Genomic DNA, 57,671 nt, shown 5'->3' on the forward strand with positions numbered 1-57,671 from the left:
GTGAACACGATTTAGCATTAGGTAATGTTATTGGCTCTAACATGTTTAACACATTAGCCGTGGTGGGTATTGCAGGTACTATTCAGCCTATGACCGTAAGTGCTGACTTCTTATATCGCGATGTGGTCGTGATGTTGGCAGCAACCGTAGCACTGTTTATATTTTGCATAGGCTACAAACGCCAAGGGCGCTTAAACCGAGTAGAAGGCGGAGCATTTGTGGCAGCTTATGCCATTTACACCTATTGGCTCATTAGCATCGCCTTTATGTAGCGACTCCCATGGTAGTGGCCAGCGTAATAAGGCTAATAACAGCTATGCTGGCCAATACGAATAAATTAAAACCAAACTGATCACCCTGCCGCCTGCTGCGGCGGGCGCGCATTACAATACTTACCAAACTTACCAACAAACATACTTGCAGCATGATTTGCATGGCTTTTACATATTCAGCCGACCATCCTGTGTCGCCTTCAATGCCCCAATATTCTTGAACACCGCTGATAAAATCGGGGCGAGCAAAGTGAAATAGAACCAAGGTGACTACTAGTGCTAACCACCCTATTACATTGAGGGCCAGCATCACGCGAAAGAAATTCGTTTCGGTTCTAGGTCTTGAACGTCGCTCTTCAACACCGTACGGATTATATTTATTTCCCATTTGTCACTCTGTTCTCTGGCATCCCGCTTTAGGTTGAGTATACTAGCGTGCTATTGGATTATGCGTTATTAGCGGTATTTATTTTTAGTCTTCTCGTAAACGCCATTCTCGCGTTTTTGAAATGACTAAGTGCTATCTCGCTTTTTCAGGATGAAAATTCTAAAACATGCTGAATTATCGGCAGAAAATCCAAAAGATTGACGTAAAAACCATTATTAGTGCAAATGCACATTGTTGTTGCTTGTGGACAATGACACAAAACAGCATAAATCAGTGAGACGGAGAAATTAACATGACGCATGCGCCCGTTGTCGACGTACTTAAAGGTAAGTACGCAGTTGGCGAATCGGTAACCGTTAAAGGTTGGGTAAGAACACGCCGCGACTCTAAGGCTGGGTTATCTTTTATAGCACTACACGATGGTAGTTGCTTTGACCCTATTCAAGTGGTGGCACTGAGTTCTCTGTCAAATTACGCTGACGTACAGCGTTTAACAGCAAGTTGCTCACTATCAGTGACTGGTGTGGTAAAAGCCTCTCAGGGCCAAGGCCAATCAGTAGAAATTGAAGCCACTGAGGTTGAGGTATTAGGTTGGGTAGAAAACCCAGATACTTACCCAATGTCAGCGAAGCGTCACAGTATCGAGTACTTAAGAGAATACGCTCACCTGCGCCCTCGCACTAATGTAATTGGTGCGGTAACGCGTGTGCGTAACTGCTTATCACAAGCTATACATCGCTTCTTCCATGAGCGCGGCCATTTTTGGGTATCTACTCCAATTTTAACGGCAAGTGACACAGAAGGCGCTGGTGAAATGTTCCGCGTATCTACATTAGATATGATGAACCTGCCATTAGACGACAAAGGTAACGTTGATTACTCAGAAGATTTCTTCGGTAAAGAAACCTACCTTACTGTATCAGGTCAGTTGAACGTTGAAACCTATTGCACAGCCATGTCTAAGGTTTATACCTTTGGACCTACTTTCCGCGCTGAAAACTCAAACACCTCTCGCCATTTGGCTGAGTTCTGGATGATTGAGCCGGAAGTTGCCTTTGCTGATTTGAGTGATATAGCTCAGTTAGCGGAAGACATGTTGAAATATGTGTGTAAAGCCGTGCTTGAAGAACTGCCAGATGACATGAACTTCTTTGCTCAACGCATCAAGAAAGATGCCGTTGAACGCTTAGAAAAGTTAGTGAGTTCTGATTTTGTTCGCATGGATTACACAGACGCTATCGATATTCTACAGAACTGCGGCAAAACATTTGAATTCCCTGTTGAATGGGGAATTGATTTATCTTCAGAGCACGAGCGCTATTTAGCCGAAGAACACGTTGGCGCGCCTATTATTATGCAAAACTATCCTAAGGATATTAAAGCATTCTATATGCGTATTAACGACGATGGCAAAACCGTTGCCGCTATGGACGTACTTGCACCAGGTATTGGTGAGATTATTGGTGGTTCACAGCGTGAAGAACGCCTTGATGTTTTCGACGCCCGTTTGGAAGAAATGGAATTGTCGAAAGAAGACTACGCTTGGTATCGCGACCTTCGCCGTTATGGCACCGTGCCACACTCTGGTTTCGGACTCGGTTTCGAGCGCCTAGTCGCTTATGTTACTGGTATGCAAAACGTGCGTGATGTTATTCCATTCCCACGTACACCAGGTAACGCTAGCTTCTAAATTGCGGTTAATTTTGTGTATATAAAGCCAGCACCTTGTGCTGGCTTTTTTATTATTTGTATTCAACGTGACTTGCTTTTAATCGTTCCATGCTTGCCTATTAAAGCCTATCTAATAAGATATAGCTAAGGACTGTCTAAGGCGTAACGCTATTACCAATGGCCGCTGAACGACACGGTATTACCGTATAGGTATAGCCAACCTCATCATTTTCCAAAGGCCTGATAGTTAAAATTTCATAGTCGTTTAATTCCACAATCCGTGTACCTTCTGGAATAGCGCAACGAGAAAACTCATCACTTTCATATTTAAAGATAAACTCAGCCAGCAATTGCTTTTGCATAAGTTTAAACTTCGCACCTTGGGCAGCAAGGTCAAAGCTAGTCTCTTTTTCTTCTTCCGTTGTAGCTGGCGAGGCAGTTTCTGGTAATGCTGTTGCGTTATCGAGTTGGGCAACATTTACACCTCTATCTCCTACTTCTAAGTTTGTTGACACGACCTCAGAGGGCGTGTCTGAGAAAAGGCTTATCGGCCCAGACACCATCGACATCTCATCTATTATTATCAACACCACTATCATCCATACATAGCGAACTAAAGCAGTGGTGAACACAAACCGGTAGTCTGGCGCATGCCATAAGCCATGAACACCAAAAGGCTTCAGCAAAAGTAATACGAGTAAATACAGCGGCATAAGCAATTGAGCAAACACTAGCGCTAATAGCGTGGTAAAGAAAAACCAACTAGGAAACATGAGGATAATGGCAAAATTATGACTGTACGGTAGTGATGCGGCGCTTACCCCCGAAACACTATTAACTAATCCACTTGCCGAGGCCAACGCAAAATTAGCAATTATGGCGTAAATGAAAAGAATTAAGGCTTTGCCCGGCAAGCTATTCCATACCAACATGAACCTTGGCCAGAATTCATAAAGAATGGCGATCGACACCAATACACCGATTACGACATTAAAGAAGACACCCTGAACATCAAAGAACAGTGCACTAAAAAATACCAAGGTTGCAGCAGTATAACAACGCTGCGCCAAATTCAGGCTTTTCCAAAACGTCGCTACCCTTGGAACTCGTGCTAACAAGCCTCGCCTCATTATGCGCTTGAACACCCCTAGGCGGCGCTGGATTTGAATTATTATGCTCATGTAATGTCTTATATTGTGATTATTTTTAGTTGTAATTATCAGCGAAGCTTCCCGCTAACCGTGGAATACGCTATTCTGTTAACAATTACATTTCAACGGTTTAACCGTCGTTTTTATAGTTTGGGTTTACAATCCGGCGCTAAAGCTCGGTTCTACAGTTCAATGTTTCCATTTAGAATAAGGCGTTTGTTTTTTTACCCCTATGACTGAAGGTACTAGGTTAACCCTCGTTTGCGAACAATGCCATCATCGCGTTGTTTTGCCAGAGTTAAATCATCGGGAACGAGCAATATGTCCTCGATGCCATCATACCTTGCTCACATTCAAGAGAAATGCGAGCGAGCGGCTTTTGGCATTTTCAATAAGCGCGTTTGTTTTTCTAGCCCTATCCCTACCTTTTAACTTTTTGACTTTTAAATCAAGTGGTCAGAAGCATAGTATCGATCTTCCCGGTGGTCTTTCCGTGTTAATGGAAAACGACTATTTATCCTTGGCCATTATTACCGGCCTAGCGACACTAATTTTACCCGGCATGGTGCTTTTAGGTTTTATTACCCTTGGGTTAGCACATTTAAACAATGCGAGAACGCCATTTATTAAGCGGATGTTTTATTGGGTGAGAGCCCTGCTACCGTGGAGTATGGCGGAAATATTCTTAGTGGGAACATTAGTTAGCTTGATAAAAGTCACCGAACTAGCCGATGTCGCTATTGGTATGTCTTTTTATGCGTTTATTGGCTTCACCGCATTTATGGCTCTATCAATGTCTAACTTCGACAGTACAGGGTTTGCATTGTGGCTACACGAAGGCGAGTTACCACCGCCAAAACCTTTAGAAGAAAAACAAGCCAGTGGCAGTATACAACGCACTTGGGCACTGCTGCTTACGTCATCCATTTTATATATACCCGCCAATGTATTACCCATCATGCGAACAGAATTTTTCGGCCAAGAAACCCCAAATACCATTATTGGTGGCGTAATTACGCTTTGGGAGGGGGGCTCATACCCCATCGCCATTATTATTTTAGTGGCAAGCGTAGTAGTGCCAGTCGCCAAAATTATCATTCTTTGTTGGTTGAATTTAAGTGTTCAACTTGGCCGAACGGGCTCTACACAATTACGCATTCGCTATTACCGCATAACCGAAGCTATTGGCCGCTGGTCAATGATTGACGTTTTTGTGGTCGCGGTATTAGTTGCACTAATTCAGATGGGCAATACACTTTCTATTTTTCCTGGCCCCGCAGCGCTTGCGTTTTGTGCGGTGGTCTTCACTACGATGATAGCCGCTATGACATTTGATTCACGGCTTATTTGGCAGCACTGGAAACAACTACCATGACAGAAGAGGCAAAAATCACGTCTACAAAATCAATCTCTCGCATATGGATTATTCCCATATTAGTGGTAGTGGTTGGTGGCTGGATGGTTTATCAGCAATGGAAAAATCAGGGGCCTCTGATCACCATAGAGTTACAATCTGCCACTGGCATTGAAGTTAACAAAACCCCCATCAAAGTACGGGATTTAGATGTAGGGCAAGTGAAAAAAATCACGCTAAAGCCCGACTTAGATGGTGTACTAGTTACGGCTCGTATCGATGCTAATGCCTCTCACCTTCTTACTGATAAAAGTGACTTTTGGGTAGTTGCCCCGCGGATTAGTTTTTCAGAAGTATCAGGCCTAAACACCTTACTCTCTGGAAGTTATATCGCCATGGCTGCGAATGACAGCGGTAAAGAACAACTTAATTTTATCGCCCTTGAACGCCCTCCGGTAACACCAGCCGGCACCCCAGGGTTACATGTGATTTTGCAAAGCGATGATGAATTTGCTTATAAACCGGGTGATCCCATCATTTATAAAGGTTTCAAAGTGGGTGAGTTTGAAGATGCGGTGTTTAATATTGAAGAGCGTGTGGTCTACTACGATGCATTTATTGAAGCCCCTTACCATAAGCTTATTACCGAAAATACGCGTTTTTGGGATGTGAGCGGGGTAAAGCTTAAGCTTGAATCCAGCGGCGTCAAAATGGAAACAGGCAGTTTAGAAACTCTGTTAGCCAACGGTATTACCTTTGGTGTTCCTGAAGGGGTTCAAATCGGTGAACGTGTTGTTGAAAATGCCTTTTTCACAATTTACGGCGATATAGCTACTGCCTCAAATGCCCGCTACAAACTTGCCGCTGAATACGTGCTTTTGGTTGATGAAAGTGTTCGCGGGCTTACCGTCGGCGCTCCCGTCGAATACCGAGGCATTGAAATCGGTAATGTAACGGCTATTAACTCGTTTCCTGCCGTGGAAGGCAACATACTTGAACGTGATTATCCTATTCCCGTCATCATTAATATCTACCCTGGAAAGGTGAGACAACCTGACACCGAAGAAGGCCTAAATGCCATCAAGCAAACCATGCGTAATTGGCTTCGTAAAGACTTAAGGGCCACCCTTCGAATGGGTAATGTACTCACTGGCGGCCTTTTTGTAGACTTACAACATGTCTCAAAACCCGATGACAGTGACGAGATAGCGGTGCTGAATGGTTACGAAGTTATTCCAACCGTGTCTAACGAGTTTACGCAGATTACGCAAAAAGCAGATGCTATTTTAGACAAGATAAATCAATTGCCGTTGGGTGACATGGTATCGAATGTGCTATTGGCTGTAGAAGACATGAAGCTGGCTGCCCAATCTGTTGAAACAGCAAGTGATGACTTTGATTTGCTTATTGAAAATGTCGATACCGAGCTGCTCAATACTAATTTAAATCAAGTATTGGTTAGCTTGGACAGCTTGTTAAAGAATTACAGTGAAGGTGGTTTGAGCCAATCTGAAATCAAAGAAACGGTAGATACGATGCAAGATACCATGCGTAATCTTCAGCCTTTATTATTGAAGCTAAATCAGTCACCGAATAGTTTAATTTTTACTGATAGCAATAGCTCTGGTATTGAACCAAAAGCAAAAAATTAGCGAATTAGAATAGTAATAGAAACTTCGCTATCGAAGCACTAAAGCTCGATTGAGTATTGTGGATTACCTAAACAAGCAAATACTCACGTGTGAAAGCTTCTGAGAAAGTTAATGGTTAAGCTCGTAAATAGCAAAGTAGTATTTAAGTACTATAGGATAATAATGAACAATTTTATTAATGACAGGAACGCGCTCATTAGCATTGTGAATAGAACAAGGTTAATACTTGCTTTACTCGTTGGCGCTTCGCTAATAGGCTGTGCATCATCTGGCAGTGCGTTGCAATATTACTTGCTTCATTCCACTACTTCGCCCTCTGCAACCCAGCATGCTTCCAGCCCTCACCCTTTATTAATTAACAAGATTGTCTTACCCGATTATTTAAAGCAAAGAGGCCTTGTTTATCAAACCAGCTCTACCAATTTACATATCGCGACAGAGCATCTTTGGGCCGAGCCCCTCGATGAGGGTATTACCAAGTCATTAAAAGCAGCGCTACGTACCCAGGGTGTAATGTTAGTTACCCATAATGTGAATGCTAAAGATATCAATGACTATTTAACCCTTCAGATAGATGACTTTATCGCTACATGGCAAGGCGATATTATTCTGAGTGGGCAATACGTTATAAAACATATTGATGATTCGCAATCAGCAAAGGATTTTGAGTACATACTCCCGCTTGCTGTTGATGGATTTCCCGCCAGCATTGAAGTGATGCGAGAAGCCATTTATGTGTTGGCCGACGATATAGCTAACGAAGTAACTAAAAGATAAACATTTTTATTTATGCTTAATGCCCTTAAAAAGTTTGTAGAACTTGGAACCGATAGCGAGTTATCTGACGACCTAAACCGTCGAATCAGAGTCGTTAATATGTTTTCGGCTGTGGGTATGGCTGCTACCTTTATTCTTGGCTTTAGAGCGCTTTTCGCACAAGATGCTTTTTTAGCGTGTGTTTTGTTTTCAGCCTCTATCCTATTTGCAATATCTCATAAATTACAATCGACGATAGGGGCAAAGCGAGGCAGCTTTATTTCGGCGTTGGTCTTACTTGCCTGCTTAATGTCACTGATGTTAATACTGGTCGTTACTGGCGGTAATGAGAGTACAGGACCGCTTTGGATATTTACCGTTCCCTCTGTCACTATGTTTTTCGCGGGCTTTCGTCGGGGGATTGTGGCGTTAAGCGGCTTTACTACCGCAATAATTATTATTCTATTCGCTCCTGATAATGCCCTGTTAGTTTCCGAGTACTCTTACGAGTTTAAAACTCGCCTACTCTACTCTTTCATCACCGTTTCTTTCCTCTCGGCATTTTATGAATATAGCCGGCAGCGAAGTTACAATACCGCACTGTATTTAAGCGAACAGTTCGAGCGTCAAGCCAGATATGACCCCCTTACAACATTGCTAAACCGCCGAGGTGGTCAGCAGCAGCTTGAGCAAGAACTCAGCAGGTTACAGCGAAATAAAAAGCCGTTTTCTATTGCGCTCGCTGATATTGATAGATTCAAGTCTATCAATGACACCTTTGGGCATGACGCCGGTGATGAGGTATTAAAACAGGTAGCAGATGCCTTTCGCCGTCGATTACGAGTACAGGATGGACTCTCACGATGGGGCGGCGAAGAGTTTTTGTTTATTTTCCCAGAAACTGATGAGCAGGATGCTAAAACGGTTATCGAGCAAATAAGAGAAAATCTAAGTGCAAAAGCGATGCTGGTTGATGGCAAGTCTCATCGAGTCACATCAAGTTTTGGTGTATGCGAAATTACATCGTCAATGACCCTCACTACTGCGTTAAACTTAGCCGATCAGGCGTTATACCAAGCAAAAAATGACGGCAGAAATAGAGTGTGTAGCGCATCAGAGCTTAAACGCAAAACTAGCTGCTAGCGCACCATCAACTTACGTTGATCCCCTTCCAAATCCTTTTCAAGTAGAGGTATTCCTCACACTGAGTCTTTACATTTATTGACTCACGTTTCGTTACAATTGATGAATAACTCAGACACAATTTGGCGTTAAACTACACTCCGCTAATTTTTTCAAAAAAGACCCAATTATGAAATGGATGAAATTCATACTTCCCGTTGCCATCTTGGTAGTAAGTTATTTTATAATGAAAGGCATTGAAGCATCGGCTTCAGATTCAGCCATAACAGAAGCGGTAGACACTCGTCCCACCGTCACTATCGAGCAGATAGATGTCGAAAGCTCTGTTATTACATTATCTTCTTACGGCGAAGTGCAGCCGCTCGAAAGTACTAACCTAGCCGCTCAGGTTTCTGGCGAAGTGGAGTCTTGGAATCCCAACTTTGTAAGTGGCGGTTTAGTTCGTCGAGGTGAGTTATTGTTCTCGGTAGAAAAAGATGCCTACGAGGCAGCGTTATTACTTGCGCAAGCTAACCTTTCCAGTGCTCAAGCTCAATTAATACAAGAACAAGCACAAGCAGATGTAGCGGCACAAGAAGCCAAATCTATGCCTGATGCCAGAGTCACTGACTTGTATCTTAGAAAACCACAAGTCATGAGCGCTCAGGCATCCGTTAAATCTGCAGAAGCCCAACTAAAGATTGCCAAGCGTGACTTAGATAATTGCGAAGTGACAGCCCCTTATGATGCCCTAATTATTTCTAGAGATATTAGTACTGGTGATTATGTTACCCAAGGGATGACCGCAGCGGTTATCTATAATATTGAGCAGGCTGAAATCACTTTCCCTATCGCAGGCTTCGACCGTATATTCTTAGATGAAAACACCTTGGGCGCCAAAGCGATACTTACCCTAGATGATTTAAGCAAAACACAAATTACGGCCACTATCCACCGCGACACTGGTATTATCGATAGTGCCACCCGCATGACGCATTTTGTCGCCAGAATTGAAGACCCCTACGCCTTAAATCAAAACAACCCTATTGTTAAATTCGGTACATACGCCACGATTAGCTTTGAGGGTAAAAGGCTAGAGGATGTATACCGTATTCCTCAGGAATTAGTGACCAACCGTACGCTTTGGACAATTGATGACGAAAGCAAGTTGGTCTCGCAAAAAATTGAGGTTATTCGTGAAGATGGCAGCGACTTTCTTATTCAAGGTAATTTCAACCCTAACAAAGTGGTGATGTCATTACCTGAATATCCGCAAAATGGCATGGAAGTAAAAATTATCGATAATAGCGCTGATATTGTGGCAAACAGCGACACCGCTGAATAGGAGCGCCGCCAATGAATAAAACGAATTCTGAAACCGGCATTATCGCGTGGTTTGCCAATAATGCAGTCGCCGCTAACCTTTTAATGATATTTATCATTTTAATGGGGTTGGCCAGTTACTTTACCATTCAGCGCCAAATGTTCCCTAACATCGAAATTAACTACATTACGGTGTCTGCACAATATCCTGGTGCTTCTCCCCAAGAAATAGAAGAAAGTATCCTTATTAAAGTAGAAGAATCGTTAAAGGACGTAACCGAAATTAAAAAAACGGTAGCCCGTGCTTTTCGAGATTCAGGAACAGTGACATTAGAAATTGATACCGATGAAGAACTCACTGATGTTCTTGATAAAGTAAAACTAAGAGTTGACGGTATCGCCACCTTCCCTGCCGGTATGGAACCGGTAAATATCTCTCAAATTGAGTTCCAACAAGACGTTATTGAAATGCCTTTAGTGGGCGACTTGCCCCTTCCTGAACTTAAAGTTATTGCCAAAGATATTGAAGATGAGTTACTTCAACTAGGTAATGTTTCCTTGGTAGAAATATCGACACCTGACGATGAAATAGCGATAGAAATAAAGCCGGAAATGCTGCGCAAATACAGTCTTAGTATTGCCGATGTTAGCCAGGCAATAAGTAACTATTCAACGAATATATCGGCTGGGCAACTACGTACTAACGCCGGAATCATTTCTGTTCGAGTAGAAAACCAGTATTACAGCGGCACCGAATTTGCTCAAATTCCCGTGAAGATAGGCACAGCGGGTGCAAAAGTTACCTTAGGTGACATAGCGACAATTAAAGATGGCTTTACCGAAGGGGAACGCTACTTCAAATATAATGGTAAAAATGCCATTTATATGTCGGTAAGTGCAACTAAATCTCAAAATACTATTCCTGTTGCGAACACCGTAAAAGCCTATATTGAGCAACGGAATAAAACTCTCCCAGATGGGGTGAGCTTAGAAATACTGGTCGATATGACTTACTACTTAAATGCTCGCTTAGACATGATGCTAAAAAACCTGTTTCAAGGCTCAATTCTTGTCGCCTTGATGCTTACCCTCTTTCTTCGCTTTAAGCTAGCATTATGGGTAATGGTAGGCTTACCCGTGTGCTTTTTAGGCGCAGTAATGCTGATGCCTATTTTTGGTATTAGCATTAATATTCTTTCGCTATTTGCCTTCATAATGGTGCTGGGTATTGTAGTCGATGATGCCATTGTTATAGGGGAAAGTGCCTATACCGAAATAGAAAGCAAAGGTGGAGGTATCGATAACGTAGTACGTGGTGCAAAGCGTGTTGCAACGCCAGCCACATTCGGTGTTTTGACAACCATTGCGGTATTCGCCCCGTTTACGCTAAGTAGCGGCCCTGAAGGAGCCTTCTTCTACAATATCGCTATTGTGGTTATATTCTGTTTAGCCTTCAGCTTAGTTGAGTCAAAGTTGATATTGCCTGCGCATATTGCCCATACCCATTTTACACCTATCAAGAAAGGTAGCTGGCGGGATAAATTTAACACGCGATTCTACGGCTTTGTAAACGGGCCTTATAAGCGGACGGTTGAGCGTGCGCTAAAATGGCGTTGGGCGGTGTTTTTTCTCTTCTTTGGTATTTTGATGATCAGCATTGGGCTAATCAACGCGAACTACGTTCGTATGGTGCCTAACCCGAAAGTACCGCATGACTTCCCTAGCGTTCGCATCGAAATGAATGAAAACGTGTCGGATGCAACTACCATTAGCGCGTTAAAGACCATAGAAAAAACCATCTTAGATGTTGAAGCGCAGGTTATTGATGAGTTTGGCACCGGTATGATTCGAGACAGGCTTGCCTTTAACAATGAACGCACCCAAGGGCAAATTCTGACGCCTTTAGTGCACGAAGATAAGCGCCCTATTGATACTTTTGAATTAGCAAGGCGCTGGCGTGAAGCCATACCTGAAATTCCCGGCATGAAGTCATTTACTGTGATTGATGATGTTAATGGGGGTGGCGAAGATGGCGAGTTTGGCTATCTTTTATTTGGCTCAGATATCAATACATTGAACGCGGCAGGATTGAAGTTTATTGAAATGCTGCAACAGCAAGATGGCCTATTCGATGTTAGTTCAACCATAGATCCTGCCAGTAAAGAAGTGCAACTGGTTATGCTGCCCGTAGCCTATGATTTAGGTTTAACGTTATCTGACATCGCCTCTCAAGTTGGGGCTAGCTTCTATGGCGGCGAAGCCCAACGGGTTATTCGTAATGGCGAAGAAGTGAAGGTAATGGTGCGATACCCTGAACTTACCCGAGAGCGGTTTGCTGATTTAAAATATACCGTTATTAAAACACCTCAAGGACGTGATGTCTTACTTGGCGACGTAGTATTGTTGGAAGAAAAACCTGGAATTAGTTACATTCGCCGTGAAGGTGGTTATCGCAGCGTGTATGTGTGGGGAAATATTGACGAAGAAGCGGTAGAGCCGAACGAAGTAGTCGAAGAAATTCGCGAAAAACTACTTCCACAACTTCAAGAAGAGTTCCCATCGGTAATGACTGAGTTGGGCGGCGATATTGAAGAACAACAAGCGCAGCAAAGTGAGCAATTATTGTTTTTCTTAGCGGCAATGATTATGGTTTATATCCTTTTGGCTGTGCCGCTTAAAAGTTATGGGCAACCGCTTATCATCATGTCGGTTATTCCGTTTAGCTTTACTGGGGCTATATGGGGTCACTTCTGGCTCGGTTTAGATTTAAGCATGATGTCTACTTTTGGCCTGATAGCCGCCGCAGGTGTAGTAATAAATGATTCCCTCGTTATGACGGATTTTGTCAATCAACGCCGGGCACAAGGTTATAGTGTAAAAGAAGCAGTAACAGAAGCAGGAAGTGCTCGCTTTAGGGCTATCACACTGACTTCTATTACTACCTTCGCCGGTGTATTGCCTATTATGTTTGAAAGTAGCCTACAAGCTGCGTTCGTGGTGCCCATGGCGGCCGCTCTTGGTTTTGCCGTACTTTACGCTACGCTGGTAACGCTGATATTAGTGCCGTGTTTATATTTAATACTACTCGATTTAACCATTCCGTTTTCTTGGATAAAAAGTCGGATTTTCAGACAAAATCAGGTGTTAAATATGGATGTTAATACTGAGATTGGAATGGAAAATAAATAGTACCGCCGCTCATTTTGCAGTACGTGGACTGCGCGGTTGATTACTATCAACCGCGCTTTTTAAAGAGTGTTTATTCTTGCAAAAACCGTATCAGCTCACTATGCCTAGGCTCTCCCAATAGTGGCATAGGACCGCTACCATAAGGAATATAGGCCACAGGTGTTAAGCGATTCGCTGCAGGTCTAGCTTTTGCTGGAATGAGATTCGCCATTGCGAACCACAAAAATATAACTCACCAGTATCGCTAATATTAAAGCCGGTATTACATTGGCGACAGCATCATAAACAACATGAAAATAAATAGCGCCAAGCATAATAATAAACAAACCGACACACGCATAAATGCTGGTTCGGCGTAACCATATCCCCACGGCACCGGCAACTTCACATGCCCCAATAAAATAGCCGAACCACAACGGCAACCCCATTGCTGCGAACGACATGTGCATCTGTTCTACACCGGCTAATTTTGCTAAACCAGCAGACGCAAACGCCGCACTTGCTAAGCCTAAGCTCACCCACATTCCTACTTTCTTTGCTTTGCTCAAGACCTTCTCCATTAAAATTCATAGCTAATTACTATTAACTTGCATAAAGCTTAAGCAAATAAATTAATAAATAATATTGAATGTATTTTAATAACTAATAAACTTAAAGTTTATGTTTTGGACCCAGCATGAAACTTGAACAATTAACTATGTTTCAATCTGTAGCTGAACTAGGCTCGCTCAGCAAAGCCAGTGTTAGACTACATAAAACCCAACCTGCAATTAGTCAGAGTATTAAGCAATTAGAAACCACGTTGGGCATTACTTTGTTTAATCGGTCAGCCTATCGGTTAACCTTAACAGACGAAGGGAAAGTGCTATATCAACAAACTTTGCGGGTTTTAGATGAAGCCAACTCATTGCGTAATATCGCTCACAATATTGCTTCGGGTAACGAAACCAGTATAACGTTAGCAACCGAGGCAACTTACAATTTAAAAGGTATTGTTCCGATACTCGCCAATGTACAAAAGCAATTCCCTAATACACAATTGATCCTTAAACAGGAATATTTAACTGGTGCACTTGAAGCTCTACTTCAGCAAAATGCCACCTTTTGTTTATCTCCGTTAACGCCAGATCTCCAACAAAACAATCAAATAGATAGGCACATGTTAAGTTCAGGCCGACTCGTTAATGTGGCATCACCGCAACTCATTGCAAGACATCCTAGGTTGCATACAAGTACTGAGTTAATTAACGAGTATCAAATCGTGGTGCAAGATTCAGGGAAAGGTTCACTGAATAAAAGTTGGGGTGTACAAGATGGGCAACGATGTTGGTACGTTAATGACTTCGCGACAAAAAAGATGCTTATTGAAAGCGGCATGGGCTGGGGGAAATTACCCGGACACCACATTCAGAGAAGTATAGAAAATGGCAAGTTGGTACAATTACAACTAAGCGATACCGACAATTCAATAACTTTCGATTATTACATTATCAAAAATAAAAAACAGTATTTGGGCCCGGTTGCACAAACTTTATGGGAGCAATTTAAAAACTATACTATTAACACATTGGTTCAATGACACGCTATTAAAGCAACTCACGTAATTTCTAAATGATGGGAAAAGTTATGCAGGTTGTTGCGAGCTAACCTCGTACCGACACAAAATAAGTGCGGCCGTACTTTTAGCAATATCTAACTTTCGGGCATCAGTTAAAGGGTCTTCTAGCTTAAACAATTGAGGCCAAAAACATTGCCCTTTTACAAGGCTATCCAACTCTTCAACCACTTGGTCAATGTCATCAAAATCCATACGGTTATCTTTTTTAGCGGCTTTTAACCACCGATATATGGCTTTTTCTTGTGCTTGAAGTTGAGCAACTTCATCTTTTAAACGGTTGGGCTCATAAAAAAAGTGACCAATAGCAACGCGGGCCAACTCTAGGTGTTCATCATCGCTCATAAAGTTTATGTCGGCCATAATAAGGTCTGTGAGTTGGTCGGCGATTAATATTTCTGCGTTATAGGGTGCACCTATATCAACAAGGGCAGATTGCCACTGCTCTTTAATGAGATGCATCACCAACTCTTCTTTCGCTGAGAAATGGTTGTAAACTGTTCTTTTAGACACGTTCGCTAGCTCAGCCAGTTTATCCATACTGGTTCCGTTTACGCCAAACTCTTGAAATGCCTGCTTTGCCGCTTGAATAATGGCATCTCGCTTAACATCGCTTCGGGTACGTGTAGTACTAGTCATAGTTTTTGCTGTCTAAAAATATTATGCGACCATTTTACACTGCGCAGTTTACTTTTCAATGGATGATCTTTAAAATGCACCGCACAGTTTACTTTAATTATAGTGAATATAGTCGTCTATACTGTGTTCACCACAAATACGGATCGAAAAATTCTTATGCCCATTTCGCGAATTCGTCACCTTGTTGCGTTTACTGCTTTGTCTGTTCTCACCCTTGCTGGGTGTACAACAGAGAATGACACTCAAGAGAAAACCATCGCCCCCCGCTATGTGAAACTTGCCGAGGTGAGCACTGTTCCTGCCTTTGATGAATTTACCTTTCCGGCAGTGGTTTCTGCGGTGAAAACGGTAGATCTTAGTTTTGAAGTGTCAGGTCGGTTGGTACAAACCGATTTAACGACGGGTAACGATATTGAAGAAGGAAAGCTGTTAGCCACCATTGACCGACAGCCCTTTGAGCGCCGAGTTGATGAACAACGCACTCGCTTAGAACAATCTAAACGCGAATTAGATCGTATTGAAAAAATGTATGCGCAGAAACTAGTAGCGCAAAGTACTCTTGATACAGCAAAGACCACCTATGAATTAGCTGAAATAGAACTAAAAACGGCAAAGCAAGATTTAAGTTATACGCAGTTATATGCCCCTTTCGATGCCAAGGTTTCTCAGCGTCTTGTTGAAAACAATAGTTTTGTAGCTGCAGGAACTCCTATTGCTCGTCTACAAGATGTTTCTAAAATTTACTTTAATATCAATGTTCCTGAAAGACTACTCACTGCGAATCTTAACCGTGGTATCAAGCAAGCTAGTGCGTCATTAACGACTGAAGAAACACAGTGGTATCCCGTTAATTATGTAGAACATAACACTCAGCCCGACCCAGTTTCACAAACCTACGAAGTGGTTTTTGCTATGGAACCACGGGAAGATTTACCCCTCACTCCGGGTGCACGAGCCGTTGTGAAAGTAAGTTTACAAGGTTCGCCATTTCCCGATGGTGTAGTGGTTCCGGTGCAGTCATTAGTGGGTGATAAAGCCTCTGGCTTTGGCGTTTGGGTTTACAATGAAAGCAGTAAGTTAGTAAGCAAAGTCAGCGTAACCGTCGAACATATTCACGAAGATTTCGCGGTAATTAGTGGTTCATTGAAGCTGGGTGAGAAGGTGGTTGCGGCAGGTGCGACCAAAATGCGAGCCGACATGAAAGTCCTCCCTTACGAGGGAGAAAAGTAAGTTATGGATATCGCTCGTTATTCAATTGATAAACCCGTAAATGTATGGCTCATGGTGGTAATACTGCTACTGGGCGGTATTATTGCAATGACCAATATTGGTCGTTTAGAAGACCCAGAATTTACGATTAAGCAGGTGAAAGTTTACACCAGCTATTCGGGCGCGGGAGCCGAGAAAGTGGAACGGGAGGTTACTGAACCACTCGAAATTGCTATTCAGCAAATGCCACAACTCAAAGAGCTCACCTCAATATCTTCACCAGCTTTATCCGAAATTACCGTTGAAGTAAAAAGTAACTATGACAGTAATGAGTTACCTCAAATTTGGGATGAACTCAGAAAGCGTCTGCGAGACGCAGCGACATCCTTGCCAACGGGCGCACAAGACCCTGTAGTTTTCGACGATTTTGGCGATGTTTATGGGCTTTATTACGCCCTAAGTGCGCCCGACTTTACCACCAGCGAGTTACGGGAATTTGCACGATTAATTCGAAGAGATCTCCTCACTACTGAAGGGGTGGCAAAAGTCACCGTAAGTGGTGTACAGACTGAACAGATAGTGGCCTATGTGAATCCTTATCAGCTAGCTGGTTTAGGGATTTCCTTTCCTGATTTAACCTCGCTGTTTGAAGATAACTTGCGCCCTTTTAACGGCGGCAGGGTTTTGGTAGATGAAAAGAACGTACGTTTAATTGTGGAGCGGGCGCCGGATAAAATTAAAGAAATATCTAACCTTTCTTTAGTTATACCTGGTACCAATCGCTCTATTCGTGTTTCTGATGTGGCCACGCTTAAGTTAGAGCCTGCCGATATACAATCGCAGCTTATTCGTTATAACGGTAAAGAAGCGCTAACCGTTTCGATTTCAGCGTTATCTAACGTAAACATAGTAGATGTAGGCACGCGGGTAAATGCCAAAGTTGACCATTTACTTAATACCCTTCCGGTGGGTATTACCCTTACCCCTATTTACGACCAAGCCGCGGTAGTTGATGAGTCGGTAGATGGTTTTATTGCCAATCTTGTGATGTCGGTAGTTGTAGTTACCCTTACGTTATGCCTATTTATGGGTTGGCGCTCTGGTGTGGTAGTGGGCACGGTGCTGCTGGTGACAGTGCTAGGCACTATTCTCATCATGTGGCTAATGGATATTCAGCTTCAACGTATATCGCTTGGCGCTATGGTTATTGCGATGGGGATGTTAGTAGACAATGCCATTGTAGTCGCCGAGGGAATGATGCTGAGAATGGCAACAGGCGCATCGGCAAAAGATGCCGCTAGCTTTATCGTAAAACGAACTCAATGGCCTTTATTGGGGGCAACGGTAATAGGTATTGCCGCGTTCTCCGGTATTGGATTATCTGATGATGCTACGGGCGAATTCCTCTATTCCTTGTTTGCCGTAGTCTTAGTTTCATTACTGATGAGTTGGGTACTTGCTGTTACTTTGGTCCCCGTGCTCGGCGAGTTAGTGTTCCGTAAAGGTGTGAAGCAAACGGATGGTGACGAACCGACTATGATGCAGCGTTGGTTCACTAAAACGCTTACTGGGGCACTAAAACTGCGTTGGGTAACCATTGCCGTACTGTTGGTCATTACCGTGGTAGCCTATGGCAGTTTCGGTATGGTTAAGCAGGGCTTTTTCCCTCCTTCAAACGCACCGCTTTTCTTTGTGCATTATTGGGGCCCTCAAGACCGTGATATTCGTGCTACCGAAGATATTATTAAAGAAGCAGAACAACGTATTTTAGCGCAGGAAAATGTAACGGCAGTTACTACCATTATTGGCCAAGGTGCCGACCGCTTTACCCTTACTTACGCCCCTAAAAGTGCCAATGAAAACTATGGCTTTTTCATGATAAGGGTAAACGAGTTAGAAAATATTCCCGCCGTTCAAGAAAAGCTTTCCGGCTTGCTCGATAATATCGATCTTGATGCTAACTTCTACCAAGAACGTATGCAATTTGGCCCAGGCTCTGGTGCTAAAATTGAGGCTCGATTCTCAGGCCCTGATGCCGAAGTGCTCAGAACCTTAGCTGAAGAAGCAAAAGGCATGATGTTGGCTGATGGTAATATCAAAGATGTTCGACACAATTGGCGTGAAAAAGGTGTTGCTATTAATACCCAGTACGATAATTACAATGCGGGTATTGCCGGCGTGTCGCACTCAGATTTCAGTCAAACCGTACAATATGCCAGTAGCGGATTGCGGTTAGGGAGTGTGCAAGACGGAGACTATGCCTACAGTATTGTAGCGAAAATGGGACAGCCTGATGACACTGCCATTCAATCAGTTAGAGAAAGCCAAGTGTGGTCGTCTCAGCAACGTCAGTACGTGCCTTTTACCCAAGTGTCGAGCGGCTTAGATATTGTTACAGAAGAGCTTCGCATTCACCGAAAAGATAGATTACGTACTATTACGGTAGAAGCTGAGCCTGGCGACAATGAAACTGCTGCAAAAGCATTTGCCCGTATTCGCCCTCAAATTGAAGCGATGGACATCCCTGCTGGTTATGCCCTTGAATGGGGTGGTGAGTTTGAAAGCTCGAGCGAAGCGCAAGCTGCACTTGGTGCGGGTTTACCTGTGGGTTTCTTAGTCATGTTTATCATTTCAGTATTGCTATTCGGTCACGCTCGACAGCCGCTTATTATCTGGTTAGTGGTGCCTATGGCGATTGTGGGTGTCGTGACAGGACTTTTGTCGACAAACATGCCGTTTGGCTTCATGTCACTTCTTGGGTTCTTAAGTTTATTCGGCATGTTAATTAAAAATGCCATCGTGCTTATCGAAGAAATAGACTTACAGATTGAAGAAGGGCTAGAAATTAAAAAGGCTATAGTGGAAGCGACGTTAAGCCGTTTGCGTCCTGTAACGCTAGCCGCTTTAACCACTATTTTAGGTATGGCTCCACTGTTATTCGATGCGTTCTTCGCAGACATGGCGGTAACCATTATGGGTGGACTAACCTTTGCCACCATTCTCACGCTAATTGCAGTACCTGTGCTTTACAGTATTTTGTTTAAGGTGAGTTATCGAAAAGCCAGTTAGTTTATAAAGCGCAAACTAGCTAAAAATAAAAAAGGTGCGTATAGACGCACCTTTTTTATTATTGTAATCATTGAGCTCGTTGTCGTTTTAACACCTCACTCAACTAAGCTTTTAACCTTTCTTTGCATTCACCCTTGCTTCCATAAAGCGCATGACATCTCGCCAAGATACAATGCCAATAGGACATCGTTTCTCATCAATGATGGGGATACAAGAAATCTTGTTTTCATTGAACAAAGAAATTGCATTAACTATTGAATCATTTGCACGAAGGGTTAATACGCTTCGTGTCATAATCTGATGCGCCTTTTTCTCCAGTGTCGCTCTGTCACGAAAACGCTCATTAACGGTATTAGCAAAAGGGCTAGTCGCCTTTAATACGTCACGGTCTGAAATGATGCCCTGCAATTGATTTTGATGCACGACGACTAAATGATGAAACCCGGTTTCAGCAAACAAGGTTTGTATCAATTCTAGGCTATCATCCATGTGCACACTGACTACGCGTGTTGACATGATGTGCGACAAACTCATGGCATTCCTTTTTCATTGACCCAAGCAATGTCTATTTTGCTCAATAAAGGCGCAGCGCGCAACATTACTGCCTCAATGTGTCGAACTAAAGACTCACGCAAATTTTACCGAAGTGCTTACCCGATGCCTCAAAAGTAAAGGCATCTGATAGTCTTTCAAGGGCAAATGTAGTATCGATGACAGGTTTAAAGTTCATGCATTCTAAGGCACTGACAAAGTCCCACTGGTTTTTATTACTCCCCACAATGATGCCAGTTAACCTAATTTGCTTTCGCATAAGGGTAGCCGTTGGAATATCACCCTTAATACCGGTTAAAACACCAATAAGTACAATACTTCCCCCTACTCTACAGGCATGAATAGATTGGCCTAAAGTGGCTGGCCCACCAACTTCAACCACGTGGTCGACACCTTTTCCGCCAGTCCATTTGGCAACGGTTTTGCCCCACTTTTCGTCCGTTTTATAGTTAACTGTGAAATCTGCACCCAAGGCTTTTGCTTTCTCTAATTTATCATCTGAGCTTGAGGTTATTGCTACTTTCGCCCCCATTGCTTTGGCAATTTGAAGCGCATAGATAGACACACCTCCAGTGCCCAACAACAGAACCGTATCGCCTGCTTTCAAGCCACCTTCAACCACTAAAGCCCGCCACGCAGTTAGTCCTGCTGTTGTGATAGTAGCCGCTTCTTCGTGAGACCATCCTGAAGGTGCTTTAGTAAACCATTGCTGCGGCTTTACCACGACTTCCTGGGCGTAACCGTCAATACCATCTCCGGGAGTGCGACTAAAATCACCCACCGTTGGTGCGCCGCTTAACCAGTCAGGAAAGAAGGTAGAAACCACATGGTCGCCTGGAACAAACTGTGTAACGTCTTCCCCTACTTCTACAACGACGCCCGCGCCGTCAGACATAGGAATTCGGTCACCCTCTGTGGGAATAGCGCCTGTCGCGACGCTGTAATCATGATAATTTAAAGAGCTAGCATGGATCCTTACTTTAATTTCGTCATTGCCGACGACGGTTGGCTCTGTTTCGTTTGCGCAGTAGAGCGGCGCTAAGCCTTCACTGTTGTCTTTCAAACGCATTACTTTCATAAGATTTCCTTCCTGATTAGCAAGTGAAGATAGTTTAGGGGATGTTTACAGTTGCGAGTACAAAATACCAATAGCGCTAAAAAAGGCGCAACGCAACAAATGAACATAAGTAAATATGACCTCTTGATTAGTACAAACATGAGGATATTGACGATTAATTAAAGGCGAGAGGAAAAATAAAAACCCCTTGGCGAGCATAACTGCCAACGCCAAGGGTAAAAGTGCGCAAAGGGAAAGCACTTAGGAGAGCCCTTAGGGAAAGTAAAGGTACAAATTTAAAAGTTAATACAAAAACTTATATTAGAGCTGATGTAATTGCTTATACATAAACTCTTACAAGCTCTCGTAGAATAGCTAGGTCAAAGCCAGTCACAAGTGCTTAAGAGGCTACATCAATAACGATTTTGCCCATAGCCTTGCCGCTTGCTAAGCGCGCATGTGCATCACTCGCTTGCTCAAGGGTAAACGTCTCGCTATCTAATACTGGAGTTAACGCGCCTGCATCAACAATATCTGTAATAGCGCGTAATATCGCTCCGTGATTTTCACGTTTGTAGTTGTGGATCATAGGGATAAGCATGAACACAACATGTAAACTCAAGCCTTTGAAATGCACAGGGGTAAGATCTGTTTCAATAAACGACACCGTCGTCGCCACCTGGCCGCATAATTTTGCCGCTTCAAAAGAGTTGGGTAAGTTACCGCCACCCACAGAATCGTAAACCACATCGAAACCAGCACCATCGGTATGCTTAGCGACGTAATCAGCCACTTTTTCTGAGCGAAAATCAATGTAAGTCGCACCGAGCTTTTCAATCAGTGAAGCTTGTTCATCTGAGCCGCCAGTAGCAAATACAGTCGCACCAAAGTGACGAGCCATTTGAATAGCAAGATGACCTACGCCGCCAGCGCCGCCATGCACTAATACGTTTTGCCCTTTTGCGGTTTGCGCGCGGGCTAAGCCCTCATACGCAGTAATGCCAACCAAAGGTAGGGCGGCTGCTTCACGCATCGACAACGATTTAGGCTTAGGTGCAATTAGACGAACATCGGCTAACATTAATTCAGCTAAGGCACCTTGCAAGTCGGCTAGACCACCTGCGCAACCATAAACTTCATCACCTACGCTAAAGTTATCTACGTCTTCTCCAACGGCTTCAACTGTACCGGCGAAATCCATACCCAACACACCGCCGGGTAGTTTAGGAGAAAATGGTAGGTCTTGACCCATTTCACGTATCATGGTGTCTACTGTATTCACGCTGGTTGCCGCAATACGCACAATGACGTGGCCCGCTTTAATTTGCGGCGCATCTATTTCAGTGGCAGTGAATACTTCAGAGCCACCAAATTCGTTAATAACCATCGCTTTCATGTGAGTTAGCCTCGTTGCGTTAAGTTCGAGACTAATAATAGCCACTAGCCAGGCATATGATAATTGGGTTATAAACACATACAGTTTTTAGATTTTATTGATAATCCATTATGAACATCGATCACCTTAAGCTTTTTGTACGTATCGCCAATACCAATAACATCAGTGTGGCTGGACGTGAATTGAATGTTTCACCGGCCGTGGCCAGCGCTCACATCAATAAATTGGAAGAAAATTTGGGTGTGCGACTTATTCACCGCACCACGCGTAAAGTGTCGTTAACCGATGAAGGAAAACTTTTTCTACCTCACGCTGAAGAAGTGTTATCAAGTATTGAAATAGCCCAAGCGGCGGTTGGCGTTGGCTCGCAAACGCCACAAGGTACATTGCGAGTAACCGCGCCAGCTTCTTTTGGTCGCCTACACTTGGTACCTGCAATGGAAGAATTCTTAGCAGCGTATCCGCAGTTAAATATCGATTTTCGCTTTAGTGACAGCATTGTAGACCTGATAGAAGGTGGATTTGATGTAGCGATTCGCGACGCCGTGCTTCAGGACTCAAATCTACATGCTAGAAAACTTGCCGATGACAAGCGGATTATTGTTGCTTCACCTGCTTATATTAAAAAATATGGCGAGCCTGAGACTCCTCAAGACATACCTAAGCATGCAGCTGTGAACCTTATGGGTTTAGAAACATGGGAGTTCAATACGCCGCAAGGCGTTGTATCTATAAAGCCAAACACGCGTATCCGCATGGATAATGGTGAAGCGGTACGAGATGCCGCGATTGGTGGTAATGGGTTAACGCTTACCGCCACTTGGTGTAGCTATCCGTATCTTCAAAGTGGCCAGCTAGTCCAAGTATTGAAAGATTACCCACTAACGGCTGAATGCGCACTATGGGCGGTATATCCCAGCAACCGTTTATTAGCGCCCAAAGTGCGGGTGTTTATCGACTTTTTAAAGGATAAGTACAGTGGCGAACCTTACTGGGACAAAGCGTTAAAAGAAGCAGGCCTAATTTAAGGAAAACAACGTTAAAAAAACCACAGTACATAGACTGTGGTTTTTCTAAATAGCTATAAATTGCGGTTCTGACGTACGGCTAAAAGTTTTGATATTGAGTGTTAATCACTAAATACTTTTGCCTAACATGCGTCTTAGCGTACCGTCCTTATCCACTATGTGATGCTTTAACGCGCCGGCCACGTGAAGGACAACCGCGCCAATCAACACATACCCTAGATAATGATGCACCGTACCGCCAACTTTAGAGAGCTCATAATTTATCGGCAATGTTTTTTCAGGATCTTCTACGCTGAAATTTTGAGCAAAGACTTCTAGCCCAAATACAGATAAACCATGGCCGCCAAGTACTGAAGTCATAAGCCCTGATATTGGCATAAGCAGTGTGCTAAGAATGAGTACCCAATGAATCACTTTAGCCACACCATGCACTAAATTAGAGTAATTTCCTGCTGCCGTGGGCCAACCATTTTTTAACCGCCACGTTGCTCGAGTTAATGCAATGAATAGCACAATAAAACCAAAAGACTTATGCCATGAAAATACCCAATAAGCGTTTTCTTCTACCATATAAACGCCAGAGGCCAGCATGCCAATAATGATTAAGCCAACAAGCCAATGTAGAAATATGGTGGTAGGTGAAAACTTTTGATGTGAATCGTACTGCATATTTTCCTCGGGAAACACGACGGTTAATAATGTACTTCAATATAGAAGAATTTTGTAATTAGATACTAATACCTTTTTAGAGCCTTACTATTTTTTCAACGCAAATGGTTTTGCATGAATGCGCAAATTGCTAGGGGAAGCCCATAGGCCTTTTTAGGTATTCTAAATTAAAAACTTAATTTAGCACGGGGAAATTTACTTGGATATGGGGGGATACGCCTACAAAGCGCCCCCCCTAGATTAATGACTAGACCGAGTTCCCAGTGCCGATAGCAACGTCGACAATGGGAACTTTGTCAATAGAAGCTTTGTCAATAGGAGCTTTGCCAAATTAACGCCCTTAGCCTCTGGCCCAGTAGCGAATGTCACGAAGTTGTTCGATAAACGCATCGGATTTCATATTTGCGATATCAAGCCATCCATCATCCATAGCGTCACCCAGTCCAGCCGCTTTAATTAAAGGCATTGCCTCAGCGGTGTAACCTACAAACTTTTGATGAGCCTGTGCATCTGAAATAAAGTCTTTTGCTTCAGGTTTCATTGATAGAGATTTTGCACCATCTTCTGAAAGTAACAATAGTACTGCATCGTAAAGCACCGATGGCCCACCATCTATTTTTTGATGCGCCGCGATATGCTTGCCTTTGCTACATGTCACCCCGCCTACTTTAGGAGCCACTAGTTCGAACATCGCCCCTTCGGCAATAAGCGAATCGATCACATTTGAAAGCGTATCTCCATCAATACCATCTGAAACAAGAATACCTAATTTGCGTCCTTTGAACGTGCTTGGCGGATTTTTCAAAATACTGAGTGCATCAGAGACTGGTAAGTCTTCTCTGGTTGGCATAGCCGCTTCTGCAGGTTCAGGCATCTCTAAAAAGCCAAGTTCTTGTGCAACGCTCTCTGCTAAGGCCTTATCAACATTCAGTAAATGAGAAACAACACGCTCACGAATAGCTAACCGCTCAACCTTCGACAATTCAAATGCGAATGCATCGCGCATATGTTTTTGTTCTGTGTCAGTCTGGCTGATATAAAACTGTCTTGCTTGACTGTAATGATCCGCAAAGGTTTCTGAACGATAGCGTGTTTTACTGCCTTCCATCGGCTCCGCATGAGATTGATAGCCCGTCTCGGGACACGCTCTAGGGTTGCTTTCATCAGCATCCCACGAATTGGGTTCGTAGTTAGCCCGGCCTTTCGGATTTTGCATCGCCATGTGCCCATCTTGCTGAAAATGGCGCATAGGACATTTGGGTGCATTTATAGGAAGCTGCGTGAAATTTGTACTGCCTAGGCGTTTTAATTGGGTATCTAAGTAGGAAAAATTTCTACCTTGAAGTAAAGGGTCGTTCGTGAAGTCCATACCCGGCACGATATTTTGGGTACAAAATGCAACTTGTTCGGTTTCTGCAAAGAAGTTATCTACCACTTTGTTCAGCACCATTTTGCCTATTATTTTCACAGGTACCTGCTCTTCAGGAATAAGCTTAGTGGCATCCAATACATCAAATTCAAAATTATCTGCAAAGTCTTGGTCAAATACCTGAATGCCCAGCTCCCATTCAGGAAAATCACCAGCCTGTAGCGCATTCCACATATCTCGGCGGTGAAAATCAGGATCTGCACCGTTAATTTTCAGCGCTTCGTTCCATACCACCGATTGCAAACCTTGCTTCGGTTTCCAATGAAATTTAACGTATTTCATTTCACCTTCGGCGTTAATAAACTTAAAGGTATGCACACCAAAGCCCTCCATGAAGCGGAAAGAACGAGGTATGGCGCGATCTGACATGGCCCACATCAACATATGGGTAGATTCTGGCGATAAGCTGGTAAAGTCCCAAAAGTTGTCATGGGCAGTTTGTGCTTGAGGAAAGCCGCGGTCAGGCTCCTGTTTTGCAGAATGAATCAAGTCAGGGAACTTGATGGCATCTTGGATAAAGAATACGGGAATATTATTACCCACCAAATCCCAGTTACCTTGTTGAGTGTAAAATTTTACGGCAAACCCGCGTACGTCTCTAGCTAAGTCTGGTGAACCTTTATTACCAGCAACGGTAGAAAAGCGCGTGAATACAGGCGTTTTTTCGCCTTTACGCTGGAAAATATCTGCTGAGGTAATATCTGACAATGATTCGTAAGTTTCAAAATACCCGTGGGCCCCAAAGCCTCTAGCATGCACCACACGCTCGGGAATTCGCTCGTGATCGAAGTGAAAAATCTTTTCTCTAAGTACGTGGTCTTCTAAAACGGTAGGCCCTCGCTGGCCCGCTTTAAGAGAATTTTGATCGTCGTGGACGGGGCAACCTTGCGCCGTCGTCATAGTAGGGTGTCCATTACCCGCGGTTTGATGCAACTCTCCGCCTTTTCCTTTCTGTCCTTGGTATTTAAACGATTCAGCCATTTCAGTTCCTTATAGAGATAACCTAATTGATTGCGTTGTAACAACGGCTTAGGATGAAACATGCATGTTTCATAACTGTATGAAGCAAGGAGAATTCCACATAAAATTATTAAACAAAATTAGCAACTTATGTGATAACCCACTTTTAATCGTTAAAATAATTACAAATAGAGGGAATATTTTACAGGGGATATAGGAGGCGATAACAACCCGAGTGAGGTGGCAATGGCAATGGCAATGGCAATGGCAATGGCAATGGCAATGGCAATGAAAATAAAGAGGGAGAAAACTAAAGTAAAAAAAATGCCGAATAGGTAAAACACACCAAGTAACCTGATGTGCTCTACTCAAACATGCTGATTTTAGATAAATTTTAACTTAAGTGACTAGCTACAATAGATTCAATCACGTTAACTAATTGCTCTCTATTTGCTGAGTTTTCACCAAATGGATGTGCAGGCGCAAACTGATTGTTGTCATTATCGAAATATTCACCTTTCACGTTAGCAAACCTATCACCAAGCGCAGCTTCCACAAATATTTTCGCACCAATTGCTAAATCGCCACCGGCTACCCCATAAGCTTCCTTCACCATTTTACTCCCAAGCAAAGATTTAGGGTTAACAGATACAAACAATGGCCCTGTTGTCTCATATTTTTCGGCAAAAAAGCGTGTCCACATGGTAATAGCAAGCTTGCTTTGTGCGTATGCCATACCATCACTCATAGAAGGGCCTTGACTTAGCAGGTCAAAATTAACAGGGGCTTGGGCTGCAGATGACACGTTTACTACTCGCCCACCACTTGGCATAAGTGGTAACAAACGTTTGGTAATGATGAACGGCGCAATCGTATTTACCATGAAGCGTACGTCTAAGCCTGCGCTTGTTTCAATTGCAGGAGAATGAAACACCCCAGCATTGTTAATAATAACGTTTATAGCTGAAAACGCGTCTGTCACACGAGTAGCAAAATTATCTACTCCTTTGAAGTCGCTTAAATCTGCAACGAAACTAGTAACCTGTATTGCAGGATAATCGGCACATAGCATTTGTTCTACATGCTTTAATTTGTCGGCACTTCTTCCGTGAATGACCAAATTATGCCCTTCGTGAGCCAATAATTTAACGGTTTCAAGACCAATGCCGTCGGTCGCGCCTGTCACTAATATTGTTTTCATCCGTTCATTCCCTCTTTTTTCAAAATAGTTTGATGACTAAATTCGTCAGAATGGAAATGCGGTAACACCATTTCCGACAGTTTCTGTAACGTTTCTTCAACTGGTGTGCGATTAAATCTAAGGTTTAGCGCTACGTGGTTAACGCCACTGTCTCGCAAGACTAAAAGATAATCTAATAAGCTGTTTATCCCGCAGCGAACACCTAAATGTATTGGTGATACCGGTGAATTATCGTTTGCGTCTACATCAATATAAAGCGGTTGCATTACCGGCTTGCTTCGTTTGGTAAAGGTATTTACACGTGAGCGATAACTATCAACCACGTGAGCTTGAATTTTTGGGCTTCTGGGGTAAGTAATTAACCCGTCGAGATGCTCTGCTCCCCAATTCGGCGATTGTTGAGAGCCCCCTGTGATCATCATAGGAAAGCGTTCTTTGTGTGGCTTAGGCAGTAAATCCAAGGTGCCATTTACATGACCAAAGCTGTTGTTGATTTGACCGTACCCCTGCATCATGCGTTTAATATATTCCACACTTTCACGGAAGCGTTCGCCTCTGTCATCAAACCCTCGGTTAATAGCAGGGTATTCTTCAGGTCTATCTCCTGAGGCCACACCTAACACTAACCGCCCGCCGCTGAGTACATCGATACTTGCCGCAGCCTTAGCAACTTGTGCGGCATGACGTTGAGGAAGTACTAAGGATGCTACACCTAGCGTAACTGTTTTAGTTAACCCTGCAAGCACGCCAAGATATACAAAAGGGTCGTATACCTGCCCTGCATCGCCAAAGGTTGGTACATTAAATAAAACATCTCTTATCCACACGGCCTTGAAGCCTAAGTCTTCTGCAAGCTTCACTCTTTTTATATGGTCTTGCATAGTGGGCACAGGCCCATATGGGTAAGATTCGATTGGCACAACTAAGCCTATCGACATACGACCATTGTTAAAGACATTGCAAAAGCCATTATTTATGTTCGCAAAATTAAGCGCGTTTGACTCGGTACTCATTTAGGCTGCTAGGGTCTGAAAAACTGTTAGGAGAAGACTACCTTCCTATAGCATGAATGATAATTAAGCATTTTAAGAATTAGTTTCAACAAAACATTGATAATGTGCTTACCAAATGTGATTCACTTATATCTATAACGTAATATTTCTAAAAACTCGCTAGCCAGCGTTTTAAATTGTTTATAGACTGCAGGCATAATAATGAAAATGCGACAGGTATAGGGTTGGCAGGGTGATATCACCGTTAGTTCAACATGAATACACAGTTTAGTTTTATAGGGTTCTCAAGTTAATGTCTCAACAAAAAGTAGGTTTAGTGGGCTGGCGCGGTATGGTTGGCTCAGTGTTAATGCAGCGCATGCAAGAAGAGCAAGATTTCGCGCACATTGAACCCACATTTTTTACCACTTCTCAAAAAGGCCTTCCTGCGCCAGACTTTGCAGGTGCTAACGCAGGTGTACTAGAAGACGCCTTCGATATTCAAGCGTTAGCTAAGCAAGATATTATTATTACCTGCCAAGGCGGTGACTACACCAAAGAAGTGTACGCTTCACTGCGCGATACGGGCTGGAATGGATACTGGATAGACGCAGCGTCTGCGCTTCGTATGGAAGACGATGCGGTCATTATTTTAGACCCTGTAAACCGTAAAGAAATTGATGCTGGCGTAGAAAATGGCATTCGCACTTTCGTAGGTGGAAATTGCACGGTATCGCTAATGTTGTTAGCGCTAGGCGGCTTGTTCGAGAAAGACTTGGTTGAGTGGGCTTCACCTATGACCTATCAAGCTGCTTCAGGTTCAGGTGCTAAGCATATGCGTGAACTTATTAGCCAAATGGGCGCTATTCACACGAATGTAAAAGCAAATTTAGATAATCCAGCCTCTGCTATTTTAGACATCGATAAGCAGGTTGCTGAATTTATCAGAAGTGATGATTACCCTTCTGAGCAATTTGGTGTACCGCTAGCAGGCAGTTTAATTCCTTACATTGATTCACAGTTGCCATCTGGGCAAAGCCGTGAAGAATGGAAAGCACAAGCTGAAGCCAACAAAATTATGGGCTTGTCTGAGCAACCTATTCCAATTGACGGAATTTGCGTTCGTGTAGGCGCGATGCGTTGTCACAGTCAGGCTATCACCATCAAGTTAAAACAAGACTTGCCGGTTGAAGAGATTGAGGAAATTCTTGCTGAGCATAACGAATGGGTGAAAGTGGTCCCTAACGACCGTGATGCCACAATGCAAGAACTCACGCCAGCGAAGGTGACGGGAACACTGTCTATTCCTGTAGGTCGAATTCGTAAATTGACCATGGGGCCTGAGTATATTTCAGCCTTCACTGTTGGCGATCAATTACTATGGGGTGCTGCAGAGCCGCTTCGTAGAATGCTGCGTATTGTTCTTGGTAAAGCTTAATCATCCAACGCTTAAAATTACAATGATGTAAACACCTCAATAAATAACTACCAAAGCCCAGCTTTTTCTAAGCTGGGCTTTTTTATGCAATGCTTTTTGTTTAGGTGGGTCCGTTTTTTGTTCAGAGGTTATCTATAGCAGCCTAATTATGTACCCGTGCTTCTATTTCTTTTCAGAGCGCTATTCCTTTTCAGACCAAACGGCAAATTCATTACCACCAGGTTCAATGAAATGAAACCGGCAGCCCCCTGGAAATTCAAAAATAGGCTTATTCACGTCGCCACCAGCGCCTTCTACCTTGCTTAACGTTTGCGTAATATCAGCACTGTAAAAAACTAATAACGCGCCGCCATTTTCTGTAATGCCAGCATGCTCAGCTTTAAAAAAGCCCCCGTCTAATCCTTGGTTAGTAAATGCCGTGTATTCAGGCCCGTAATCGGTAAATGACCAACCAAATACGGTTTCAAAAAAGCGTTTAGTACTGTTGATATCCAATGTACCGAACTCAACGTAGTTTAGCTTTTCATGTGTTGCCATGGTTTTTCCTCATCTATTCAGGTAGATATGGTGAATACTGTAGTGTTAGCGGCTAATATTCCGTATTATTAACGCGTTAATGTACGTCATCTTCAATAATATAAAAGCCACATGGAAGTATTAAATGCAAGCTCCTGATTATTCAAACTACAGCCTTGCCGAACTTGAAGATGTGTTAGCCAACATCGACAAAGAGCAATATCCCGATAGAGTGTCAGCCGTGCTCAAGGAAATAGCCTTAAGACAACCCTTAACAAGCAAAACCGAAACGTCTCAACATCAAGATAGTTCTGATCCTCAAAATACTGCCAATCACAACCCAGCATTAGCGGAAAATAGTTACGATGACGAAGCATTGCATGCAAACTGGCTAATTCGTTTTTGGAAAGGCCAAGTATCGTTACCTATCAGTTATTGGGTGGTTGGCATTTTAATAACACTTGGTGCACTTGCGCTAAGCTCATTTGTTGAACTTAAAATAGAAAGTGCATCTTCGCGAGCTGAGCTTGGTATATACATGATGCTTTTGTACGTGGTGTTAACACCCGTGGTTATCTGGCAATCGGTTGGCGTAATTCGCTCTGCCATCCGTCACCCTCATCGCGGTGGCTCTGCTGGTTGGGCAACAATGGCGATAATAATGACAGTAATAGGAATGATAAATTTCACTGTAGATTTCTATCGGTCAGGGGTACCCATCATTACTGAAAGTGTCTCTTTAATTGGCGCTGAATCCACCTATCCCTCTACCAAGTTTAGGGTTTTAAATAATGGTACCGAGCTAGAACTTTATGGCGGTATAGAAATTGGCTCCGAACTACTGCTGCTAGATGTACTGAAACAGAATGAAAACATAACAACAATACACTTACACAGTATTGGCGGAAGACTTATCGGCGCGACTCGTCTTGCTGCTGTAGTCAAAAAATATGGGCTTAACACATTTGTGAAAACCTCGTGCTCTTCGGCATGCACTATTGTGTATTTAGCGGGAAAAGAAAGGCTATTGGGTGAAGACGGCGTGCTGCAGTTTCACGCTCCCGCATTAGGCGGCAAGTCTATGCATGACAACACAGAGTTAAGTTCCGCGTTTGACCAAGCGTATAAAGATGCCGATGTTCCGAATTGGTTTGCGAAAAAAATACAAAATACGCCGAATACTGAACTTTGGGCTCCTTCTCACAAAGAACTTTTACGAGCAGGTATTGTCAGTAAAGTAGTGGACAGTAGCGCCTACGGGTTCAGTGGCTATGAAGACGAAAGCGAAATAAACACGCAAGCAGTAGAGTCTGGTTTATTGACTCATGCCTACTTGGTTGCCATGAAAGACAAAGATCCAGATACCTACTATCGAATTGTCGCTATAAATGAAGAAGGTTTACGGGAAGGCGCTTCTATTAATGCTATTGCAACTCGAGCAAGAGCGGTGTTTGAAGCAAGAATTACGCATTATATCGCTCATGGTAGTGATGCCGACATCGTTAATTATTGGCATGTGATGATAAAACAAATGCAAGAGCTTCAAGGGCAATATCCCCTTGCCTGCGCCGCATTTGTGTATCCCGATGAGGTGCCACTAGAATACCATGCCGGGAATGAAGCTCAGCTATCGAGCGAAGTAAAGGCACTTGAGCTTGAGGTATTGGCAAAGCTAATTGCACATCAGCAGGTAAGCCCCTCTTTGTATTCTGATGAGGAAAGTGGTGACATCATCACGAATTTAGTTAAAGGCATGCAGGATAGCAGTGAGGCACATTTTGAGGTGGTAGCAGCGCCTAAAGACTTTCTCGAGTCACCAGATATTATGTGTGGCGCTGCCATAGAAATTCAGCAGCGATTTATCGATTTTGAAATCCAAAAGGCCGCTAAATTACTAAGAACTATTAGTGCTCAGTAATTAATTTATATATCAGTAGCTAATAGCTACATCTACCACGGATTAAAAGATGAAAAAGTTATGGCTTGTTATTGGTTTCTTAGTACTGACAGGGTGCTCGTCTAAGCTTGCATACAATAATCTTGATTGGCTTATTTATTGGTACATGGACGATTATGTAGAGCTTAACGATTCACAAGAAGCTATTTTCGATATTAAGCTTGAAGGGTGGATTGATTGGCACAGAGAAGAACAATTGGCTTTATATTTGGCCCAACTAGAGCAGATTACCAAAGAGATAAAACAAGATAAATTAAACAAAGCTGTTATTGCCAATCATCTAAATCAGGCTAATGAACACGTAATGACCTTACGTTCAAAACTAGCGCCTGAGTTAGCAGAACTCGCTTCCCGCTTAAGTGACGACCAAGTTATTTATTTGTTCGCTGCCATCCAAAAAGAAAACGACGAAGAGCAAGAAGAGCTTGATGAGTACGACTCAATGTCTGAAAGTGAAAGGCTTGAAAAGTTAATTGAGAATTTTGAGGAAGGTTTTGAAGAAAATTTGGGTGATTTAACTGACGAGCAAAAAACCATGGTGGCGAACGCCGCACCTCACTTTGCCCGTACCCGTGGAAACTGGCTTGAATACCGAATAACCATGCAGGATGAAGCCCGCCGACTATTTGCAAGCAGACAAAACACTGAAGCATTTCAGCAGAAGCTAACCCATCTACTGACTCACCCCGATGACTACCGCACCGAAGAGTACTTATCGCGCAGAAAGGCAAACCGAGAAGCTTATTTGTCGCTGGCCGATGAATTGGTTAAGACAATGACCGCTAAACAAAAGTCACACCTTTTAAAAAGGCTCAACAAGATTATTGACGACATAAAGGATCTTCAAGACGATTAATAGCGATTGGCTAGCTAACTGCTATCGCTTCTTGTAATGCAGCTGCGCTTAACATAGGCGACCCATCACTTGCACTTTCAGCCGCTTTAATGAGTTTTACTATTGCTGCATTCGCTGGGGTATTCACATGATGGGCTAAACCTAATGCGACAATTTCGCCATTAAGGTAATCGACTTCAGTTTTTCTATTTAGCGCTAAATCTTCATACATAGAGGAACGGGCTTGAGGGTCAATTTTTAACGTGGCAGCAGCCACTTTTTTAAACAAGAAGTTAGGCAATGACATAATGTAAGGCATAAGCTTCGGGACGACCTTCCCTGTTTTAGCCGGCTCAATACCAGCCGCTTTCATTGTCGCTAGTGCCTCTTTTAAGACTACCGCCATTACCTTTCGATAGGCACTGTCATTCAACTGCTCAAGCAACGGCCTACCAGAAAGGGCATTTACGGCGTTATTCAAGTTCATAAGCAGCTTGCCCCACTGCACGCTGGATAAATCTGTATACACGTTTACCGGTAAATCTGCGCGCTCAAATAGAGTGACTAAGTCACCCGCCTTGCCTGAACCGTCTTCAATACACAAATCGCCTTCCGTGCCGCAATGAAAATGCCCGTCGCCCTGCCCCAACACGTTAAATGGAACCATGCCTTTCATGACCGTATGATTCGGTAAGCATTCTGATAGCACTCGTCCGTTTCTTACCCCGTTTTGAAAGCTGATGACAACCGGATTATCCTTCAACGGATCGCTATTTTCATATTGCGCAATAAGCGACGCGGCCTCTTTAGTATCACCACTTTTTACGCACACTAAAATATAATCAGCGCGCGCCATTACCTCAGCATTTTCAGTAAAGCTAATATCTGCCGGTTTAAGTTTGGTATTCCTGCCCCGCCAATCGGTTAACGTTAAGCCGCTATTCGCAATTTGACTTTTAAGTCTTGCACGGCCAATCAAGTTGACATTCGCGCCGATAGACAGCAGACAACCACCTAAATAACACCCAATGCTCCCAGCGCCCAATATAACGATATTCGCTGTGTTTGCTGTTTCTATCTTGCTCATGATTAACCTGCTGCCAGATTTAAATACAACTAAATACTACAATATCACCCGATAAATAAACCTTATCACCTAGCTTACTGAAGACGTTTCTTTACTTTTTAAATGCGCAATCTCATGTTTAACCGTAAAGCCGATTAGCACAATGGCACAAATACACCCACCAGTAAGCAGTATAAACCCGCCATTCCAACCAAAATAATCGACGGTAAAACCTAAGGCAATGTTGGCGATAACAGCACCACCAAGGTACCCAAACAGCCCTGTTAATCCGGCTGCCGTACCTGCGGCTTTCTTCGGTACTAACTCAAGCGCGTACAAGCCTATTAGCATAACAGGGCCATAGATTAAAAAGCCGATAGCCATTAACGCTGCCATGTCGACTGTGGGGTTACCAGCAGGATTAAACCAATACACCAGTACCGCAATCAGTACTAATACCATGTACAAAATAGCAGCGGGTGAGCGACGACCTTTAAACCATTTGTCACTGATGTAACCGCATAACAACGTACCTGGAATGCCCGCCCACTCATACAAGAAGTACGCCCATGAACTATGCTCGAAGGAGAAGTCTTTCACCTCTGACAAATAAGTAGGTGCCCAATCTAAAACACCATATCGAATGAGATAAACAAACGCATTTGCGATAGCGATAAACCACAGGAGTTTGTTGTTTAATACGTAGGTAACAAAAATTTCTTTAGCACTGAGTTCTTGCTCATGCTTTTCTTCATAATCAAGGGGATAGTCGTTGCGATGTTCTTCAATAGGCGGCAAACCACAACTTTGCGGTGTATCTCGTAAGGTCAAAAAGACAAAACCGGCGATTAATGCAGCAAAGGTTGCGGGTACGTAAAAAGCGCTATGCCAATCATTAAACCACGCCATTCCCAAAATAAATAAGGGGCCAATAAGTCCGCCGCCAACGTTATGCGCAATATTCCAGACCGAGACAATTTGCCCTCGTTCATTCCCCGAGTACCAATGCACAATAGTACGACCACAGGCGGGCCACCCCATACCTTGCACCCAGCCATTAATGAAAAGCAGCAGAAAGATAATCGCGATGCTTTGTGTTGCCCATGGAACAAAACCAAAAATAAACATGACCAAGGAAGACAGTAGTAAGCCTGTCATTAGAAAGTATCTAGGATTGCTTCTATCAGAAACATTGCCCATTAAAAATTTACTTAACCCGTAAGCAATAGAAACCGCAGACAGTGCAAAACCCAACTCGCCTTTTGTGAAGCCTTGCTCTTCAATTAAATAAGGCATGGCCAGTGAAAAGTTCTTTCTTACCAGATAGTAACCCGCATAGCCCACAAAGATACTGAGGAATATTTGCCATCTAAGCTTTTTGTAAACTGGATCTATATCTTCCTCGGGTAACCGAGTTTTATGTGCTGCAGGTTTAAAAAATCCAATCATAAAAAGCTTCCAACTATTTGGCGAATAAACTATTTTTTTGTGGCTGTATTCTGCTTTTAGAAAGTTAATAAAACAAGCATATATCTGAATTAATCATTGAGGGGTGCAATGTAGCTGATACATAACATTCGTTCGGTAGACCAGATTGAACTTCAACCATAATTTTCATGTTGTAGGGATATCATCCATGGAAGGTAAGATGACAAAGCAATGCTTCAGCGGAACATAGAACAACTAAGCTAAATTTATTAGACTAAAGTCTGAATTTTAAATGACCCGACGGTTAATTCCCCTAAATTCAGGACATGGCGTTTTATCTCTGCTAATTTGCAAGAAGTGAATTTAGTTCGTTGGTGTTAGCTCAAGCCTAGCAGCCACCTAACAAGACGTAAGAAAATACTGTGCTATCCATTACCCAATTTTCTCTTAGAGTTCTAGCAATTGTAAGCCTTTCTGCCTTTAGTTATATGGCGTGTGCCGATGTACTGGCCGAACTTGAATCGTTAGATTCACGGGTTAACACCGAAATCCCTATGCCCATTGGCGAAGTAATATCGAAGCTAGAAACACGATTACTCACTTCCGACTTAACGTTGCACGAAAAAACTAAAATCGCGGGTAGATACGTTCAACTAAAACTCAAATTACATCACACAGCGCCCGATGATGTGATGACAATCCTTGAATCTTTAGTCGCTGAAACGGCAGATGGATTAATCATTAAGTTAGGGCTCGCAAGGATGGTTGGCATTAATGCAAATTATGACCTGTCTTATCAGATGTTCGGTGAAGTCATTCAATCTCCCGCTGCCAGCCCGTCTGTTAAGGCTATGGCGATTGCGTATCTCATCCTTTCATATAATGAAGGGCAAGTTTTCGCTTCAAGCGTTAACTTATTAAACACTCTTAACGAACTGGTTCATGAGAATAACCTTGCCTATGCTAAAGCTCTTTACCACTACATGGCCGCAGATTATTACCACTCAGTTAAGTCGTTCGATATAGCCTTTGAGTACTATGAAAAATCGTTAGCAGAGGCCAAAACGCTGAAAGAATGGCCACTTGTCAGTGACAACCTGTATGCCATTGGTATTTTGTTTAGAAATATGGGCAACTTCGATAAGGCAATTACCTACTTTGAGCAGACCATTGAATCTGACAGTAAGATAGACATTAATTACGCAGAATACATTGCCGTATATGGAATGGCGTCTACCTATTTTCGCACTGACAATATTGAAGAAGCGTTGAAACTGGCTGACAGAGTTACTTCTCACCCGCTCACTACCTCTTTTTACGATAGCGAAATTTATAGATTAAAAGCGAAGGCGTTGATGGAACGCGGGCGTTTAAGCGAGGCAAGAGTGGCGCTTGAGCAGTCTCGCAGCACCTATGATGATTACCGCGTAGGTGAAAAGACCACATGGCGGGCCGAACTTGAAAAGCTCGCATCACAAATTACCGCTAAAGAAGGTGACTTTGAAACGGCATACAAAGAGTACGAGGTATACCATAATGAATATCTTGAGGCTAAAAAGTACGAAGATTTAGAACTATTAGAAAGCGCAAATTTAGTTTATGAAATAGAGCAGCAAAAAGAAAAAACTACACTACTAGAAAAAGAAAACCGGGCTATTTCAGAACTGCTTAAAGCCAGAGAAGCAGCTCAGCAAACACAAAAGCTCTTCACCCGCTGGCTTGTAATTTTTATTGTATTAACACTTGTTACCCTTTTTATTATTTTAATTCTGCTTAAAAAGGCACGTAAGACTAACGCGCTCTATATTTCTGCGAAGGAAAAAGCCGAACTTCATAGCAGGCTTAAAACAGAGTTTATTTCAAACATAAGTCACGAAATCAGAACCCCATTGAACGCCATCATTGGTTTTGGGCAAGTGCTAACAGACAAGTTAGAAGATAGACAAACTAAAAAGCTAACAAGCCAAATTGTTAACTCATCTGAAATGCTTCTGCAGCTTATTGATGACTTGCTCGATTTCTCTAAAATTGAAGCCGGCAAGCTAGTGCTAGATTACGGCCCTTATAATTTACGTCAAAGCATACGAAAGCTACTTGATATATTCCACGCGCAGGCAAGCAATAAGGGGTTAACCATTAAGCTAAATATCGACAAAAATCTTCCCAAAGAAATGATTTTTGATGAACTTAGACTTAAACAAGTGCTTGCCAACCTAGTCAGTAACTCGATCAAATTCTCAAGCGCAGGGATTATAGAAATAGGTATAAAAGTTAAACAGAAAGACGGCACCCACTGCCTATTCGACGTATGGGTACAAGACAACGGTATTGGCATTAGCGAGTCTCAGCAGGAAAACCTATTTCAACCATTCATTCAAGCTGAAAGCTCAACCGCACGAAAGTATGGTGGTTCAGGGCTAGGTTTGAACATTTGCAATAAACTATTAGAGCAAATGAATTCTAAACTTCATGTGGATAGCGACATGGGCAAAGGTGCCCGCTTTTACTTTACGTTAGAATTGAGCCATTCCATAGGTGACGAGTACATCCACAACAAAGAAGCCGCGCAGTTAATTACACAGTTCAAAAAAACACGGGTGCTATTGGCCGAAGACAATGACATAAACGTTGAGGTTATAACGGCAATGCTAAACTCCACAAACCTACAAATACTTCGAGCTCCCAACGGAAACGACGCTATTCACAAATTATCTCAACAGTCGTTTGATGTTATTTTAATGGATATACAAATGCCGGAGATGGATGGATACGAGGCCACTAGGGTTATACGGCATCAAATGAATGTCACCTTACCTATTATTGCGTTAACAGCTAATGCTATGCAGCAAGACATAGATGCCTGTTTAAATGCAGGCATGGACGACCACGTCAGCAAACCTATTCGAAAAGAAAAATTGCTAGAGGTGTTAGATAAATACCTCAACGATTAACAAGGTATTTATCTCGAATTATACATCATCCGCTTCTACATTATGCGTGTCCGCCCTTGTCAAAAGCGATCTAATACCTAACAAGGGTTCGCGTTTCAATACTCTTACGAGGCTTAGTTGCAGTAGTATCGCCTTCCATATCGAGTGCACTATGCGCCAAATGAGGCCTTCCATGATTATCGTAAATATTAAATATAATCGCTTCTTCAGGGGTCATTTCTGATTGATAAAACCACTTATGCGCTTTGTTTTCAGCCACCCCTAATATTTGCCCTTTTCGATCGGGGTACTCTAGCTCTATGTTCATCCAATCGTCTACTTGCATCGAACGTGGACAAATAAACCCTAATGGAGAAGAAGGAATTTTATATTCTACCGGCCGCCAAATATTTACAAAGCCAAAGTGCCCTTGTTGAAACTCACGGGCTCTTTGCGCACCTATAATATCCACTAGCCGTTTCGCAACTCCTCCCTCACTATAATCGTTGTGAGCATTGCGGGCAGGTCTTCGCGTAGCATTGGGATCATCAATACGTACCGTATGGTCAAAAACAATCACTTCTTTTGCTTCTATCTGCTGCTGGAGAATGACGGTAAGCTCACTTTCATATTCGCTCGCCCACGCTTCAGACTCATCAAATGCATTCACCTGCGTCGGTGAATTTATAAAAATGATCCCGTCTTCATCGAAGTTCACTGAACACGTTTTTTTTCGTATGTCAGTAACGCGCACCTTAACTGAAACTAATTCTGGTGAAATCAAATTTCCAACAACGCCGTCTACATCGAAATGAAATGTCTGAACGTCGTTACTTTTGACATGATAGTTTACTGTGGCTGTGGTCATATAAAAGCACTCCTTAAAAACGGTAAACGGTATAGATTTCCCCGATGCGAGGGAATATAGGTTTTTAAGGGCGATAGATAAATGGGATACAGGTATAAACAGAATTCTGAAAATGAAGATAATAGTCAACCACAGTGGCTGATAAACCACTTGAACTTTACCCTGACTGACATCAGAAACCACTTTAAGGCATTACTTATGGAAGTATTTAACCAGTCTTTACATTTCCTCAATGGCGAGCGTTGAGAGTTTACTTTATGATCTTTACATTACTAGCATGACTGCTTTTTTCATCGATATTCAGTCAGCGAAGAACTGCTCGCATGACGAATTTTTTTAAGTGGGAAGGATCAACATCAATGTGGAATCTACGATGCCTATGTGTACTTGTAGCGCTTATTATACCGAATGTGGCCTTTGCCCATCATGGAAGTAGTGGGCAATTTGAAACCAATAAAACGATTGAGTTGTCTGGCGAGATTACTCGGGTACGGTTAGTAAACCCGCATGCCTATGTGTATTTCGATGCTACGAACGACGATGGCAGCGTGACTAATATGCGTTGTGAACTGCAATCAGGCTCGTTACTTAAACGTAGAGGTTGGAACACCGAACAATTCAAAACAGGCAGTGCTATTACCCTATTAGGCTCTCCAGATAGGAACGACCCAACTACCTGTTACATGCAACAAATTACTTTCGAAAATGGGATAACAGCCACCCGCAATAGTGTGTTTAACGATGATGGCAGTTTGGTGGCCAGTGATGACGGTAACGCTTCATCACAAACTCAAAGTGAAATTGTTGAACAACGCTCTATTACTCGCACCGACGGTACGCCTAACATTGAAGGAAACTGGGCAATGGTGCGAAAAGTAGGCAGTAGACCGGGCGGTGGCGGCTCTTTCGCACAGTTAACCGCAGCCGGTGCTTTGGCGGTTGAAGGGGCAACGCAAGATGAAAACCCAAGATACCAATGTGAACCCACGAATATCATCATGGATTGGTGGTTTGATCTTATGGTTAATAAGATTGAGCAATCAAGCAACCAAATAAACTTAACTTACGGCTTTATGAGCCTTGAGCGCACTATTTACCTAGATGGCACCGCAATGCCCGCAAATTACGAGGCTAATCGCGCAGGGTTTTCAACCGGTGTATGGGAAGGAAATACATTAGTGGTAACCACTACAGGGTTTGACGAAGGATGGTTGATGGCTCCCATGGGCGGCAACGCCCGCCCTCCTCGTCCTGAAGGCGCGCCTGATGGAAAAAGTGGCCCACCAGGAGGCCCAAGAGGCAATGGCGGGCCACCCTCACCGGCTAAAAATAGCAGTGAGCTCGTGATTGTAGAACGTTTCTCTCTAAACGAAGACGGCACGGTATTAAAACGCGAATATACCATTACCGATCCGCTTTATCTCAAAGCCCCCATGACAGGTTCAGATGAAGTGACCTTTACACAAGACAGCTATCAGCCTTATGACTGTGACGACCTTACTGCCGAACGAGGCTCAGGCAATCTTGATCCCAGCGCCACAGCACCTGACAACAAAGCTACAGGTAATGATGTTTCAAAAAGAGACGTTTCAAAAAGCGGCAACGTAAACGGTCAATCTGTAATGAGCACCCTTTACAAGCTTGAAGATTCAAAGGTAGGTCAAACCATATCGAGTACACAGTGGGGCTACCCTATTGTGCTGTCCTTACACGCAATAGGCATGGCTACCATGGTCGGCATTGCGCTTATGTTGACCCTTCGCGTGCTAGGCTTCGCTTCAGCCATTCCGGTTACCGCAATGGCAAGCTACTGGAATGTTGCTTTAACTGGGTTTGGCATTAATTTAGTTTCAGGTGTGGCGCTATTTTGTGGAAACGCTTCAGAGCTTTATTTCAACTGGGCATTTCGCATTAAAATTCTATTGGTTATTGCTGGCCTTGTACTTACATGGCGGTTAGTCACCATTTGTATAAAACAAACTGACAAGGTGTCGACTAAGCACAAAAAGCTTGCTGCTATTGCCATGGTCAGTTGGGTGGCCGCAATTATTGCTGGCCGGTTAATCGGCTACATGTCTTAAGGAGGTTACCTATGAATTTATTACTTTCGTGGGTTATCGACACCCTTAATGCTAGCCCTATCAGCGGTTTTGTTATGGACAATGCCGTCGTGTTCCCAGTTTTAGAAATGGCACACTTTTTAGGTTTGTGTTTACTTTTTGGTTCACTGCTTGTTGTTGATTTGCGAATGGTGGGCTTTGCCAAGGCTGTGCCCATCAAGCAGGTAGACATATTTTTACGTTGGGCGTTAATCGGTTTCGCTATCAATGTGGTTTCGGGCTTGCTTTTTGTTATCGGTGACTCTGACAGATACCTTGTGAATATTGCATTTGGGGCCAAAATGGCCTGCATTTTATTGGCGGGCGTTAACACCTTGTACTTTATAAAATGTATTAAACCGCAAATGGCCAGTATGCCCATGTCTGCTAGCGCGTTGAACACCCCAGCGCAACTAGGTAAAAATGCCTATGTGGTAGCCTGGTTATCACTGTTCTTGTGGACCAGCGTTATTATTTTAGGCCGCTTTATTCCTTATGTGGAAACGCCCTAATTGGCTAGGTTGAAGTGTGCACCGGCTCTGTCAGCCTTTTCTTCAACCTTACTACCAGCCTTGCTTTTAGCTGGCCTCTTAGCTTGTCTGTTAGTGTCACCGGTGGCATTTGCCCATGGTGTAGCACAGCAAGATCAAGGCTTTATAGCCAATGCCTTCGGTGTTCACATTTGGCCCTTTATGTATTTGGGCGCCAAACATATGGTAACTGGATACGACCACCTGCTTTATCTTGTGGGGGTCATTTTCTTCTTATCGAAATTTCGCGATATAGCCATATTTGTAAGCCTTTTTGCTTTAGGACACTCCATTACACTGTTGGTAGGTGTGCTGTCTGGTCTTCAGGTAAACCCCTATCTTATTGATGCCATTATTGGCATATCTATTTGTTATAAAGCACTGGAAAACCTTAGTAAATTTCACTTTTTAAACCCTAAGATAGCCGTGTTTGGTTTTGGGTTAGCTCATGGTTTTGGGCTTTCAAGTAAACTACAAGACTTAGCATTGTCAGCGAACGGACTTATACCTAACATGCTGGCATTTAACTTGGGTGTCGAAATTGGCCAATTGTTGGCCCTTGTAATTCTGCTTAGTAGCTTATCCTGGTTACGTAAACAGCCCCACTACCCAGCTATTTCAAACACTGTGAATATAGGACTATTTGGTGCAGGGCTTATGTTTTTCGGCATGCACATTACCGGCTATTTGTTGCGCTGACATGTATGAGACACGCATGAGTTATGCCTAGGGTAATGCATTTGGGTAATGCCAATGGCATAAAAGATGCCATGAAAAATACATAAGAAAGATTACAGATAGAGTCTAAAGAAAGCATTAATACTGCGGCAATAGAAACCGCAGTGAAGGAAAAATAAATAATGACATTGTTGAACAAAATAATACTCACCACCGTCGCAGCTGGCGCTATTTTAGTGGTGGCTATTTTGCCCGCAGAGTATAGCATCGACCCTACAGGTTTAGGCAGTAAACTTGGCCTTGTGAACATCGCTAAAAGTGATGCTTTAGAAGCTGAGCTTTCACAAGATAAAAACGCTAACCGTTTTGATGTACAAGACTTAACGTTGTCATTTAACATTGGCGAATATGATCCCACCGCCGAGCGTATAAACGAGTCGATACAAGGGCTTATTCATCTTGAAGATACGCCGTTTAAATCAGAAACCTTTGATATTGAAATTGAAGACTACGGCGAAATAGAACATAAATTCATTATGCCCGCTGACAGTACATTCGTTTATAGCTGGGAAGTACTTAATCCTAGTGGCGAAGGCGTGTATTATGATTTTCATGGCCACCCCTCAAGCCAAGACGCTACCAACTACCCTGAAGGGTTTGAAATGGCCTACGCCAGAGGTGAAGGTACTAGCCAAAATGGCGCTTTCACAACACCTTTTGCTGGCTACCATGGCTTCTACTTTATGAATATTGAACAAGGCCCTATTACGGTTAGGATTACCGTGAGCGGCTACTGGAAAGAACATAAAGAAATGTTTCGTGCGGTAGATGGCAAAGTGATAACCAAAGTGCCTTTTTAGATAGTGCGTTTTAGGTTCTATGATCCTGCGCTTTGCCACAACAACCATGCTATTTTGCTAAGGTAAAGACTGGGTGCGTCAGTTTTTACCGCATCACTACATCATCCTTAATACTCTACTTCGGTTAGTTTAGGTGATGGTCATTTTGGAAAAAGACGCAACAAAAATAAATATTCACGTAATAGGCGTGGGTGGCTGTGGTGGTAACGCTATTAGCAATATGTCTTCCGATTCGGGACACAGCAACATTAGGTTTAGCTCGATTAATACAGATATTTCAGCGTTAAACCAGTGTCAGGGTTTTTCGCGTGCGCATTTACATGAACATTTACATGAGCATTCACGAGAGCACTCACAAAAGCATGAAGTAGTGTTGATTGGCGAGCACACTACCAAAGGTTTCGGTGCAGGCGCTAACCCTGAAGTAGCGAAACATGCCGCTGAACATAGTATAGAACTGTTAAAAACCCTGATTGCCGACGATACCCTCATTATTGTTATAGCAGGGCTTGGTGGAGGTACCGGCAGCGGTGCTACTTCCGTGTTGTTAGATTTGGCAACAGAAATGGGAATAGATGCCCTTTGCTTTGTTACCCTACCCTTCAAATCTGAAGGGGATAAACGCAAAGAGATAGCGTATCACGCTCTTGAAGAGATTAAGCGTAAAGCCAACGCAACATTGGTGCTGTCAAACGACGCACTAATCACTGCGCTCGATGCAACCGTAGGTATTATTAGCGCCTTTCGGCACTGCGACACACAAATGCAGCGAATTGTTGAATCCATCATTACCATGCTAACCAGCACGGGTTACATCAATGTAGATATCAACGATTTTAGCCACATTCTATCACTTGAAGGTGATACCGCCCTTGGCGTTGGCGTGGCTCAAAGTGATGAAACGCTTTGTGATGCATTAAGTCATGCTTTAAAAAATCCATTGGTGCAAACCAACCACATTAGGGGCACGCAAGGCGTGATAGTACAGCTAACTTGTCAACAAGAGCCCAGTATTTCAATGTATGAAAGTATGCTGGCTGAACTACAAACCTTGATAGAAAGCTCTCAAGCATTAATTATTAGTGGCGTTACTATCAATGAAGCACTCCCCCACTGTGCTGAGGTATTTGTTATTGCGACAGGCATTCCACCCGATGAACAACGCGAACCTACCTCTGAGAAGATAGTAGAGATGAAACGGCCAAGACTATCTCAACCCTATAATGGCAAGGGAGAATATCTAGATACTCCGACCTTCGTTAGGCTTAAAGGTAAAGGTTAGAAGGGAAAAGTGAAAGGATAAAAGCTAAATGGGGAATACTAAAGGGAAGGACTAAAAATTAACGACGACTTACTGTAAGAGTCAGAACAAGAGAGTATGTTTTCGCACTAATTACAGTAGGTCTGGTAAAGGCTTTCAGATAAGTCAGCAAAATATTTTCGAAGTGTTAAGGGGGCTACAACTTCAATATTACTCCCTAGTCCTCTTAAAAACGCGCGAAGTTTACTATCATCGGTCACCGTTGCCATCAACATCGATTTTCCAGCAATCGTTGAGCTAAAAATAGCCTGATCTTCAGCCAGCTTGTAGCCGTGTAATAAGAAAAAAGCACTGTCGTTGATAAGCAGCTTCAATTTCACCTTTTCAGGCGTTGATACTAGTTCAGCAGATGAGTTTTTCTGGAAGTCATTGCTTTGCTGGCAATCATTGTCTGTTACTTCGACATTTCGAATAAAGTTTATAGGTAGGGAATAGCGCCTAGTATGCAAAGATCCAAACGTACAAATGAAAATCAAACGACCATTTTGCTGAATTAACCCCATAGGGTTAACCTTGTCATAGTGCTTCCACACCGCTTGCTTTGCACGTTTAAAAAGACGTTTTATATCGGCATTTACCTGCTTTTTATAAAACAAAGCGGTTTTTAAACGCGCTAACGTAACCGGGTCGATATCTGGTGGCACTAAAGGTTGTGACACTTGCACGTTACTCACCGACTTTGACCAATGCTGCAAAAGCGAGTCGTTATCATGGGCTAATATTTGCTCAGCCTTATTGAAGTAAGGCTGTAGCTCTTTCAGTGTTGTATTCGGAAGGGTTTCACTAGATTGCTCCAATACATTGAACGCAAGGGCGGTGTTACCGTCCATCAAGCTTAAGTTCAATTTCTTGAAACACGCATTAATATTCCAGCCAAAGGGCTTCGAACGTTTATCGACTTCTAGCCCGAATAAGCCTATCTGCTCAAGACTTTTTAAATCTCGCTGCACCGTGCGCATATCTATATTCGCATGACCACTGTTTTGCAGGTTGTCCAGAATCTGTCGGCTAGACACCTTACGAGGTGCGCGGGGTATAAATTGTAGAATGTCTAATTTTCGCTGGAATGCACTCACGGTTTTCTGCCTGTAATTAACGTTTTCATTATCGTAAATACTTGCTGCGACAAAAAGTGTCGCAGCAATCGTAAAATTGTCTCATGACGGTGAGTTAACCTAAAATGAATTCTTTACAAAACGATAATTCCTCAAAGTCTCCAATAATACTGCACCCTTTCTCCACCTTTTTGCAGTAGCTTCCTTCCATACTGAACTATTACCTTTCACGCTATAAGGCGATTGAAAGAGCTCAATGGAGTGCTTATGCGAAATCGACTTAAATTAACTTTAGACCCAGCGTTCTGCAAAATTCAACGGTTTGATTTTATTGCTGTTATGTTCACTGCACTGCTATTTTTAACCGCATGTGGCAGCAGTAGTAGTAGTACGGTTGAAGATGAGACCGTTGCTGAAGACATTGCTGACATTGTTGCTGAGGACACTGCTGAGGACAGCAGCTCAGATACCACAGAAATTACAGACACCGACTTTGAAGCAACGGACTGGACTGATGAAACTCACAGTAAAAATGTAGACCCGAACTTTGAAGAAGTGTTTGATGACAGCGCGGTAAAGCGATTAGATTTTGTTGTCACCGAAGCGCGTTGGCAAAGTATGTTAGACGATATGACCGACACCTATGGTGAATTCGGGCAAAGCACTAACAGCGCGGGGTTAACTGATACCGATGAAAACCCGATATTTGTGCCAGCTGACATTTATTACGAAGGTACTCAATGGTATCGAGTTGGCATTCGATTCAAGGGAAATTCGTCGTTACAATCAAGTTGGCAAGCAGGTATTTTAAAACTTTCTTTCAAACTAGATTTTGATGAATTTGAAGACGACTACCCTCAAATAGATAATCAACGTTTTTATGGCTTTAAGAAACTTAGCTTAAAAAATAACTATGATGACGAATCACTTCTACGCGAAAAAGTGGCTGCAGATGTATTTAGAGATGCAGGCTTAGCCGTTTCTCATACTGCCTTTTATACCTTGTATGTCGACCACGGTAATGGACCCGAATATTTCGGTCTTTACACCTTGGTAGAGGAAATTGACGATACGGTTATCGACACACAGTTTTCTAGCGATGATGGAAACTTATACAAACCAGAAGACAGTGGTGCGGATTTCGTAGAGGGTTCATTTAACGAAGAAAGCTTTGAGAAGAAGACAAATGAAGATGATGAAGATTGGTCTGATATCATCGCATTGTTTGACGCATTACATGATGATACCGCAACAACAGCACCTGCCACATGGAGAGAAAATCTAGAGGCAGTGTTCGATGTAGATGGCTTTTTAAAGTATTTAGCAGTGAATGGCATCATTCAAAATTGGGACACCTACGGCAGAATGACGCATAACTATTATTTGTATAACGATCCTGATACATCAAAACTAACGTGGATCCCTTGGGATAACAATGAAGCGTTCCAAGATGGAAAACAAGGTGGTGCGTTGAACCTAGATTTCTCAAACCTTAGTTCAAGCAGTTGGCCGTTAATTTCAAAACTACATGCCGATGACGTATACAAGGCTCGTTACAACGACTACTTATTAGAAGTCATTGGCGACGCGTTTGAAACCAACACCATTCAAGCAACTTACGACTCGTATTCAGCACTCATTGAGCCTTATGCAACAACCGAGTTGTCAGGTTATTCTTATTTAGAAAGTGCGAGCGACTTTTACAATGCAGTGCAACAGTTAAACGAACATGCACAAGAACGTTCAGAAGCGGTTGATACCTATTTAGACAGTCAGTAAATACCACCGTCTCTTATAAAATAAGTGCCTTTAGGGGCACTTATTTTCGTTATATCTAGTCTCTTCCAATGACAACAGCTCACCCAATAGACAAAACATACATTACAGTACATTATGTAGCAATACATATACTATTTGGAATAGCGATGGGAATTGTTAAAATATCTGATGCACTGCACGACGATGTACGTAAAACCAGTGCTGTTATGGAACGTTCTATAAACTCACAGGCAGAATTTTGGATGAAAGTCGGTAGGTTAGCAGAGCAAAATCCAAAGTTAACGTACGACCAGATCATTGAATTGGAGATGCGTTCTCAAAATGTGTCTTCAGTAAGGTTGGTCAGTGAATAGCCTCGTAAAGTCTCCAAGTGAAATTGCGCTCATGCGAGAATCTGGCAAATTATTGGCGAAGGTCTTCAGCGAGCTAGATAATTTTGTTGCCCTTGGCATTACTACCCTTGATATTGATAACTTTGTGGAACGTTATATTGTTGAATGTCTCGATGCCAGGCCCGCTAGCAAAGGGCAGTACGGTTATCAATTTGTACTTAATAGCTCTGTGAATGACGTGGTTTGTCACGGTGTTCCCTCTGCAGCCAAAAAGCTCAAAAATGGCGATATCGTCAACATAGATATTACCCTTGAAAAAAATGGCTATATTGCCGATAGCAGCAAAATGTACGCTATTGGCACTGTGTCACCTATAGCGAGTAAATTAGTTGATGTAACGTATGAAGCTATGTGGAAAGGCATAAACACCGTTAAGCACGGCTCGACAATTGGTGATATTGGCTTTGCTATTCAACAGCATGCGCAGAAACATGGTTACAGTGTTGTTCGCGATTATTGTGGCCACGGTATTGGGAAAGAAATGCATGAAGAGCCTCAGATTCTCCACGTTGGTAGCGCGGGAACTGGGCTGAAATTGGAAGCAGGCATGACATTCACAATAGAGCCCATGATTAATCAAGGAACCTATAAAACAAAGCTTAAGAAAGACGGCTGGACCGTTGTGACAAGAGATAAGAAGCTATCGGCTCAATGGGAACACACGGTCTTGGTAACAGATACTGGCGTGGAAGTATTAACGTTAAGGCCTTCTGAAGCAAGATAATAGGCGCTCTGGTAAACTGCCCTACTATTTCGCCATATTTTAATTACACCTATTACCGAAGCGTTTTTAGCTCACAACGCCGAGGAAGGGTTAGCTGTTGATGGTTAATGGAAATTTTTCAAAGCTAACACCTTCGTGGCCTGACTGCATAAAATTGCGAATGTTCGCGTGGTCATCACCCTCTGGATTTTTTAAAACGTCGACACGATAAAAAGCACCAAACAGCGCCAAGGTTTGTGCTTGGCTAAGTTGAAGGTGCTGCCCTAGCGCGAGCAACTTGCAAGAACCATTGTTTTGGTTTGCCTCATTGGTTACTTCGCCATTGGTAAATGCCGTGGGCGTGAAAGTAAATGCACTATCGATAAGGGCAATAACATCACCAAATTCAACGGTTTCGGGAGAGTCATTAAGGTGCGCTTTTAGTGCATGAACATCGTTATATTTCATATGAAAATTCCGTACCTGAACTGAAAAAAATGAAGGTTTAAAATTGTGTTTATAAGGCTGAATTAGCCTGTTCGCCACCGAACACCACTTGGTTTCGGCCATTCTCTTTAGCTTGCAGTAGGGCTTTATCGGCTCTATCGATAATAGATTCCGGTTTGTTGTCGGTCGACGCTAAGGTAGCTACGCCTAAACTAACGGTAACCTGGAACACCTGTGATGATTTATCCAAGGCAATCTCCAGCTTACTTACTGCTGCTCTAACACGCTCGGAAATAGTCAGCGCTTGTTGGCATGAAGTGCCGGGCAAAATAGCAATAAACTCCTCGCCGCCAAAACGACCTGGGGTGTCATAATCCCTCAACGCACTTTTAACCGCGTCGGCAATCGCTTTGATAACCTTATCTCCCACTAAGTGGCCATAGGTGTCATTGACTTGCTTAAATCTATCAACATCGACCATAATGATGCTGAGTGTGCCTTGTGATCGCAACGAACGGTTGTATTCACATTCCAGTTGCTCGAATACTTTTCGCCTATTATACAAACCGGATAACGGATCTAAATTTACCAAGTTAATCAGTTGCCTGTTCTTCTCTGACAGTTTTTGATTGACGCCTTTAATCGTGTCATACCAGAAAATCATCGCCCGGTAACCTAAATAAGATAGGGCCAGCATCACCGCGAGTAAGATGAAAAGCGGATACGATAAACTATCTACGGTGTTTTGTGCTTGCATTAAATTCATACTTTCGCCACCGGCCCAGTCGATAGAGGCCATTTGTTGCAGGCTGATATAGCGCCCAGTACCAACAAAGCACAACACTACGGTAATAAAGCCGCTTATCATTGCGATAATGGAGCCTTTGGCATTGTTCAGGTTAAGACTGCTATTTTTCACCTCGGCTAACTGCAGTCGCACCGCGGGGCCAAAAAAGTACAGAATTGGGGCGACTATCAGGCAGGTTTGCAGCCAGCCGCCAAACCACCAGCCTAACCATACAGGGTAAGCGACATTTAGCCCTACATTGTTGGTTAAAGCCCAAATAAATGCGCCGATAGAGCCGGCCAATGACGCCACCAAGGCAATCATGAAAAAGCCCACCAAAGACTCTAGACCATTCAAGTCTTTGCTTATAGGAGTTGCCCGGTAAAACATGGCGTACATCGCCAAGCCAATTGGATTCGAGAATGAAAAAACAACAATCCACTCTATTGGCATACCGCCCAAAAGCGCTACGCAAAATGTGGAAAAATAAGCGGGCATGGCAGCCCACCAAAAGCCAAACCACACCACCAAGGGCACACAAAACAGCATAGGAATATAAATGGTAAGGTAAATAGAGGTCGTACCTAGGTCGACCGCAATACCTGTCCATTCAAAGAGCCGGGTTAAGATGCCAGAAGGTATAATAATTACACATAGCGCCAACCACAGCAGCAACACTGCCCGGGGCTTTGAACCGGCCTGCCACATGGTAAAGGGTTTGAACCTGATAAACGTATTACCAAGTGGGAGGTTAATACGTGAACTTTCATCACTGATATTGGGGGTTTCCAACAATGGGATCGCCTTAAGAATGCTTTACGAAGAGACCTTACCCCATCTGCTGACGTTGCGCATACACCGGCCAACAAGATGTGCTTGCTATGGCCTGTAAGATAACCCGATATCGATAAAAATACCACCTGCGACATCTTTCAAAAAATGACTATTTGAGCCTTAGCGTACAGCCATGCCCGGCGCCAATGAAGCTGCAACGTTAAATACTCATCGCAGTTTAAAGCAACGATATTTATATGTAGTACAATGCCGTTTAAATCAAACGTTTTAAAGAGTCGCCAATGATAGATGATCAAGAAAATAAAACTGAACAGCTAATTCACACTATTAGCGACCTTGCAAAATACGTTGATTATTCGTTTCTTAATAGCCTAGTGGTAGACCCACAAGCACAAGAAGATGGCAAAGAGCATAACCCGAGGCAGGTATTCTCTGGGCATTATGTACCGGTAACACCAACCCCCATAGAAAACCCCACATACGTTGCGCATAGTCACACTTTCTTTGAAGAATTAGGGTTTGATAATAGCCTTGCCCATACGCCTGAATTCATGCGCTTGTTTTCGGGTGACATGTCTTCCCTCCCCTCTGCAATAATGCCCTATGGGTGGGCTACTGGCTACGCACTGTCAATTTATGGCACCGAATATGTTCAGCAATGTCCATTTTCAACGGGCAATGGATATGGAGATGGTCGAGCACTGTCTGTACTGGAAATTGTTACCAACAAAAAGCGCTTTGAAATGCAATTAAAGGGCGCGGGAAGAACGCCATACTGTCGAGGGGCGGATGGCAGAGCAGTATTACGCTCCAGTGTTCGAGAGTTTTTAGTACAAGAGCACATGCACGCATTGGGCGTTCCTACGTCTCGTTCTCTTAGTTTATTTATGTCTCAGTCGGAAACCGTCGACAGACCTTGGTATTTAGAAGGCTCGAACTCTCAAGACCCTGAAGTTATGGTGCCAAACTTGGTGGCCATCTCAACCCGTGTGGCCCCTTCATTTATTCGCGTAGGTCAGCTAGAGCTTTTTGGAAGACGTGCAAGAAGCGACCAACACCCTACTGCTTTGGAAGAGCTTCGGCTTCTAACCGCACATTTGATTGAACGTGAATATAAAAATGATATCGATACAGCGCAATCATTTGAAGCTCAGCTAGTGGCTCTTGCTACTGCGTTTCAAGACAGGCTTACATCGCTTGTCGCCCATTGGGTTCGAGTGGGTTACTGCCAAGGCAATTTCAATAGCGACAACTGCGCGGCGGGAGGATATACATTAGATTATGGGCCATTTGGATTCTGTGAGTTGTTCGACCCGGCTTACCAACCATGGACTGGTGGCGGCCGTCATTTCTCGTTTCTTAACCAACCTGTAGCGGCAGAAAAGAACTTTGCTATGTTTTGTCGCGCCATCGAACCACTGCTAGCAGATACACCAAAGGAACTAGAAGCATTGCGCGATGTGAACCGCAACTTTGCCACTGTCATGCAAGAAAAAATGGATAACATGTGGGCCGCAAAACTCGGGCTTGCGGTTTACAACAATGACCTTTTGCTGCAACTATTACACTTAATGATGCGCACGGGCGTGGACTATAACTACTTTTTCAGAGAATTAGCGAACCTTCCGAATGATGTTGAATCGCTTGCATCGAGCTTTTATGCTCCGTTAAAAGAAGACATGATTTCCCAGTGGAATGAATGGCTTCAACAATGGCGAACTCAACTTGAAAAGTCGGGGGATATTAACGAAAGCGCGACAAGAATGAAGCTCACCAACCCTAAGTTTACATGGCGCGAATGGTTAGTGGTGCCGGCATATAAAGAGGCGGAAGTGGGTACTTTCAATCGCATTCACGCACTGCAAGAGGTGCTTACCAAGCCTTACGAAGAACAATCAGCACAAACAGAAAGCGATTATTACCGTTTACGCCCTAAAGAATATTTTGGTGCTGGCGGTATTTCTCACTATAGCTGTTCTTCGTAGAAGGTGAGCCCTTTTAGTAGGGCCACCAGTTACAGTGAAGTTAGATACTACTGCGAGCGATTACTTTGCTTCAACAAAGCGCGCTTCTAAATAACCGATAATCGCTTTAGAGTCATATAGCCACTCAACGCCATCGTTATTTTCAATTCGAAGACATGGCGTTTGAATTTTTCCGCCGCCTTGTAACAACTCCTCTCTGTACGGCGAACCCTCTGACACATTTCGCTTTTGAATAGGCACATTATATTTGTACATTGCTCGGCGAGTTTTAATGCAAAAAGGGCAACCAAAAAACTGGTATAAAGCCAATTTTTGGCTCTCTTCAGCCACTTTCGTTTGTTTTTCTGGCGAACGTTTTAGCTTAGTGCCACGGGTAATGACATCTATAAAAGCAATAATGGCCCCGAGTAGGTTGCGAATTAGGTTGATAAAGAATTTCATTTTGTGGCTCTACTAACGAATGATAAAAATAAAAACGCGATTGTACTACTTGGTGCCATGCTTTGATAATTAAGATCATGAAATTTATTCATGTCTTGAATGTGAAAGTCTGCACATTCAAAGGGCTATTAATTTTGGTACGTCTATAGGCTGAAATTTTATCATGCAGGAAGTTGTTTTATTGATATCACACCTCAACAGCACCAGTTTTTGAAAGCTGCGTCTGCGATTCAAAGAAAAAGCATAAAAAATATATACTTGAATGAGCTTTGCCTAATAATAAAGAGCAAGCTTATAGTGTATTAGTTTCTATTTATAAATGGTTCTATGTAGTCAATATACCTGCTTGTGCTTGATGTAGAGTTCGGCGCAGTCATAAATCAATCCAATATGGCCATCCATACAATCTTGAGTAATTGGGCTTATTCAACCATTTTTTGCACAACACAAACTTTAATTCTTTCGAGTGAGTGGGTCATTATCAAGTAATGCCAACTTTAGAATTACTTAATATTTCCTTGCTGCCGAAAAGCTCGGGCAGTAACGCCTACCATTTTTTTAAAATATCGACTGAAATAAGCCGGGTCGCTAAAACCAAGTTGTGCTGATATTTCTTCTACACTCTGTTTGGTATACACCAAACTGCGTTTGGCTTCTATGAGTAACCTTTGGTGGATTATGGATTTGGGTGAGCCATGTAATAAGGTTCGACATAGGCGATTAAGTTTAGAAACGGAAATATGCAAATGCTGGGCATAGTCTTTGACAGTTAAATGGTGTTGATAGTGTTGTTCGATTAAGGCGCGGAATTTTAGCAGTATGTCTGACTCTCGGCTGGCGTTACTTAATGTCATGTCTTGTAAACGTTGCTGGCGCAATACTGTAACTAGAATCATTTGTACTAGATGATTAACCGCAAGATTTTGCGCTACTCCATCGGCTGTTAGTTCATGTTTAAGTAGCTTAATGTAATTGCAAAAGTGTGAAATTTGTTCAGCATTCTTAAATTTTAGCGTTTGGGGCCGCCAATCCAAAGCGGATAACTCACTTATATTGGTGTCGCTCTGCCCATTCCCAGCTAATAATGAGTCATTTAGAGATAAAACAAAACCTTGGGTATTTGACGCAAAATGAAAGCCATGCACTACCCCTGCTGGAATCAATACCAACCAATCGCCTTGCAACTCATGATGTTTATCGTCTAAATCAACAGTCCATTGACCGTTAAACACGGCAATAATTTGCGATAACCTGTTATGTCTATGCGGGGCGATTTCCCAGCCAAGACCGCGACTTCTTGTTGCAATATCCTCCACATGGGCCACATTTGGCTCTTGGCGAATAAAAGCTTCTCCATATAAATCGTAAAAGGGAATGGTGTTATCGATCATAGGAAACTCATTACCACTCTTATATTAGAAATTATCAATGTGACGCAAAAGTACAATAACTTAGCTCGGATGTGAATTCCTAATTATTGTTTTATTGGCCATGATAGTTAAAAGAGATAATGAGTTAGACTAAAAATGCAATCAATCAAAACTAAAGTTGCCATCATTGGAGCTGGACCTTCGGGTTTGTTACTGGGGCAACTGCTCGCTAAACAAGGCATAGACAATGTGGTCATTGAACGGGTATCGGCCGACTATGTGCTTGGTCGCATTCGTGCCGGCATATTAGAACAAGGTTTGGTTGATTTGTTGCGTGAAGCCGAAGTGAGCGAACGCATGGACCAAGAAGGTCATGTGCATGACGGTTTTGCCATTAGTTATTACGGTAAACCACATCGCATTGACTTAAATATACTTACCCAAGGCAAAACGGTGATGTGTTATGGCCAAACCGAAGTAACAAGAGATTTAATGAAAGCTCGTTCAGAAAAAGCGCTAGCCACTTATTATAGTTCTAGCAATGTGCTTTTACATGATATCGAAAGCGAAAATCCCACAGTCTCATTTGAGCAGGACGGTGTGACTTACAAGCTAGAATGTGATTATATCGCCGGATGCGATGGTTTTCATGGTGTGTCACGTAAAAGTATTCCGGAAGAAAAACGTCAGGAGTTTGAGCGGGTTTATCCCTTTGGTTGGCTTGGCATATTGAGTGACACGCCACCAGTTGATGATGAATTAATTTATTGCAAAACTGAACGTGGATTTGCGCTAGCGAGTATGCGTTCATCAACGCGTTCTCGTTATTATCTGCAAGTGCCGTTAACTGACAAGGTAGAAGATTGGAGCGATCAACGATTTTGGAATGAGCTTAAAAATCGCTTGCCACAAGAGTCTGCCAAGGCTTTAGTCACCGGCCCTAGTATAGAAAAAAGCATTGCACCACTGCGTAGTTTTGTCTGTGAACCGATGCAGTTAGGTAAATTGTTTTTAGTTGGCGATGCTGCGCATATTGTGCCCCCAACGGGTGCCAAAGGTTTAAATCTAGCAGCCTCTGACGTGGCTATTTTATCTCGTTTATTATGCCAAGAGTATATTGAGAACCAAGCAAACGCCAGTCAGAGGTATTCTGAATTAGCCTTAGAGCGAGTGTGGCATGCTGAACGTTTTTCTTGGTGGATGAGCAATATGTTGCATGATTTTAAAGATGACACAGGAGAAGCGAATAATATGGATCAAAAAACCTTTGAACGCTTTATGAAGTCTGAACTGGACTTTTTTCTGAGTCATGAAGCAGGCCAACAGGTTATTGCAATGCAATATGTGGGCTTACCTTACCCACAAATTTAAATGACGCAGTACCGTTATTTCATAACTTTACATGACGGTTCTAGATGATTCTTTATCGAATAACTCTGAGTAGGCCAAGGTAGCATGAGCATGCTCTTTCATCAGGGCTTCAGCACGAGCACCTTGACCATTCACCAAAGCATGATAGACGGCATGATGCTGAGTATGAGCATAAAACAAACGTCGGTATTCTTGTTGCATTTGTTTGGGATTAAAGGCCAATGAGCTAACAGAGGCAAAAGGTAGATGCTCACTGAGCGCTAAGGCCGCACTAATAGCGCTGTTACCACTAGCAGCAATAATTAAGGCATGAAAACGCATATTCATTTCATGATACTTTTCAACATCTTGTTCTGCTAACACGCCATTTTCAAATAACTCGTCACCCGCCAGCAAACAAGCCTGTATTTCCTCTTTAGTGCTTTCACTGAGCCCCGCTTCTGCCGCTTGTCTTGCCGCTAAACCTTCAAGTACGCCTCGCACTTCAACCGAGTCTACTATTTGAGCCTGGGTGACGTTCCTCACCTGATAACCGCGGCGAGGTAACTTTTCAAGCAAACCTTCTTGAGCCAGTGCGCGAAAAGCAATGCGCACTGGGGTGCGCGAAATACCCAAACGTTCTGCAGTGGGGATTTCAGCCAAACGTTCGCCAGCACTAAATTCCCCTGAAATAATCATATCGCGCAAAATTCTAATGACCGATTGCCCATCACGAACCATGTTTTACCCTTATAAATTGCAATGTACCGCTGCTTAATAAAATCTGCTGGAAACAGTGTATTGGATCCAATTAAAAAAAACAGTATTAACCAATAAGTTGAATTACCCCTTAACAACGATAAAAAACACATTAAAAATTCGATATTTAGTTTATCACCGCACCGCATTGGATCCAATAATAGTCGAGTAGACTTGAAATTTAGTCTAAAAACACTATTATTGGATCCAAAGTTAACCAATTGTAAAAATTATGACTCAACAAATTTTCCCCCTAAATACTTGGTATGTGGCCTGCACACCTGACGAAGTGCAAGATCAACCTTTCGCTCGTAAAATTTGTAATATTTCCTTAGTTTTATTTCGTAATCTGGATAACGAAATAAGAGCCCTTGAAGATTTTTGCCCCCACAGAGGGGCAGCATTGTCATTGGGTAGGATTGAAAACGGTCAGTTAGTCTGTGGCTATCATGGGTTACGTATGGGCGATAAAGGTAAGGTTGAGTCAATGCCTAATCAACGAGTACAGGGTTTTCCCTGTATTAAAGCTTACGTTACTGTTGAACGTTATGGTTTTGTGTGGATATGGCCGGGCGATCAAACACTGGC

At 43.0% G+C, this 57,671-nt stretch carries 50 protein-coding genes (2 of these 50 cut by a window edge); 28 read left to right on the forward strand and 22 right to left on the reverse strand.

Annotated elements, in window-relative coordinates; all coding sequences use genetic code 11:
• Nucleotides 1-272: the 3' end of a calcium/sodium antiporter gene (locus R1T43_RS13975; protein WP_317349895.1), read on the forward strand. Its footprint begins 697 nt before the window's first position; only the last 272 of its 969 coding nucleotides appear in the window; its start codon lies off the left edge, out of view; it ends in the stop codon at nucleotides 270-272.
• On the opposite strand, the gene R1T43_RS13980 is transcribed toward R1T43_RS13975, so the two are convergent.
• The gene (locus R1T43_RS13980; RefSeq protein ID WP_317349897.1) at nucleotides 265-660 is read right to left on the reverse strand and encodes a hypothetical protein; all 396 of its coding nucleotides are present in this window, start codon (nucleotides 658-660) and stop codon (nucleotides 265-267) included. The two genes, R1T43_RS13975 and R1T43_RS13980, sit on opposite strands and share 8 nt — an antisense overlap.
• A 292-nt stretch (nucleotides 661-952) precedes the next feature.
• Between R1T43_RS13980 and asnS the strand changes: the two genes are divergently transcribed.
• Nucleotides 953-2,350, forward strand: a complete 1,398-nt coding sequence (gene asnS / locus R1T43_RS13985) for an asparagine--tRNA ligase (protein ID WP_211069514.1) — start codon at nucleotides 953-955, stop codon at nucleotides 2,348-2,350.
• Nucleotides 2,351-2,486: 136 nt separating this feature from the next.
• Here the strand turns inward: asnS and R1T43_RS13990 are convergent, their stop codons facing one another.
• Nucleotides 2,487-3,512 carry a hypothetical protein gene (locus tag R1T43_RS13990; protein ID WP_317349898.1) on the reverse strand — a complete coding sequence of 342 codons (1,026 nt, stop codon included), beginning with the start codon at nucleotides 3,510-3,512 and terminating at the stop codon, nucleotides 2,487-2,489.
• Nucleotides 3,513-3,861: 349 nt separating this feature from the next.
• Between R1T43_RS13990 and R1T43_RS13995 the strand changes: the two genes are divergently transcribed.
• The 6 genes from R1T43_RS13995 (at nucleotide 3,862) to R1T43_RS14020 (ending at nucleotide 12,878) form a co-directional block, all read left to right on the forward strand.
• On the forward strand, nucleotides 3,862-4,857 hold the full coding sequence (locus R1T43_RS13995; protein WP_317349899.1) for a paraquat-inducible protein A: 996 nt from the start codon (nucleotides 3,862-3,864) through the stop codon (nucleotides 4,855-4,857).
• A complete protein-coding gene (gene pqiB / locus R1T43_RS14000; protein WP_317349902.1) occupies nucleotides 4,854-6,488 on the forward strand; it encodes an intermembrane transport protein PqiB in 1,635 nt (544 codons plus the stop codon). The genes R1T43_RS13995 and pqiB overlap by 4 nt, the downstream gene beginning before the upstream one ends.
• A 162-nt stretch (nucleotides 6,489-6,650) precedes the next feature.
• The gene (locus R1T43_RS14005; RefSeq protein WP_317349904.1) at nucleotides 6,651-7,265 is read left to right on the forward strand and encodes a membrane integrity-associated transporter subunit PqiC; all 615 of its coding nucleotides are present in this window, start codon (nucleotides 6,651-6,653) and stop codon (nucleotides 7,263-7,265) included.
• Nucleotides 7,266-7,277: 12 nt separating this feature from the next.
• Nucleotides 7,278-8,387, forward strand: a complete 1,110-nt coding sequence (locus R1T43_RS14010; protein WP_317349907.1) for a GGDEF domain-containing protein — start codon at nucleotides 7,278-7,280, stop codon at nucleotides 8,385-8,387.
• A gap of 169 nt (nucleotides 8,388-8,556) precedes the next feature.
• Nucleotides 8,557-9,711, forward strand: a complete 1,155-nt coding sequence (locus R1T43_RS14015) for an efflux RND transporter periplasmic adaptor subunit (RefSeq protein ID WP_317349910.1) — start codon at nucleotides 8,557-8,559, stop codon at nucleotides 9,709-9,711.
• 11 nt (nucleotides 9,712-9,722) lie between these two features.
• Nucleotides 9,723-12,878, forward strand: coding sequence for an efflux RND transporter permease subunit (locus R1T43_RS14020; protein WP_317349913.1), 3,156 nt, complete (start codon nucleotides 9,723-9,725; stop codon nucleotides 12,876-12,878).
• A gap of 182 nt (nucleotides 12,879-13,060) precedes the next feature.
• Here R1T43_RS14020 and R1T43_RS14025 read toward each other — a convergent pair whose 3' ends face one another.
• On the reverse strand, nucleotides 13,061-13,426 hold the full coding sequence (locus tag R1T43_RS14025) for a DoxX family protein (RefSeq protein ID WP_247670546.1): 366 nt from the start codon (nucleotides 13,424-13,426) through the stop codon (nucleotides 13,061-13,063).
• 128 nt (nucleotides 13,427-13,554) lie between these two features.
• Here R1T43_RS14025 and R1T43_RS14030 point away from each other — a divergent pair, with 128 nt between their 5' ends.
• The gene (locus R1T43_RS14030; protein ID WP_317349917.1) at nucleotides 13,555-14,457 is read left to right on the forward strand and encodes a LysR family transcriptional regulator; all 903 of its coding nucleotides are present in this window, start codon (nucleotides 13,555-13,557) and stop codon (nucleotides 14,455-14,457) included.
• A gap of 45 nt (nucleotides 14,458-14,502) precedes the next feature.
• Here R1T43_RS14030 and R1T43_RS14035 read toward each other — a convergent pair whose 3' ends face one another.
• The gene (locus R1T43_RS14035; RefSeq protein WP_211069523.1) at nucleotides 14,503-15,132 is read right to left on the reverse strand and encodes a TetR/AcrR family transcriptional regulator; all 630 of its coding nucleotides are present in this window, start codon (nucleotides 15,130-15,132) and stop codon (nucleotides 14,503-14,505) included.
• A 156-nt stretch (nucleotides 15,133-15,288) separates the two neighbouring features.
• Between R1T43_RS14035 and R1T43_RS14040 the strand changes: the two genes are divergently transcribed.
• Complete coding sequence (locus tag R1T43_RS14040) at nucleotides 15,289-16,362, forward strand: efflux RND transporter periplasmic adaptor subunit (protein ID WP_317349922.1); 1,074 nt, start codon at nucleotides 15,289-15,291, stop codon at nucleotides 16,360-16,362.
• 3 nt (nucleotides 16,363-16,365) lie between these two features.
• Entirely contained in the window at nucleotides 16,366-19,410 is a 3,045-nt protein-coding gene (locus R1T43_RS14045; RefSeq protein WP_317349924.1) for an efflux RND transporter permease subunit, read from the forward strand.
• 111 nt (nucleotides 19,411-19,521) lie between these two features.
• Here the strand turns inward: R1T43_RS14045 and R1T43_RS14050 are convergent, their stop codons facing one another.
• The 3 genes from R1T43_RS14050 to R1T43_RS14060 form a co-directional block, all read right to left on the reverse strand.
• The gene (locus R1T43_RS14050) at nucleotides 19,522-19,944 is read right to left on the reverse strand and encodes a CBS domain-containing protein (RefSeq protein ID WP_317349925.1); all 423 of its coding nucleotides are present in this window, start codon (nucleotides 19,942-19,944) and stop codon (nucleotides 19,522-19,524) included.
• An 85-nt stretch (nucleotides 19,945-20,029) separates the two neighbouring features.
• Complete coding sequence (locus tag R1T43_RS14055; protein WP_317349927.1) at nucleotides 20,030-21,040, reverse strand: NAD(P)-dependent alcohol dehydrogenase; 1,011 nt, start codon at nucleotides 21,038-21,040, stop codon at nucleotides 20,030-20,032.
• Between the two features lie 379 nt (nucleotides 21,041-21,419).
• Complete coding sequence (locus R1T43_RS14060) at nucleotides 21,420-22,415, reverse strand: zinc-dependent alcohol dehydrogenase family protein (RefSeq protein ID WP_317349928.1); 996 nt, start codon at nucleotides 22,413-22,415, stop codon at nucleotides 21,420-21,422.
• A gap of 110 nt (nucleotides 22,416-22,525) precedes the next feature.
• Between R1T43_RS14060 and R1T43_RS14065 the strand changes: the two genes are divergently transcribed.
• Nucleotides 22,526-23,443 carry a LysR family transcriptional regulator gene (locus tag R1T43_RS14065; RefSeq protein WP_317349931.1) on the forward strand — a complete coding sequence of 306 codons (918 nt, stop codon included), beginning with the start codon at nucleotides 22,526-22,528 and terminating at the stop codon, nucleotides 23,441-23,443.
• A gap of 108 nt (nucleotides 23,444-23,551) precedes the next feature.
• Here the strand turns inward: R1T43_RS14065 and R1T43_RS14070 are convergent, their stop codons facing one another.
• The 5 genes from R1T43_RS14070 to R1T43_RS14090 form a co-directional block, all read right to left on the reverse strand.
• The gene (locus R1T43_RS14070; RefSeq protein ID WP_317349934.1) at nucleotides 23,552-24,112 is read right to left on the reverse strand and encodes a cytochrome b; all 561 of its coding nucleotides are present in this window, start codon (nucleotides 24,110-24,112) and stop codon (nucleotides 23,552-23,554) included.
• Nucleotides 24,113-24,452: 340 nt separating this feature from the next.
• A complete protein-coding gene (locus tag R1T43_RS14075) occupies nucleotides 24,453-26,522 on the reverse strand; it encodes a catalase (protein ID WP_317349936.1) in 2,070 nt (689 codons plus the stop codon).
• 161 nt (nucleotides 26,523-26,683) lie between these two features.
• The gene (locus R1T43_RS14080) at nucleotides 26,684-26,845 is read right to left on the reverse strand and encodes a hypothetical protein (RefSeq protein ID WP_317349937.1); all 162 of its coding nucleotides are present in this window, start codon (nucleotides 26,843-26,845) and stop codon (nucleotides 26,684-26,686) included.
• Nucleotides 26,846-26,895: 50 nt separating this feature from the next.
• Nucleotides 26,896-27,702: an SDR family NAD(P)-dependent oxidoreductase gene (locus R1T43_RS14085; protein ID WP_317349938.1), complete on the reverse strand. Its 807-nt coding sequence runs from the start codon at nucleotides 27,700-27,702 to the stop codon at nucleotides 26,896-26,898.
• Entirely contained in the window at nucleotides 27,699-28,715 is a 1,017-nt protein-coding gene (locus R1T43_RS14090; RefSeq protein WP_317349939.1) for an LLM class oxidoreductase, read from the reverse strand. The genes R1T43_RS14085 and R1T43_RS14090 overlap by 4 nt, the downstream gene beginning before the upstream one ends.
• A 292-nt stretch (nucleotides 28,716-29,007) precedes the next feature.
• On the opposite strand from R1T43_RS14090, the gene asd reads away from it, so the two are divergent.
• Nucleotides 29,008-30,132, forward strand: a complete 1,125-nt coding sequence (asd, locus tag R1T43_RS14095; RefSeq protein WP_317349940.1) for an aspartate-semialdehyde dehydrogenase — start codon at nucleotides 29,008-29,010, stop codon at nucleotides 30,130-30,132.
• 180 nt (nucleotides 30,133-30,312) lie between these two features.
• On the opposite strand, the gene R1T43_RS14100 is transcribed toward asd, so the two are convergent.
• A complete protein-coding gene (locus R1T43_RS14100) occupies nucleotides 30,313-30,669 on the reverse strand; it encodes a VOC family protein (protein ID WP_317349943.1) in 357 nt (118 codons plus the stop codon).
• Nucleotides 30,670-30,793: 124 nt separating this feature from the next.
• Between R1T43_RS14100 and R1T43_RS14105 the strand changes: the two genes are divergently transcribed.
• Together R1T43_RS14105 and R1T43_RS14110 are read left to right on the forward strand one after the other, a co-directional pair.
• Complete coding sequence (locus R1T43_RS14105; protein ID WP_317349945.1) at nucleotides 30,794-32,566, forward strand: hypothetical protein; 1,773 nt, start codon at nucleotides 30,794-30,796, stop codon at nucleotides 32,564-32,566.
• 49 nt (nucleotides 32,567-32,615) lie between these two features.
• Nucleotides 32,616-33,461, forward strand: a complete 846-nt coding sequence (locus R1T43_RS14110) for a DUF6279 family lipoprotein (RefSeq protein ID WP_317349948.1) — start codon at nucleotides 32,616-32,618, stop codon at nucleotides 33,459-33,461.
• Nucleotides 33,462-33,471: 10 nt separating this feature from the next.
• Here R1T43_RS14110 and R1T43_RS14115 read toward each other — a convergent pair whose 3' ends face one another.
• Together R1T43_RS14115 and glpT are read right to left on the reverse strand one after the other, a co-directional pair.
• Complete coding sequence (locus R1T43_RS14115) at nucleotides 33,472-34,527, reverse strand: 2-dehydropantoate 2-reductase (RefSeq protein WP_317349950.1); 1,056 nt, start codon at nucleotides 34,525-34,527, stop codon at nucleotides 33,472-33,474.
• A gap of 69 nt (nucleotides 34,528-34,596) precedes the next feature.
• Nucleotides 34,597-35,955 (reverse strand): glycerol-3-phosphate transporter, encoded by a 1,359-nt coding sequence (gene glpT / locus R1T43_RS14120; RefSeq protein WP_211069538.1) that lies wholly within the window; start codon nucleotides 35,953-35,955, stop codon nucleotides 34,597-34,599.
• Nucleotides 35,956-36,356: 401 nt separating this feature from the next.
• Between glpT and R1T43_RS14125 the strand changes: the two genes are divergently transcribed.
• On the forward strand, nucleotides 36,357-38,885 hold the full coding sequence (locus tag R1T43_RS14125; protein ID WP_317349955.1) for a response regulator: 2,529 nt from the start codon (nucleotides 36,357-36,359) through the stop codon (nucleotides 38,883-38,885).
• 70 nt (nucleotides 38,886-38,955) lie between these two features.
• On the opposite strand, the gene R1T43_RS14130 is transcribed toward R1T43_RS14125, so the two are convergent.
• Nucleotides 38,956-39,732 (reverse strand): CmcJ/NvfI family oxidoreductase, encoded by a 777-nt coding sequence (locus tag R1T43_RS14130; protein ID WP_317349961.1) that lies wholly within the window; start codon nucleotides 39,730-39,732, stop codon nucleotides 38,956-38,958.
• Between the two features lie 323 nt (nucleotides 39,733-40,055).
• Here R1T43_RS14130 and R1T43_RS14135 point away from each other — a divergent pair, with 323 nt between their 5' ends.
• The 5 genes from R1T43_RS14135 to R1T43_RS14155 all read left to right on the forward strand — a co-directional run bounded on the left by R1T43_RS14135 (nucleotide 40,056) and on the right by R1T43_RS14155 (nucleotide 45,181).
• Complete coding sequence (locus R1T43_RS14135) at nucleotides 40,056-41,813, forward strand: DUF6152 family protein (protein ID WP_317349964.1); 1,758 nt, start codon at nucleotides 40,056-40,058, stop codon at nucleotides 41,811-41,813.
• 11 nt (nucleotides 41,814-41,824) lie between these two features.
• Entirely contained in the window at nucleotides 41,825-42,343 is a 519-nt protein-coding gene (locus R1T43_RS14140) for a hypothetical protein (RefSeq protein ID WP_317349966.1), read from the forward strand.
• A gap of 9 nt (nucleotides 42,344-42,352) precedes the next feature.
• Nucleotides 42,353-43,060, forward strand: a complete 708-nt coding sequence (locus R1T43_RS14145) for a HupE/UreJ family protein (RefSeq protein WP_410549021.1) — start codon at nucleotides 42,353-42,355, stop codon at nucleotides 43,058-43,060.
• A gap of 161 nt (nucleotides 43,061-43,221) precedes the next feature.
• A complete protein-coding gene (locus R1T43_RS14150) occupies nucleotides 43,222-43,899 on the forward strand; it encodes a hypothetical protein (RefSeq protein ID WP_317349970.1) in 678 nt (225 codons plus the stop codon).
• Nucleotides 43,900-44,035: 136 nt separating this feature from the next.
• On the forward strand, nucleotides 44,036-45,181 hold the full coding sequence (locus tag R1T43_RS14155; RefSeq protein ID WP_317355845.1) for a cell division protein FtsZ: 1,146 nt from the start codon (nucleotides 44,036-44,038) through the stop codon (nucleotides 45,179-45,181).
• A 107-nt stretch (nucleotides 45,182-45,288) separates the two neighbouring features.
• Here R1T43_RS14155 and R1T43_RS14160 read toward each other — a convergent pair whose 3' ends face one another.
• A complete protein-coding gene (locus R1T43_RS14160) occupies nucleotides 45,289-46,296 on the reverse strand; it encodes a helix-turn-helix transcriptional regulator (protein WP_317349971.1) in 1,008 nt (335 codons plus the stop codon).
• A 246-nt stretch (nucleotides 46,297-46,542) separates the two neighbouring features.
• Between R1T43_RS14160 and R1T43_RS14165 the strand changes: the two genes are divergently transcribed.
• The 3 genes from R1T43_RS14165 to map all read left to right on the forward strand — a co-directional run bounded on the left by R1T43_RS14165 (nucleotide 46,543) and on the right by map (nucleotide 49,170).
• Nucleotides 46,543-48,054, forward strand: coding sequence for a CotH kinase family protein (locus R1T43_RS14165; RefSeq protein ID WP_317349974.1), 1,512 nt, complete (start codon nucleotides 46,543-46,545; stop codon nucleotides 48,052-48,054).
• Nucleotides 48,055-48,200: 146 nt separating this feature from the next.
• Nucleotides 48,201-48,407 (forward strand): ParD-like family protein, encoded by a 207-nt coding sequence (locus R1T43_RS14170; RefSeq protein ID WP_317349976.1) that lies wholly within the window; start codon nucleotides 48,201-48,203, stop codon nucleotides 48,405-48,407.
• A 31-nt stretch (nucleotides 48,408-48,438) separates the two neighbouring features.
• On the forward strand, nucleotides 48,439-49,170 hold the full coding sequence (gene map / locus R1T43_RS14175) for a type I methionyl aminopeptidase (RefSeq protein ID WP_410549022.1): 732 nt from the start codon (nucleotides 48,439-48,441) through the stop codon (nucleotides 49,168-49,170).
• A gap of 90 nt (nucleotides 49,171-49,260) precedes the next feature.
• On the opposite strand, the gene R1T43_RS14180 is transcribed toward map, so the two are convergent.
• Both R1T43_RS14180 and R1T43_RS14185 read right to left on the reverse strand, forming a co-directional pair.
• Nucleotides 49,261-49,617, reverse strand: a complete 357-nt coding sequence (locus R1T43_RS14180; protein ID WP_317349981.1) for a HopJ type III effector protein — start codon at nucleotides 49,615-49,617, stop codon at nucleotides 49,261-49,263.
• 49 nt (nucleotides 49,618-49,666) lie between these two features.
• Nucleotides 49,667-51,178, reverse strand: a complete 1,512-nt coding sequence (locus R1T43_RS14185) for a GGDEF domain-containing protein (RefSeq protein ID WP_317349982.1) — start codon at nucleotides 51,176-51,178, stop codon at nucleotides 49,667-49,669.
• Between the two features lie 281 nt (nucleotides 51,179-51,459).
• On the opposite strand from R1T43_RS14185, the gene R1T43_RS14190 reads away from it, so the two are divergent.
• Nucleotides 51,460-53,163: a protein adenylyltransferase SelO family protein gene (locus tag R1T43_RS14190; protein WP_317349983.1), complete on the forward strand. Its 1,704-nt coding sequence runs from the start codon at nucleotides 51,460-51,462 to the stop codon at nucleotides 53,161-53,163.
• A 60-nt stretch (nucleotides 53,164-53,223) separates the two neighbouring features.
• Here the strand turns inward: R1T43_RS14190 and R1T43_RS14195 are convergent, their stop codons facing one another.
• Nucleotides 53,224-53,604, reverse strand: a complete 381-nt coding sequence (locus R1T43_RS14195; RefSeq protein WP_317349985.1) for a glutaredoxin domain-containing protein — start codon at nucleotides 53,602-53,604, stop codon at nucleotides 53,224-53,226.
• A 210-nt stretch (nucleotides 53,605-53,814) separates the two neighbouring features.
• Here R1T43_RS14195 and R1T43_RS14200 point away from each other — a divergent pair, with 210 nt between their 5' ends.
• A complete protein-coding gene (locus R1T43_RS14200) occupies nucleotides 53,815-53,910 on the forward strand; it encodes a hypothetical protein (protein WP_317349988.1) in 96 nt (31 codons plus the stop codon).
• Nucleotides 53,911-54,107: 197 nt separating this feature from the next.
• Here the strand turns inward: R1T43_RS14200 and R1T43_RS14205 are convergent, their stop codons facing one another.
• Nucleotides 54,108-54,995, reverse strand: a complete 888-nt coding sequence (locus tag R1T43_RS14205; RefSeq protein WP_317349991.1) for a helix-turn-helix domain-containing protein — start codon at nucleotides 54,993-54,995, stop codon at nucleotides 54,108-54,110.
• Nucleotides 54,996-55,130: 135 nt separating this feature from the next.
• On the opposite strand from R1T43_RS14205, the gene pobA reads away from it, so the two are divergent.
• Nucleotides 55,131-56,345 (forward strand): 4-hydroxybenzoate 3-monooxygenase, encoded by a 1,215-nt coding sequence (gene pobA, locus R1T43_RS14210; RefSeq protein WP_317349994.1) that lies wholly within the window; start codon nucleotides 55,131-55,133, stop codon nucleotides 56,343-56,345.
• A gap of 27 nt (nucleotides 56,346-56,372) precedes the next feature.
• On the opposite strand, the gene R1T43_RS14215 is transcribed toward pobA, so the two are convergent.
• Nucleotides 56,373-57,065, reverse strand: a complete 693-nt coding sequence (locus tag R1T43_RS14215; protein ID WP_317349997.1) for a GntR family transcriptional regulator — start codon at nucleotides 57,063-57,065, stop codon at nucleotides 56,373-56,375.
• 250 nt (nucleotides 57,066-57,315) lie between these two features.
• Between R1T43_RS14215 and R1T43_RS14220 the strand changes: the two genes are divergently transcribed.
• Nucleotides 57,316-57,671, forward strand: partial view of an aromatic ring-hydroxylating dioxygenase subunit alpha gene (locus R1T43_RS14220; RefSeq protein WP_317350000.1) — the beginning only. It continues 703 nt past the right edge of the window; only the first 356 of its 1,059 coding nucleotides appear in the window; its start codon is at nucleotides 57,316-57,318; its stop codon lies beyond the right edge, outside the window.

Origin of the sequence: Alteromonas sp. CI.11.F.A3 (assembly GCF_032925565.1) — a bacterium.
GTDB lineage: Bacteria > Pseudomonadota > Gammaproteobacteria > Enterobacterales > Alteromonadaceae > Alteromonas.

Bases quoted from the DNA above. Each gene is read 5' to 3' on its own strand.
- R1T43_RS14195 (WP_317349985.1), bottom strand. From the start codon at position 53,604: ATGAAATTCTTTATCAACCTAATTCGCAACCTACTCGGGGCCATTATT.
- R1T43_RS14090 (WP_317349939.1), bottom strand. From the start codon at position 28,715: ATGAGTACCGAGTCAAACGCGCTTAATTTTGCGAACATAAATAATGGC.
- R1T43_RS14075 (WP_317349936.1), bottom strand. From the start codon at position 26,522: ATGGCTGAATCGTTTAAATACCAAGGACAGAAAGGAAAAGGCGGAGAG.
- R1T43_RS14055 (WP_317349927.1), bottom strand. From the start codon at position 21,040: ATGAAAGTAATGCGTTTGAAAGACAACAGTGAAGGCTTAGCGCCGCTC.
- R1T43_RS14170 (WP_317349976.1), top strand. From the start codon at position 48,201: ATGGGAATTGTTAAAATATCTGATGCACTGCACGACGATGTACGTAAA.
- R1T43_RS14010 (WP_317349907.1), top strand. From the start codon at position 7,278: ATGCTTAATGCCCTTAAAAAGTTTGTAGAACTTGGAACCGATAGCGAG.
- R1T43_RS14100 (WP_317349943.1), bottom strand. From the start codon at position 30,669: ATGGCAACACATGAAAAGCTAAACTACGTTGAGTTCGGTACATTGGAT.
- R1T43_RS14060 (WP_317349928.1), bottom strand. From the start codon at position 22,415: ATGAAAGCGATGGTTATTAACGAATTTGGTGGCTCTGAAGTATTCACT.
- R1T43_RS13980 (WP_317349897.1), bottom strand. From the start codon at position 660: ATGGGAAATAAATATAATCCGTACGGTGTTGAAGAGCGACGTTCAAGA.
- R1T43_RS13990 (WP_317349898.1), bottom strand. From the start codon at position 3,512: ATGAGCATAATAATTCAAATCCAGCGCCGCCTAGGGGTGTTCAAGCGC.
- asnS (WP_211069514.1), top strand. From the start codon at position 953: ATGACGCATGCGCCCGTTGTCGACGTACTTAAAGGTAAGTACGCAGTT.
- R1T43_RS14165 (WP_317349974.1), top strand. From the start codon at position 46,543: ATGCGAAATCGACTTAAATTAACTTTAGACCCAGCGTTCTGCAAAATT.
- R1T43_RS14085 (WP_317349938.1), bottom strand. From the start codon at position 27,702: ATGAAAACAATATTAGTGACAGGCGCGACCGACGGCATTGGTCTTGAA.
- R1T43_RS14215 (WP_317349997.1), bottom strand. From the start codon at position 57,065: ATGGTTCGTGATGGGCAATCGGTCATTAGAATTTTGCGCGATATGATT.
- pqiB (WP_317349902.1), top strand. From the start codon at position 4,854: ATGACAGAAGAGGCAAAAATCACGTCTACAAAATCAATCTCTCGCATA.
- R1T43_RS14150 (WP_317349970.1), top strand. From the start codon at position 43,222: ATGACATTGTTGAACAAAATAATACTCACCACCGTCGCAGCTGGCGCT.
- R1T43_RS14155 (WP_317355845.1), top strand. From the start codon at position 44,036: ATGGTCATTTTGGAAAAAGACGCAACAAAAATAAATATTCACGTAATA.
- asd (WP_317349940.1), top strand. From the start codon at position 29,008: ATGTCTCAACAAAAAGTAGGTTTAGTGGGCTGGCGCGGTATGGTTGGC.
- R1T43_RS14070 (WP_317349934.1), bottom strand. From the start codon at position 24,112: ATGCAGTACGATTCACATCAAAAGTTTTCACCTACCACCATATTTCTA.
- R1T43_RS14115 (WP_317349950.1), bottom strand. From the start codon at position 34,527: ATGAGCAAGATAGAAACAGCAAACACAGCGAATATCGTTATATTGGGC.
- R1T43_RS14190 (WP_317349983.1), top strand. From the start codon at position 51,460: ATGATAGATGATCAAGAAAATAAAACTGAACAGCTAATTCACACTATT.
- R1T43_RS14135 (WP_317349964.1), top strand. From the start codon at position 40,056: ATGACGAATTTTTTTAAGTGGGAAGGATCAACATCAATGTGGAATCTA.
- R1T43_RS14050 (WP_317349925.1), bottom strand. From the start codon at position 19,944: ATGAGTTTGTCGCACATCATGTCAACACGCGTAGTCAGTGTGCACATG.
- glpT (WP_211069538.1), bottom strand. From the start codon at position 35,955: ATGATTGGATTTTTTAAACCTGCAGCACATAAAACTCGGTTACCCGAG.
- pobA (WP_317349994.1), top strand. From the start codon at position 55,131: ATGCAATCAATCAAAACTAAAGTTGCCATCATTGGAGCTGGACCTTCG.
- R1T43_RS14065 (WP_317349931.1), top strand. From the start codon at position 22,526: ATGAACATCGATCACCTTAAGCTTTTTGTACGTATCGCCAATACCAAT.
- R1T43_RS14005 (WP_317349904.1), top strand. From the start codon at position 6,651: ATGAACAATTTTATTAATGACAGGAACGCGCTCATTAGCATTGTGAAT.
- R1T43_RS14130 (WP_317349961.1), bottom strand. From the start codon at position 39,732: ATGACCACAGCCACAGTAAACTATCATGTCAAAAGTAACGACGTTCAG.
- R1T43_RS14180 (WP_317349981.1), bottom strand. From the start codon at position 49,617: ATGAAATATAACGATGTTCATGCACTAAAAGCGCACCTTAATGACTCT.
- R1T43_RS14110 (WP_317349948.1), top strand. From the start codon at position 32,616: ATGAAAAAGTTATGGCTTGTTATTGGTTTCTTAGTACTGACAGGGTGC.
- R1T43_RS14205 (WP_317349991.1), bottom strand. From the start codon at position 54,995: ATGATCGATAACACCATTCCCTTTTACGATTTATATGGAGAAGCTTTT.
- R1T43_RS14040 (WP_317349922.1), top strand. From the start codon at position 15,289: ATGCCCATTTCGCGAATTCGTCACCTTGTTGCGTTTACTGCTTTGTCT.
- R1T43_RS14045 (WP_317349924.1), top strand. From the start codon at position 16,366: ATGGATATCGCTCGTTATTCAATTGATAAACCCGTAAATGTATGGCTC.
- R1T43_RS14105 (WP_317349945.1), top strand. From the start codon at position 30,794: ATGCAAGCTCCTGATTATTCAAACTACAGCCTTGCCGAACTTGAAGAT.
- R1T43_RS14015 (WP_317349910.1), top strand. From the start codon at position 8,557: ATGAAATGGATGAAATTCATACTTCCCGTTGCCATCTTGGTAGTAAGT.
- map (WP_410549022.1), top strand. From the start codon at position 48,439: ATGCGAGAATCTGGCAAATTATTGGCGAAGGTCTTCAGCGAGCTAGAT.
- R1T43_RS14030 (WP_317349917.1), top strand. From the start codon at position 13,555: ATGAAACTTGAACAATTAACTATGTTTCAATCTGTAGCTGAACTAGGC.
- R1T43_RS14140 (WP_317349966.1), top strand. From the start codon at position 41,825: ATGAATTTATTACTTTCGTGGGTTATCGACACCCTTAATGCTAGCCCT.
- R1T43_RS14035 (WP_211069523.1), bottom strand. From the start codon at position 15,132: ATGACTAGTACTACACGTACCCGAAGCGATGTTAAGCGAGATGCCATT.
- R1T43_RS14020 (WP_317349913.1), top strand. From the start codon at position 9,723: ATGAATAAAACGAATTCTGAAACCGGCATTATCGCGTGGTTTGCCAAT.